The following is a 56,907-nucleotide window of genomic DNA, read 5'->3' on the forward strand; positions in this document are numbered from 1 at the left end:
CCGGTCGACCCGGTCGAGTCTGGACGTCTGTTCAGCCGACATGACCCCCCACCCTCAATGATTGGACGCACTGCCACCAGTCGACCGCCACCCGGGCCGATTGTCCACCACCTTGTCACGCTTCTGGTCAAGATGAACAGGCGACCGAACAATCGGTAGGGAGCCCCCGCCACCCCTGGAGGTGCCCCGAGATGACCGTTCTCGACCACAGACACCACACGGCGTTGCCCGGCTGGCTGCCCGGGGCCACCGCCCCCCGCACCGACCCGGCCCCGCTCCTCCCGGACCCCTCTCCCGTCCGCGTGCTCGGAACGCCCGCGCTGGAGAAGCACGACCCCGCGCTGCTCCGCGAGCTGTACCGCCGCCTGGTGGTCGGCCGCCGCTACAACCAGCAGGCCACCACCCTCACCAAACAGGGCCGGCTGGCCGTCTACCCGGCCTCCACCGGCCAGGAGGCCTGCCAGGTCGCCGCCGCGCTGGCGCTCGGCGAGCAGGACTGGCTGTTCCCCAGCTACCGGGACACCCTCGCGGTGGTCTCCCGCGGCATCGATCCGCTGGAGGCGCTCACCCTGCTGCGCGGCAACGCCCACACCGGCTACGACCCGCGGGCCGGCCGCACCGCGCCGCTCTGCACGCCGCTCGCCACCCAGGCCCCGCACGCCGTCGGGCTGGCGCACGCCGCACGGCTGAGCGGCGACCCGGTGGTCGCGCTGGCGCTGCTCGGCGACGGCGGCACCAGCGAGGGCGACTTCCACGAGGCGCTCAACTTCGCCGCCGTGCTGCAGGCCCCGGTTGTCTTCCTGGTCCAGAACAACGGCTACGCGATCTCCGTGCCGCTCAGCGCCCAGTCCGCCGCCCCGAGCCTGGCCCACAAGGCCGTCGGCTACGGGATGCCCGGCCGGCTGGTCGACGGCAACGACGCACCGGCCGTGTACGGCGTGCTCTCCGAGGCGGTCGAGCGGGCCCGCACCGGCGGCGGACCGACCCTGGTCGAGGCGCTCACCTACCGGGTCGAGGCGCACACCAACGCCGACGACGCCACCCGGTACCGGAACGAGGCCGAGGTCGCCGCCTGGCGGGAGCACGACCCGATCCTGCTGATGGAGCGCTCCCTGCGGGAGCTCGGGGTGCTGGACGACGCCCTGGTGCAGGAGGCGGCCGAGGAGGCGGAGACGCTGGCGGCCCGGATGCGCGCCGAGTTCCACACCGACCCGGAGCTGGACCCGATGTCCCTGTTCACCCACGTCTACGCCGAGCCGACCCCGCAACTGCGCGAGCAGGCGGCGCAGCTGGCCGAGGAGCTGGCCGCCGAGGCCGAGGTGCAGCACTGATGACCTCCCACCTGTCGTCCACCCCCACCCTGGGCGGCGCCGCGGCGCGGCGACCCGCCGGTGTCCCCGACCGCACCACCGGCGTCCGCACCGCGAGCATGGCGCAGGCGCTCAACTCCGCGCTGCGCGACGCCATGCGCGAGGACCCGGCCGTCCACGTGCTCGGCGAGGACGTCGGCGCGCTCGGCGGCGTCTTCCGGATCACCGACGGGCTGGCCGCCGAGTTCGGCCGGGACCGGTGCCTGGACACCCCGCTGGCCGAGGCGGGCATCCTCGGCACCGCCGTCGGCATGGCCATGTACGGGCTGCGCCCGGTGGTCGAGATGCAGTTCGACGCCTTCGCCTACCCGGCGCTGGAGCAGCTGTTCTCGCACGTCGCCAAGATGCGCAACCGCACCGCCGGCCGGCTGCCGCTGCCGATCACCGTCCGGATCCCGTTCGGCGGCGGCATCGGGGGCGTCGAGCACCACAGCGACGCCTCCGAGGCGTACTACGCCGCGACCCCGGGGTTGCACGTGGTCACCCCGGCGACCGTGGCCGACGCGTACGGGCTGCTGCGGGCGTCGATCGCGTCGGACGACCCGGTGGTCTTCCTGGAACCCAAGCGGATGTACTGGGGGAAGGACGGGTTCGACCCGGCCGCTCCGGTCGAGCCGCTCGGGCGGGCCGTCCTGCGGCGCACCGGGACCTCCGCCGTGCTGATCACCTACGGGCCCTCGCTGCCGGTCTGCCTGGAGGCGGCCGAGGTGGCGAGGTCCGAGGGCCGGGACCTCGCGGTGCTCGACCTGCGCACCCTGGTGCCGTTCGACGACGAGACGGTCTGCCGGGTGGTGCGCTCGATCGGCCGGGCCGTGGTGGTGCACGAGGCCGGCGGCTTCGGCGGGACGGGCGCGGAGATCGCCGCCCGGGTCACCGAGCGCTGCTTCCACCACCTGGCCGCACCGGTGCTGCGGGTCACCGGCTTCGACGTCCCGTACCCGCCGCCGATGCTGGAGCACCACCACCTGCCCGGGGTGGACCGGATCCTGGACGCGGTCGCCCGGCTGCAGTGGGAGGACTGAGGATGATGCCCGTCGTACGGGAGTTCACCCTGCCCGACCTCGGTGAGGGACTCACCGGGGCGGAGGTGGTGCGCTGGCTGGTCGAGGTCGGAGAGGTGATCGCGGTCGACCAGCCGGTGGTGGAGGTGGAGACCGCGAAGGCGGTGGTCGAGGTGCCCTGCCCGTACGGCGGGGTGGTCACCTCGCTGTTCGGCGAGCCGGGCGAGGAGGTGGCGGTCGGCGCGCCGCTGGTCACGGTCGCGGTGTCGCCGGGCGAGGGCGTACGGCCGCTCGCGGCGGTACCGGCGGCGGCCGGGGCGGAGCTCGCCGCCGAGGTGGAGCGGCCGCTGGTCGGGTACGGGGTCGCGGAGCCGGCGCGGGCCGGCCGGCGGCGCCGGGTCGGCGGGGGCGGCCTGCCGGTCGGGCCCGTGGCCGGCCCGGTTGCTCAGGCCGGGCCGGTGCCCGTGGCGGCGTCGGCGGTGGTGCCGGTGCTCGCGCCGGTGGCGGTCGTGACGGCGGGTCCCGGAGTGCCGCCGGTCGTCTCGCCGCTGGTGCGGCGGCTGGCCCGGGAGCAGGGCGTCGACCTGTCGACGGTCGGCGGCAGTGGGCCGGACGGTCTGATCATGCGTGCGGACGTCGAACGGGCGGTCGCGGCGAAGGTGGCGGCTCCGGCGGTGCTCCCGGCGGCCGGCCGGGCGGCGGCTCCGGTGGTGTCGCCGGCGTCCGGTGAGGGGGTCGTCCCGCTGCGCGGTCTGCGGAAGGCGGTGGCCGAGAAGCTCAGCCGAAGCCACCGGGAGATTCCCGCGGCGACCTGCTGGGTGGATGCCGACGCGACCGAACTGATGTCACTGCGGCGGCAGTTGAACGCCACGCCGGGGCCGAAGGTGAGCATGCTGGCGCTGCTCGCCCGGATCTGCACGGTCGCGCTGGAGTGCTTCCCCGAGCTCAACTCCAGTGTGACCGAGGACGGTTTGGGCATCATCCGGCACCAGGCCGTGCACCTGGGCTTCGCCGCGCAGGGCGACCGCGGGCTGGTCGTGCCCGTGGTGCGGGATGCCCAGCGGCTCACGACCGAGCAACTCGGCTCCGAGTTGGGCAGGTTGACGGATTCGGCGCGGGCCGGGACGGCGGCCCCGGCCGAACTGTCCGGCGGCACGTTCACGTTGAACAACTACGGGGTCTTCGGGGTGGACGGCTCCACCCCGATCCTCAACCACCCGGAGGCGGCGATGCTCGGCGTCGGCCGGATCGTCGCCAAACCCTGGGTCCACCAGGGGGAGTTGGCGGTGCGCGAGGTGACCCAGCTGTCGTTCACCTTCGACCACCGGGTCTGCGACGGCGGTACGGCGGGTGGATTCCTGCGGTTCGTCGCCGACTGCGTCGAGCAGCCGGGGGTGCTGCTGCGGCAGCTCTGAGCAGGGAAGGGTTGCCCTGGGTGGTGGTCGCGCCACCCAGGGTGCCCGTAGATCGAGCGAGAGTAGCGCGTCCGGGGGGCGGGTGTCCGGGATTCGCGCGACTTGTCGGATGAGCAGTTCGGGCGTGCCACGCTGCCTAGGCGTCAGCAGAGACAAGCCAGGTGGTGGCGCAGGCCGGCCGGAGGCGAAACGATTCTCTTGGGTACTCGAAACGTTGCGGTGAAGTCCCGCAGAACACTCCTGGTCCGCACCGGACACGGGTCGGCGGCTGTCGCGGCCGTCCCGGGTCTGCCGGACGCGGCGCCGGCGTTGCCCCCGGCGCCGCTGGACCCGCCGGACCTTCCGCCGGCCCTCCCGGCGGTCCCTCCGCCCGCCCTCCCGCCCGCCCTCCCGTCGGCTCCACCGCCGACAGGCCCGCCCCTCCCCGGTCCCGCCGCCGCGCCGGCCGCGGTGGCGGAGGCCGGCGAACCGGCGCAGGCCGTCCGCCCCGTGATCCCGGACCCGCCGTCCGCTCCGCCCACCGTCCCGCCGCCCCCTGCGGCGCCGCCGGTCGCCCCCGCGCCGTCCCGGCCCGATCCGACCGGTCCGGTGACGGGACCGGCGCTCGGGCCGGTCATCGAACCGCTGTTCACCCGCGCGCCCGGCCTCAACTGGGCCGGCCCGGGCGACCAGTGGTCCCGCGCCTGGGCGCTGCAGACCCTGGGCGACGCCGGTACCGCCCCCGCGGCCGGGCCGCCCGCGACCGCGTTCGGCCCCGTCGGCGCCCCGCCCCCGCCCGTGCCCGACCTGCGGACCGCGGCCGACCCGCGGACCGCGCCCGGACCGCACCAGGCGTCCGGACCGCGCGAAGCGGCCGAACAACCGCCCACCGCACGGGACGTCGAGCTGATCAGGGCCAGCCTGGCGGTGGTCGAGCCGGTCGCCGACCGGGCCACCGCGCACTTCTACGCGCTGATCTTCCTGCACCACCCCGAGGTCCGCGCGCTCTTCCCGGCCGCGATGGACGTCCAGCGGGACCGGCTCTTCCGTGCCCTGCTGATGGCGGCCCGCAGCGCTGACGACCCGGACGGCCTGCGGACGCACCTGGGCGCGCTCGGCCGGGGGCACCGCCGGTACGGCACCCTGACCGGTCACTACGGCCCGGTCGGCGAGTGTCTGGTCGCGGCGCTGGCCCGGTACACGGGCACCCGGTGGACGGCCGAGACCGAGCTGGCCTGGCGCCGGGTCTACCGGCTGGTCTCGTCGATCATGATCGAGGCCGCCGAGTCGGACGCCCGTACCTCGCCGGCCTGGTGGCAGGGCGAGGTGGTCGCGCACGAGCGCCGCACCCCGGACGTGGCGGTCCTCACCGTCCGCCCGGACCAAGCGTACCCGTACCGGGCCGGGCAGTACACCAGTCTGGAGACGCCCTGGTGGCCGCGGGTCTGGCGGCACTTCTCGTTCGCCTCCGCGCCCCGGCCGGACGGCCTGCTGACCTTCCACGTCAAGGCGGTGCAGGCCGGTTGGGTGAGCAACGCGCTGGTGCACCGGGCGGCGCCCGGGGACGTCCTGCGGCTCGGTCCCGCGGCCGGCGGGATGACCCTCGACCACGGCGCCGGCGCGGACCTGCTGCTGCTGGGGGGCGGCACCGGCATCGCCCCGGTCCGGGCGCTGGTCGAGGAGGTGGCCGAACACGGCGCGGCGGGCCGTTCGGTGGAGGTCTTCTACGGCGCGCGGCAGGCCGCCGAGCTGTACGAGCTGGCGGCGCTGCGCGAGCTGGCCGGGCGGCACGGCTGGCTCTCGGTCCGCCCGGTGCTGTCCGGCCCCGGGCCGCGGACGCCCGTCGGTGGGTCCGGCGGGTCCGGCGGGCACCTGTCTGATGCGGGGCTGCTCACGGGGGAACTCCCCGAGGTGGTGGGCCGGTTCGGTCCGTGGAGCGGACGCGAGGCGTACCTCAGCGGCCCGCCGGCGATGGTCCGGCGCGCGGTCGGCGTGCTGCTGCGCGCGGGCGTGCCGACCGAGCGGATCCGGCACGACCTGGTCGGTGACCGGGCCGCCGGTTAGGCCCGCCCGGTAGCGCGGGTGGCGCGGGCAGGACCGGTAGCGCGGGCAGGGCGGCCGGAGGGGTCAGGCCAGGTCGGGCGCGAGCAGGGCGCGGACGCCCTCGATGTTGGCGGCCAGGTACGCCCGAAGGCTCGGCGGCACCACGTTGACCGAGGTGACGCCCTCGCGGGTGAACGGCACCCGGACCACCTCGTACTTGCCGTTCGGCTCGTCCACCTCGGGCCCGTGGCGGCGGCTGAGGTCCATCGAGGCGAGCCGGCAGACGAAGAAGTGCTGCACCTTGACCCCGTGCGGGTGCGGGAGGGTGCCGTCGTCGGCGGCGGTCCCCGGGTCCGGAAGGTGGGGGAGGGTGTGGCTGACGGTGTCGACGAAGGCGGGCACGACGTCGACCACCTTGCCGCCGAGTTCCTCGTCGACCTCGCGGTGCAGGGCCTCCACCACGGTGCGGTCGTCGCGCTCGACGCCGCCGCCGGGGGTGATCCAGTACGGGTGCGGCGAGTCCGGCCGGGTGCGCTTGATCAGCACGATCGAGGCCGGACCGTACGGGTCGGCGGGGTCCACCTCCAGCAGGATCGCCCGGGCGGTGCGTTTGACGACGGGGCGAGGCGGGGTGCGCATGGCGGCCTCCGGGGCTGGAGCGTTGTGCGGGAGTCTCCCGCGGCCCGGGCGGGCCGAAACGCGGCCCGCCCGGGGTGCGTCCGTTCGGGGAGGGTTCGGACCCTGGATGGATCTTGGATAGCGAAGATGAAGCTTAAACTGATCTTTGAATCAAAGATTAAATCCATATTTAGCCATTGATTCGAAGGATTTTACCGAGCGAACGGTGCGAGAGTGATTGCGGGGATGTCGTGGCTGTGCTGCAATGAGCGACTATCGGGCAAATCGGAGCGATTCACTCCGCATGCCCTCCTGTGCAAGGACTCGGGCTGGGGGCTGGGTGTGGCCATGGATCGGATCACAGAGCGCACGTCACCGCCGGCGCGGCCTCCGGGGGCCACGAGTCCGGCGGGCCCCGCGGGTCCCACGGGTCCGTCGAGCCCTTCCGGCCCCACCAGCCCTTCGCGCAAGGAGCGGCAGCCCACCCTGATCTCCTCGGTCCAGCGGGCGCTGCGCCTGCTGGAGGCGGTCGGAGGATTCCTCCAGGGGGCCACCGCCAAACAGCTCGCCCGCGCCGCCGGACTCCCGCTCGGCACCACCTACCACCTGCTGCGCACCCTGACCCACGAGGGCTATCTGCGGCGGGCCGACGGCCGCTTCTACTACGGCGAGGCGGTCGACGGGATAGGCCGGGCCGACGACCGCCAGTCCGAACGGTTCGACCTGCGCGCCCGGATGGAACGGTTACGGGACGACCTGGGCGCCGCCGTCTACTTCGCGCTCTACCGCGACGGCGAGGTCTCCGTCGTCGACGTCGCGGCCGGCCCGCACCAGCCCGCCGTCGAACCGTGGGCCGACTTCCGGGCCACCGCCCACGCCCACGCCATCGGCCAGTGCCTGCTGGGCCAGCTGCCGGAGGAGGCCCGGCGCGACCACCTCGCCCGCCACCCCCCGGTCGGTCTCACGCCCTCCACCCTCGCCGAGGAGTCGACCGTCCTGCGCCGCCTCGCCGGGCTCCGGCCCACCATGCCGGTGATCGAACGCCAGGAGTACGCGCTCGGGACCGTCTGTGCGGCCGTTCCCATCACGGTCGGCTCGGTGGTCGCCACGATGGCGCTCTCGCTGCCGGTCGCGCAGGCCGACCGGCTCACCGACGCCGCCGGTCACCTGCGCCGCAGCGTCGGCGCGATGACGCCGTCGTTCGTCCTCTGACGGGCCGTGACCCGACCGGACCGGCCCCGGGGGCGCCCCTCGTTCACCATTTGAAAAAGCACGTCTTGTCCACTACGTCCCCAAACGTGGACGATGAGGACGGACGTACCGCACGCACTCCCTCCCCCTGTCAGCGAACTGCCTTGTCCGGCCACCCGCGGGACCCACACCCGCACGGCCGGGCAGAACGAGAGGTACTGGCGCCATGCAGCACAGCACAGTCCAGGGCCACCTGATGATGAACCTGGTGGTCTCGCACGAGCTCTCCTTCCGCATCGTGGTCGACCTCGCCTACGACCCCGTCGACCCGTACGCGGTCCGTTTCACGTTCCACCTGCCCGGCGACGAGCCGGTGACCTGGGTGTTCGCGCGCGAGCTGCTGCTCGACGGGATCGGCCGCCCGGCGGGCGAGGGCGACGTGCACATCCATCCGGCCGGCGGGGAGCTCGCCGAGGTCTGCATCGTGCTGCACTCCCCCGAGGGGGGCGCCGTGCTGCGGTCGCCGGCACCGCCGCTGGTCGCCTTCCTGACCCGCACCGACCGGCTGGTGCCGATGGGCCAGGAGGTCACCGCCGGCGAACTCGACGCCCAGCTCGCGCTCATCCTCCGAGGGCGTGAGAACGCCGGGTGACCGGGGAGGCGGGAACACGGAAGGGGCCCCTTCCCGGTGAACGACCGGGTCGGGGCCCTTTCGCACGGGCCGGCACGGTGACTCGCTCAGTCGTCGTCGAGGGCGAGGCTGAGGCCCCAGGAGACCAGGCTGATGATCAGCGCACCGAACAGTGCGGCCCAGAAGCCGTCGACGTGGAAGCTGAGGTCGAGCTTGTCCGACGCCCACGAGGTCAGCCAGAGCATCAACGCGTTCACGATGAAGGTGAACAGACCCAGGGTGAGGATGAACAGGGGGAAGGAAAAGAACTTCACCACCGGCTTGATCAGCCAGTTCACCACCCCGAAGAGCAGTGCCACGGCGACCACCGTGAGCGTCTTGTGCTGCCAGTCGTCCCCGGCCAGCGTGATGCCGGAGACGATCCAGGCGGCGACCCAGATGGCCGCCGCGTTGATCAGTGTCTTGATGAGGAAACCCTTCATGGGGCCAGCGTCCCAGGTCGGTCAAGGGACGGGCGAGAGCCCCGGGCGTCGTGGTGGTGTTGAATGCCTCCTGGGCCGACGCCCGGACGAGGAGGGGTGCCCCGATGAAGGTGTTCCGGCTGGACCGACTGGACGCCGAGCGTGCCGCCAACGACGGTGCGTACCTGAGGTTCCTGCGCGAGCCGCGGATGTCCGCCGGCCTCTACGCGCTCTCCCCCGGCGACACCGACACGCAGACCGCGCACACCCAGGACGAGATCTACCAGGTGATCAGCGGCCGGGCCGAGCTGACCGTCGGGGACGAGACCACCGCGGTGGGGCGGGGCACCGTGGTGTACGTGCCGGCCGGGGTGCCGCACCGGTTCCACCACATCACCGAGGAGCTGCGGGTCCTGGTGGTGTTCTCCCCGCCGGAGGACTGAGGCCGGAGGAGTGGGGCCGGAGGACTGAGGCCGGAGGAGTGGGGCCGGAGGACTGAGGCCGGAGATCCGGCCGCCGCGGACCGGGCCCCGACCGGCCCTCCGGAAGCCCGGACCCGCCGGTTAGGGTCGGAGCATGAGCCTGAGCCTGACGGAAGAACTCTGGGCGGCGATCGAGCCGGTCTACGCCGAGATACTCGACCACCCCTTCATCGCCGGCCTCACCGACGGCACCCTGCCGCGCGAGGCGTTCCGCCACTTCGTCGTGCAGGACTCGCACTACCTGCGCGACTACGCCCGCGCGCTCGCCGTCTGCGCCGCCAAGGCCCCCGGCGAGGAGGAGGTGCGGGCCTTCGCCGACGACGCGATCGGCGCGCTGGCGGCCGAGCAGGGGATGCACGCCGACTTCCTGGAGGCCTTCGGCGACAGCGCCGAGGAGGCCGCCGCCGAGCCGGTGCTCCCCACCACCCGCGCGTACACCAGCTACCTGCTCGCCACCGTCTACGGCGGCTCCTTCGCCGAGGCGGTCGGTGCGGTGCTGCCGTGCTACTGGATCTACGCCCGGGTCGGGGACCGGCTGCTGGCCCAGGGCTCCCCGGACCCGCTCTACGCGAAGTGGATCGCCACCTACGGCGACGAGGCGTTCCAGTCGGTGGTGCGGCGGGTGCTGGCGCTGACCGACCGGCTCGGTGAGGAGATGTCCGCGGCCGAACGGCGACGCGTGGTGGAGCACTTCGTCACCACCTCGCGGTACGAGTGGATGTTCTGGGACGCCGCGTGGCGGCGGGAGACCTGGCCGGTCTGACCCTCGTGCGGGCCGTCCCCGCAGGTCGCCGGTGTCGTCCGGGGCCCGTCCGGTGCTTGGCCGGGGCGCGGCCGGACGGCCGGCCCCGGGGCCGGCCCCGGGGGTTCACCCGGGGTTCGGGGTAGGGGTGATCTCCGGGTTCTCTCCGGGCCGTTGGCTCTCGTTCGGCCACTTGCGTCACCGTACGATCGAAGTACCGAGAACGAGCGGGATGCGGCACCGGACGGCAGCCGACCCCAAGGGGAGAGAAGGAACGGACATGGCTGAGCTCTGGAAGTCGCTGCCCTCGTGGGTGCGGAACATCGTCGTGCCGGTGCTGGTGCTGGTACTCGCCTGGAACATCCTCGGCCTGGTGTTCAGCGTCGTCGGTGCCCTGCTGAGCCTGGCGATCAAGCTGCTGGTGGTGGTGGGCATCGCCGCCGCGGTGGTGATCCTGGTGAAGAAGGCCGCCAGGAACTGACCCGGCCGGAACCGGCCTCCACCGGTCTCCACCGGCCTTGCGCGGACGCCCGCACCCCTCACCGGGGTGCGGGCGTCCGTCGTCGGGGGCCGGGTCGGCGGTTCAGGCCGGGCCGGCGGTTCCGGGGGGTGCGGCCGCGGGCGCCGCGCGGTCGAGCATCAGGACGGTGTCGAGATCCCAGAGCGGGCGCCAGCCCTGGGTGCGCGCGCGGGCCAGGTCCAGGGTGACGCTGCGGGACAGCTGGTCGACCGCGTACGGGGTCAGACCCGGGACCCGGCCGGTGCGGGCGGCCAGCCGGGCCAGCGGCGCCGGGACGTGGTGGAGCCCGGCGTGCACGCCGTGGGCGGCGAGCACCGCGCGGACCGCCTCGTCACGCCGGTAGTGGCGGGCGTCGGCGATGTTGTAGGCGCCCGGTGCCCACGGGCGGTTGCCGGGGCGGCCGGTCCCGGCGGCGGCCAGACAGGCGTCGGCGAGGTTCTGCACGGCGGTGAGGCTGAGCCGGACGTCCCCTCCGGGCAGCAGCAGTCGCCCGTGCCGGACCCGTCCCAGCAGCCGGGGCACGAGGTGGGGATCGCCCGGCCCGTAGACGGCGCGCGGACGCAGGACGACCGCCCCCGCCGCGAGCGCGAGCCGCTCACCGGCGGCCTTGGTGCGACCGTACGCGTTGAGGTGACCGCCCTCGGTGGGGTGGTGCTCCCGGACGGACTCGCGGGCGATCCGGGGGTCGTAGACGCTGGCGCTGGAGACCCAGACGACCGGGCGCCCGGCGGCGGCGCGCAGCAGGCGCTCGGTGCCGGTGACGTTGACGGCGAACTGCCCGGCCTCGGCGGCGGAGCCCGGGGGCAGGTCGGCGACGGCGGCGGCGCAGTGCACCACGGCGTCGACGCCGGTGAGGTCCGGGTCGGCGACGGCGGCGTCCCAGTGGACGTGGCGGCCGGCCGGACCGGGGCGGCGGCCGTAGCCGACCACGTCCAGACCGTGGGCGACGGCGGCGCGGACGACGTGGGAGCCGCAGAAACCGCTCGCTCCGGTGACGGCTATCCGCATCGGGGGTCTCCTCGGTGGAGGGCGGCGGCTGCGGCGTGGGGACAGGTGGGTGCGGGCGCCGGGGGCGCGGGACCGGGGGGAACGGTGACGGCGGGCCCGGTCGTGGCGGGGGTGACGGTGGCGGTCGGCGCGACCGCGTCGGCCCGGGCGGTGTCGGCTCGGGCGGTGGGGGTGCGGGTGCGGCGCACGGTGAGTTCCGCCCAGCCGGGGAGCGCGGCGCGGCGGTCGGCCCGGGCACGGGTGACCACCGGGCGGTACGGGGCGAGGGCGAGCAGGAGGTCGGCGAGCAGCACCCGGGCCAGGCCCGCGCCGGGGCAGGCGTGCGGTCCGGCGCCGAAGACGGCCTGGGTGGCGCCCGGACCTGGGGCGGCCTCCGGCCGGTGGGCCCGGGCGGCGTGCCGGGCGACCAGGATCAGCCGGTCGCCGGCCCGGACCCGGCGGCCGGCCAGGACGGCGTCCTCGGCGGCCACCCGGGGGAGCAGGGGCGAGGGCGCGGTGAGACGGAGGAGCTCGGCGGCGAGTGCGGGAGCGGTGGCGGCGTCGACCGACGGCCAGAGGCCGGCGTCCGCGCACCAGGCGGCGGCCCGGGGGAGGGCGGCGACGGTGGTGTTGACGGTGGCGACCGCGACCATCGTGTCCAGCGGGTCGGGCAGCAGCGCGGCCAGGTCGGCGGCGCGCGCGGCGGACGCCCGGGCGGTGCGGCGACGGGGCCGCGGTCCGGGCAGGTGGTCGCGGGCGGCGGCTTCGGCGGCCCGGGCGGCGGCACCGGCCAGGGCGTGCGGGGCGGCCGGGGAGCCGGTCAGCGCGGCGGCCGTCACCCCGGACAGCTCCTGGGCCAGGCGGACCAGGTCGATCGGCCCGTCGGCGATCGCCGGCACCCGTTCGGCCAGCACGGCCAGCCAGTGCGGGCGCAGCCGCCGCACCGCCGCAGAGTCGAGTCCCGCTGCCAACACCCTTCGGGCGGAACGGTGTTCGGCGCCGTCCTGGTCGAACAGGAGCCCGCCGTCGGTCAGTCGGGCGGCGGCTCCGCCGGTGGTGCCGGGCGCGGTGCGGTCGAGCGGGATCCGGGTGAGCGCCTCGCGGTAGGCCTCGGTGTCGTGGACCAGGACGGTACGGCCGAGCCGGACCACCGGGCGTCGGCGGGTGGCGGCGAGCAGGGCGAAGAGCACCGGGTGGCTGTGCAGGTAGACCCGGCGGTCCCGCCGGCGGGCGGCGCGGTCGAGGGCGCTGCGGTCGGGGTCCGTCCGGTCGGGGTCGGTGCGGTCGGGGTCGGTGCGGTCGGGGGCGGTGCGGCTGGGCGTCGCTGCGCCGGTCGGGGCCGGCGAGGGTGGCGGTGCCGGTGAGGGTGCGGGTGCGGTCCGGCGGCCGGCGGGCGCGTCCGGGACGACGGTGTTCATGTGGACAACTCCCCTGCGCAGTAGGCGGATGCGGCAGCCCGGTCGGGTTTGCGGGAACGGCCGGTCAGAGGTACCTCGCCGAACAGGACGGCGTCCGGGCGGGCCGTGCCCATCCGGTCCAGCGGGGCGTTCAGCGCGGCCCGAAGCCGGTCGGGATCGGTACCGGGCACGGGCTGGACGAGGGCGACCAGCCGTTCGTCGCCGTCCCCGGACGGGACTCCGACCAGCACCGCGAGGGCGACACCCGGCAGGTGCAGCGCCGGTTCGTAGAGGCCGGGATAGATGTTCTCGGCGCGGCGCAGGACCATGTCCTTGAGCCGGCCGCCGAGCACGATCCGGCCGTTCCCGTCGAGCGCGCCACGGTCGCCGGTGCGCACCCACGGGTCGGGTTCCTCGCCCAGGTAGCGGTGACGGGCGCCGGGGCCGGTGAGCAGCAGTTCGCCGTCCGGACCGAGGTCGGTGCGGACACCCGGCAGCGGGGCGCCGACCAGGTCGCCCGGGCCGGTGAAGGCGCTCTTCTCGACCTCCTCGACGGCCGCCGCCGGGAACAGCTCGGTGAGCGCGTACACGCCCCAGGCCTGGTCGGCGCCGGCCTGCTTGACCCGGCGGAGCAGGGCGGCGTCGGCGGGCGCCGAGCCGGTCCAGACCCGCCCGGTGAACCGGGCTCCGACGGCCAGGGCCGCACGCAGCTGCGGCGGGGTGAGATAGGTGTGGGCCGGCGCGAGCCGGGCGAGTTGGCGGGCGAGCGCGGTCGGTGTGCGGGCCGGCAGGGCGACGGCGGCACCGGCGGTGAGGGCGGGGACCAGGACGAAGAAGGTGCCGCCCACGACGGTCGTTCCGGGCCGCGGGTCGACCAGGTCGGTGACCGTGCGCAGCCCGGCGGCCAGGCCGTTCCGGGTGTGCACCACGGCGCGCGGGCGGGCGGTGGTGCCGGAGGTGAAGACGATGACGGCGTCGGCGTCCCGCTCGTGGGTGTCGCGGCCGGGGACGCGGGGCACGGAGGCGCCGAACCGGCCGAGCCGCAACCCCGGTGCGCAGCCGGGCAGTCGTCGGCCGAGGGTGGCGACCGGGCCGATCACGTCCAGCGGGGGCAGGGCGAGGCCGGCGCGCCGGGCCAGCGGCTCGGCCCAGCCGGCCGCCGCCTGGGCAGCGGCGTCGGCGAGCACCAGGTCGGGTTGGGCGAGGGAGAGCCGGGCGGCCAGCACGTCGGGGCCGGCGGCCGGGTCCAGGACGGCGATCCGCAGGCCGAGCCGGTGCGCGGCGAGCATGACGGCGAGGGCCCGGGGGCCGGGGCGGACGGCGACGCCGAGGGTGGTGCCTTCGGTGAGGCCACGGGCGTGCAGGGCGGTGGCGTAGGTGTCGGCGAGGTCGGCGAGTTCGCCGCGACGGATCCGGACCCGGGTGGTGCCGAGCCGGGTGTGCCGCAGGACGGCCGGGCGGTCGGGGTGGACGGTGCGCAGCGCGTGGGCGAGCCGGTCGAGCATCGGGTGTCCTCGGCGAGGGAGTCTGGCGGGTGCTGGGTCAGGGCAGGGGCAGGGGCAGGGGCCGGGTCAGGGTCAGGGGCTCGGGGCAGGGACCCGGGTCGGCGCGGAGGGTGGGGCGGCGAGGAGTGGGACGGCGCCGGGACCGGGACGGTTGCCGGGGTCCGCCGTGCTCAGCGGACGTCGACGGAGCGTGGTCCGGCGCCGCGCTCCAGGTACCAGCGCGCCGTGCCGACCACCCCGTAGGCGCGGATCCGCCGGGTGGAGTTCTGCACCACCATGTCCCGGCGGTGCACGATCGCCGTGCTGTGCCGGCGGACCCGGTTGATGAACGTACGGTCGGTGGGCGAGGGCCGGCGCGGCATGCCGCCGACGGCCTGGTACAGCTCGGCGGTGATCGCCATGTTGTTGCCGGCGTGCATCCGGTACGGGGTGAGGTAGCCGTGCCGGCGCCGGTGCGCGGGCCGGATCCGGCCGAAGAAGGCGCCCAGCGCGACCAGGAGCAGGAAGACGGCCCGCCCGGTCGGCCCGTGCTCGTCGCGGCGGGCGGTGACCCGGCCGCAGACCAGTCCGCCCCCGGCACACATCCCGGCCCGGGCGGCGGCGCTCCAGCCGGGCTCGGGCAGGCAGTCGGCGTCGGTGCGGGCGAGCAGCGTCGCGCCGTGCGCGATGGCGTGCCGGAAGGCGGTGTCGACCGCCGAGCCGACGCCCTTCTCCGGCTCGACCAGCACCTCGACGGGGAAGGGCGCCCGGGCGGCGAAGGCGCGGACGGCGGCCACCGTGCCGTCGGTCGAGCCGTTGTCGGCGACCAGCAGGGTGAACTCCCGGTCCCGTTGGGCGGCGAGGGCGTCCAGGGTGCCGGTGATCCGGGCCTCCTCCTGGTAGGCGGGGACGACGACCCAGAGCCGGTGGCCGTCCGTCCGGGGGGTCGCCGGGGTGCTCACGACGCCTCCCAGACCATCGTCATCAGGCTGACGCCGCCGCCCAGGCCGAGCAGGAGCACCTTGTCTCCGGTATTCAACTCGTGTCTTATTCGGTCGAGTTGGATGCCGAGCGTGGCGCTGGCGACATTGCCCAGCTCGGGCACGGTGACCACCAGCTTCTCCGCCGGCACCCCGGTGAGCTCGACGAACCGCTCCAGGTAGGGGACGGTCACCTGGTGCACCAGCACCCGGGCGTAGTCGTCCCAGCCGAGGCCGGTGCGGGCGGCCACCCGGGTCAGGATGTCCCCGCCGATCTTCTCGAAGACGCCGCGCAACTCCTTGCCGCCGCCCCGGAAGTAGCTGTACTCGTCGCCGCGCGGGTGCCGCGAGCCGCCGCCCGGGATCCCGCCGACCTCCCAGTGTTCGGAGGCGGTCTCGGTCTCGATGTCGAGGATGCCGCCGCGTTCCACCGCCTCGACCACGACGGCGGCGCCGGCGTCGCCGAAGGTGTAGCCGGCGAACCCGTCGCGGAAGTCGGCGAGGCCGTCCGGGTCGCGCCGCATGGCCCGGCTCGGCGTCTCGCCGGTGACCACCAGGGCGCGCCGGGCCCGGCCGGCGAGGATCATCGCACGGGCCAGGTCGATGCCGTTGAGGAAGCTGTTGCAGGCGTTGCTGACGTCCAGCGCGTGTGCGCGGGAGCCGAGTTCGGCCTGGACGAGGTGGGCCGTGGCAGGCTCGCAGACGTCCCGGGTGGCCGAGGCGTACAGCAGCAGGTCGAGGTCGAGCGGGTCCAGTCCGCGGGCGGCGAGGGCGCGCCGGGCGGCGCCCACGGCCAGCGTGGAGGCGTACTCGCCCTCGGCCGCGAAGTGCCGGGTGACGATGCCGGTGGCCTTCTCGAACGTCCGCTCCGGCAGGCGGAGTCGGCCGCCGGCGGTGACCTCGTCCTGGAGCTGCTGGGAGGTCAGACGGCGGGCGGGCAGGTGGGCTCCGACGGCGGTGATGCCGATCCGCGCGGTGGCTGCAGGGTGCATGTCCCCATCGTCCGGCGGACGCACCCGCGCCCACCTGAGTACTCGTACTCAGGTGGGCGCGGGCGGCTACCCAGTCACGTCACTCCTCCGTGGTCCGGTCCGCGGGCACCCGGTCCGCCGGCGTGCGGTCGACCGGAATCTGCTGGACGGCCGCAGCCGGTGCCGCGGTGGGTGCCGCGGCCGGTGCGGCCTCCGGCCCGATGGTGGTCAGCAGCTGGCGGGCCAGGCCGAGCCCGGTGCCGCCCATGGTGAGCGCCTTGGCGAACAGCTCGCCCATTCCGTCGGCGCCGTTGAGCAGCACCATGTGCTCGACGTGGCCGAACGACTCGGCGGCGGCCAGCACGATGTCCGGCCACTTCTCCGCCAACTCCTGTGCGACCAGAGCCTCCTGGTTCTCGGCCAGCGCGTCGGCACGGGCCTTGAGGCCCTCGGCCTTGGCGAGACCGAGAGCCCGGACGGCCTGCGCGTCCGCCAGACCGCGTGCCTCGGCGGACGCCGCCTCCGCCTCTCCGGTGGCCCTGGTCGCCTCGGCGGCGGCCAGGCCGCGCAGCTTGGTGGCCTCCGCCTCGGCCTGGGCCGCGATGCGGACCCGGCCGGCCTCGGCCGCCGCCTTCAGCTCGGTCTCCTGGGCCTGGGCCTGGGCGGCGGAGATCCGGGCGTCACGGTCGGCGTCCGCCGTGGTCCGGGTGTCGTACGCCCGGGCGTCGGCCGGTTTGCGGACGTCGATCTGGAGCTGCTGCTCCTTCCGTTGGGCCTCCAGCTCGGCGACCCGGGTCTCCTGGACCACCACCTGCTGCCGGGCGCCGGCGTCGGCGAGCGGGCCGGCCTGTCGGGCCCTGGCGTTGGCGGTGTCCCGTTCGGCCTGGTAGGAGGCCTGCTGGATCTCGCTGTTGCGGGTCGCCTCGGCCTTGCGGGCGGCCGCCTCCTGCTCGGCCTCGGTGGCCAGCCGGTCGGCGTGCGCCTGCGCGATCCGGGCGTCCCGCTGGACGGCTGCGGCGTGCGGGATGGCGAGGTTCTTGATGTAGCCGGTCGGGTCGATGATCTCCTGGATCTGCAGGGTGTCGATGATCAGCCCGAGCTTCTCCATCTCCAGCCCCGAGGCGGCCCTGGTCTCCCCGGTGAGCCGCTCGCGGTCGCGGATCATGTCCTCGACGGTGAGCCCGCCGACGATCGACCGCAGGTGTCCGGCGAAGACGTTGTGGACGCGCTGGCTGATCAGCTTCTGCTGGTCGAGGAAACGGCGGGCGGCGTTGGCGATCGAGACGTCGTCGTCGCCGACCTTGAAGATCACCACGCCCTTCACCCGGACCGGGATTCCCTGCGTGGTGACGCACTCGACGTTCAGTTCGGCCTCGTTGAGGTCCAGCGAGAGCCGCCGGACGCCCTGCAGGCCGGGGGTGACGAGGGTCCCCCGGCCGGTGACGATCCGGAATCCCAGCCCGTCGCCGACCCCCTCGGTCCGGTGCCGGGAGCCGGAGATGATCAGAGCCTCGTTCGGCTCGGCCACCCGCCACATGAGTTTGAAGAGTGTGATTCCGAGGAGCAGTGTCGCGACCACCGCTCCGGGGATGAGGTACACCATGGTTCAACTCCCCCTTCCGGCGCAGGAGATGCGCCGACTCGGATTCTCCGCCGGAGCCAAACCGATGGAAAGGGAAGTGACATGACGCTCTGTCACAAGGTCGTCACGGGCCTATGGGCGCTACGTACACGGTGCGCGGCGGCTGGTACTCGATCACCAACACCGGTGTGCCGACCGGCAGTCGGTCCCCCGGTACGGCGAGGTAGGCGAGGAACGCCTCGGCGCCCTGCCGCTCCGGGACGTGCACCATCACCTCGCCGACCAGCCCCGTGCCGACCGTCCCGGTGACCCGCCCCGTGCTTCCGACCACGCCGGCCTCCCTCTCGTCGTCCCCGCCGTCGACCCCGCGACTGCCAGTCTGCCCGGCCGGGGCCCGATTGCCGGTCCGCTCGGCCGCGACCGTCCGATTTGCCGGATTCGACACCCGTCGGCCGGCCGTTCCGACCCCCTCTGGACCTCCGGCGTTCCGCTCGCTACGGTGTTGGACGTCATGCGCAGGCAACACGGCCTGCGGACACGGGAGCTCGGAGCACCGGGCTGAGAGGGCGCTGACCGGAACGTCGTCCGACGTGCCGACCGCTGCGTCGACCGCAGGAACCTGACCGGGTAATGCCGGCGTAGGGAGTAGAAGGTCTGATGACCACGTTCGACGCACAGCCGCAGTCTGCCCGGAACTCCGCCGTCTCCAGCGCGGGTACCGGCTACCCGACCCCGGCCTGGCGCAAGGCCTACCGCGACGGGTCCCGCCCCGACCTGCGCGTTCCGTACCGCGAGGTCGTGCTCACCAACGGGAAGACCGTCCCGCTGTACGACACCTCCGGGCCGTACACCGATCCGGCCTACGAACCCGACGTGCGGCGCGGCCTGCCGGCCCTGCGCGATTCCTGGATCCGTCAGCGCGGCGACGTCGAGGAGTACGACGGGCGCGAGGCGCGTCCCGAGGACGACGGCATCAAGCACACGTCGCCGCGCGGCGGGGACCTGCGCAACCTCGACGCGGTCTTCCCCGGCCGGCCGCGCCGCCCGCTGCGCGGACGCGGCGGTGAGGCCGTCACCCAGCTGGCCTACGCCAAGCGCGGCATCGTGACGCCCGAGATGGAGTTCGTCGCCCTGCGCGAGGGCCTGGAGGCCGAGTTCGTGCGCGACGAGGTCGCCCGCGGGCGCGCCGTCATCCCGGTCAACGTGAACCACCCCGAGGTGGAGCCGGCCGTCATCGGCACCAACTTCCTGGTGAAGATCAACGCGAACATCGGCAACTCCGCCGTCACCTCCTCGATCGAGGAGGAGGTGGAGAAGATGACCTGGGCCACCCGCTGGGGCGCCGACACCGTCATGGACCTCTCCACCGGCCGCAACATCCACACCACCCGCGAGTGGATCCTGCGCAACTCCCCCGTGCCGATCGGGACCGTGCCGCTCTACCAGGCGCTGGAGAAGGTCGACGGCAGGGCGGAGGAGCTCAGCTGGGACGTCTACCGCGACACCGTCGTCGAGCAGTGCGAGCAGGGCGTCGACTACATGACCGTCCACGCGGGCGTGCTGCTGCGGTACGTTCCGCTGACGGCCCGCCGCAAGACCGGAATCGTCTCGCGCGGCGGTTCGATCATGGCCGCCTGGTGTCTGGCGCACCATCAGGAGAACTTCCTCTACACCAACTTCGCGGAGCTCTGCGACATCCTCGCGCGCTACGACGTCACCTTCTCGCTCGGTGACGGCCTGCGCCCCGGTTCGACCGCCGACGCCAACGACGAGGCGCAGTTCGCCGAGCTGGAGACGCTGGGCGAGCTGGGCCGGATCGCCCGCGCGAGGGACGTCCAGGTGATGATCGAGGGTCCGGGCCACGTCGCGATGAACAAGATCAAGGAGAACATGGATCTCCAGAAGGAGATCTGCGACGAGGCCCCGTTCTACACCCTCGGCCCGCTCACCACGGACGTCGCGCCCGGGTACGACCACATCACCTCCGGCATCGGGGCGGCGATGATCGCCTGGTGGGGCACCGCGATGCTCTGCTACGTCACGCCCAAGGAGCACCTGGGCCTGCCGAACCGGGACGACGTGAAGACCGGCGTCATCACCTACAAGATCGCCGCCCACGCCGCCGACCTCGCCAAGGGCCACCCGGGTGCCCGGGACTGGGACGACGCCCTCTCCGACGCCCGCTTCGAGTTCCGCTGGGAGGACCAGTTCAACCTGGCCCTCGACCCGGAGACGGCCCGCGCGTTCCACGACGAGACCCTCCCCGCCGAGCCTGCCAAGACGGCCCACTTCTGCTCCATGTGCGGACCGAAGTTCTGCTCGATGAAGATCTCCCAGCAGATCCGCGACCAGCACGGCGACGGCTCCACGGCCGTCAACGCCGGCTACGGCGCCGACGCGGTCGCCGGCATGGCCGAGAAGTCCGCCGAGTTCGCGGCCCAGGGCAACCGCGTCTACCTCCCGCTGGCCGACTGACGGGCTCCGCCGTCGGCATCGGCCGGGAGTGAGGTCGAGCTCGCGCGCAGACCGGCAGCAGTGCTGGGAGGTGGAGGGGGCTTCCCAGCACTGTGGCCGAGCCGGCGGGCCGGTGCCCCGGCGGCGGGGGCCGGGCGGGGCACCGGGGCCGGGTCAGCCCTGGGACGCGGTGCGGCGGCGCTTCGCGTAGAGGACCGCGCCGGCGCCGAGCAGCACCAGGGCCGCGCCCGCGCCGAACAGGGCGCCGGAGTTGCCGGCCCCGGTGGCGGCGGGCGGGTTCGGGGTCGTGTCGGGGCGGGGACTCGTAGGCCGGCAGCCGGGAAGGTCTCCGGCTGCCCGCCCGTCCGAACGGCGTGTCAGATCACGGCGAGCCGGTCCACCAGCAGCTCCACCCTCTGCTCGGCTTCGGCCGGCGGCAGCCGTCCCGCCCGGGTCAGGGTGGCCAGCCCGTGCAGGGCCGCCCAGAACACCTCGGTGAACAGCCCCGGGTGGACGCCCTCCCCGGCGACCTCGCCGAGGCTCTCCAGCAGGGCGGCGAAGGCGTCCTTGAGCGGCGCCGGGGTGTCCTCGGCCGCGAAGGCCAGACCGCCGTCGAGCTGGAACATGGCGTCGTAGACCGCCGGGTGGCGTTCGGCGAAGTCGAGGTAGGTGCGGGCGAGAGCGGTGACCCGGGTGCGGGGGCCGTCGGCGGCCGAGGTCGCGGCCCGCAGCGCCGCGGCCATCTCGGCGGCACCCTCCAGGGCGACGGCCCCGATGATCTCGCGCTTGCCGCGGAAGTGGCTGTAGAGGACGGGCTGGCTGTACTCGATGCGCTCGGCGAGCCGGCGGGTGGTGACCGCGTCCCAGCCCTGTTGCTCGGCGATTTCGCGGGCCGTCGCCACGATGAGGTGCTCGCGGGCCGCCCGTTCGCGTTCCTTGCGTTCCTGAACCGACATGACCTGATTCTAGCACCGCTAGACAAGGGAGCGGCAGTAGTACTAGCGTTGCTCTCATCACCTAGCGGCGCTAGATCTCAGGAGGGGTCATCATGCTCGACGCACTCAAGGTCGTCACCATCGTGGTTGTCGGAGTGATGGTGGGGGTGGAGTTCTCCGTCGCCTTCGTCGTCAACCGGATCCTCGGCGCACTGCCCGAGGACAGCTACCAGCTCGGCCGCGCCCACGGTGGCCGGATGCTCGGCGCCCTGATGCCGGTCTGGTACTTCACCTCCCTCGCCCTGAGCGCCGTGTGGGCCGTCGCCGGATGGCACCGCCCCGGCGTCGGCCTCGTCGTGACCGCCGCCGCACTGCTGGTCATCAGCGTGCTCATGTCGGTCCTGCTGCTCGTCCCGATCAACAACCGGAGCAAGACGTGGACCCCCGAGAACCGGCCCGCGGACTGGAGGGAACAGAGCGACCGCTGGGACCGCTTCCACTACGCCCGCGTCGCCGTCATCGTCGCCGCCTTCACCCTGCTGGCCGCCGCCCTCGCCTGACCTCGCGGACCGGGACACCGGTCTCGACGAAGGTTGATCTGCCCCTGTGACCGGGGACCCTGACCGCTCAGGCCCGGGGGCGGGTGGCCCCGCGTTCGCCGAGGCGCATCGTCAGGGGCGCCGGGTGGATGACGGCGGAAGGCTTCGGGTCGGTGAGGTGTGCGCCTGCGCCCGGCACCGGTGTCAGCCGCCAGCGGCGCGCTATCACGGAGAGCGCGAGGGTGAGTTCGACGATGCCGTAGACCTCGCCGATGCACTTGCGGCTGCCGATGCCGTACGGGATGAACGTGTCCCGGGCCATCGCGTGCCGGCGCTCCGGGAGCCAGCGGTCCGGGTCGAAGAGGCCGGGGGCGGGGTGCAGGTCCGGGCGGTGGTGGAGGAGGTACGGGCTGAAGAGGATCACGGTGCCCTCGGGGATGCGCCGTCCGGCCAGGACGGTGTCGTGCATCGCGACCCGGGTCAGCAGCCAGCCGGGCGGGTAGTACCGCATGACCTCGGTGAGCGTGCGGGTGGTGAGGTCGAGCCGGCCCAGGTGCGCCCAGGTGGGCGGCCCGTCGTCCAGGACCAGGTCGACCTCGCTGTGCAGGCGGGCCTCCAACCCGGGGTCCTGGCCCAGGAAGTGCAGCGACCAGGCCAGCACCGCCGCAGAGGTGGGGATCCCGGCCACCAGGAAGGTGATCACATGCTCGTGGATCTCCTCGTCGGTCATCGCCGAGGCCCCGCCGTCCGCCCGGCCGTCTCCGGCGGCCATGAGCACGGACAGCAGGTTGTCGTGATCGGCGCCGTCCCGGCGGTGGTCGGCGATCAGTCGGTCCACCAACGAGTGCAGTCGGGCCTTCGCCGCTTCGTAGCGACGGTTGCCGGAGGTCGGCACCTTCTCCAGGAAGGCGAAGGGCGAGTTCATGCGCCGGCCGACGCCCTCGTGGAACACCGGCAGCGCCTCGGCGATCACGGTCGCGGCCTCGGCGCGGGCTTCGGCGGCGAACATCGTGCGCGTGAGGACTCTCGTGATGATCTTGTAGGTGTGCTCGGCGACGTCGATGACCTGGCCGTCCGACCATCCGGCGGTGGCGGCGACGACCTCGTCGCGGATGGCCGGGACGTACTCCCGGATCCGTTCCGCGTGGAAGACCGGCTGGATCATGCGGCGCTGCCTGCGGTGTGGTTCGCGGGCGCTGGTGCCCAGGCCGTTCCCCAGCAGCTGCCGGAGCTTGTCGTAGATCGGCCCGCCCTTGTCGAAGGTCCTCGCGTCGGTGAGCACCTGCCGCACCAGGTCCGGGTGGCACACCGCATAGGCTCTGCGCGGCCCGAGTCCGATCTCGACGAGGTCGCCGTGTCGTGGGAGCGATCGCAGGAACGCGAGCGGGCGGCGCTGGAGTTGCCACGCGTGTCCGAGGAGCGGCAGAGCCCCCGGGGCGCGTCGGCTGCCGGGCGTGAAGGTGGGGAGGGCGGGCGGTACCGTCATCGTCGAACTCCTCGCGCAGCGGCTGGTGTTCTGGGTTGGTCGGGCCCTTGCGTCGCCGATGGGCTGACGGGAAGTCAGTTGTCGACTTTTACGGTCAGCCATCGAAGAGGAGCTGTCAATGCGGAGATCGCACCGGGTCGGTGGGCTCCGTGTCGACTGCCGGTGCGGACCCCGCCGCACCGGCTGACGGAGGCCGCGCGGCGGAGCGCGACCCCCGCCGCGGACGGGCGGCGCCGGTGTGCGGGCTCCCCCGGGGCTGGGTCGAGCGCGCCGGACCCCCGCGCCGCCGCGCCCTCGGCCCGTTACGGGCGCCCCTGCCGGTGGGGCGGGGTCAGGTCGGGGTCAGGCGGCGTCCTCGGGGTACCAGCGGAGTTCGACGGTGTTGCCGTCCGGGTCCTGCACGTACACGGACGTGGCGGTGCCGCGTGCGCCGTAGCGGGGGACGGGGCCTTCGAGGACGGTGAAGGTGCCGGCGTCGATGACCTCCTGCCAGTCCAGCGGTTCGACGGTCAGGCAGATGTGGTCGACGTTGGACTCGCCCCGGGGGCGGCTGATCAGGTCGATGATGGTCTCGGGGGTGATCCGGATCGACGGGAAGGGGGCCTCGCCGGCCCGCCACTCGTCGACGCGGACGGGCGCCAGGCCGAGCAGCCCGCCGTAGAACTCCAGCGAGCGCTCGATGTCGCGGACGTTGAGCACGAGGTGGTCGAAGGCCTTGACGCGGAGGGCGGTCACGGTGGCTCCAGTCGGGGAGAGGCGGTGGCGGTTCGTGTCCTCTACGATCCGCCGGGCGGCCGTCGCCATCAAGGCGGGATCGGCCAAGGATCGTTGAGCCGGGCTGAACGCCGGGGAGGGACGGGGCCGGTGCTGGAACGGTTGGAGGTCGAGATCTTCCTGGCGCTCGCCGAGGAACTGCACTTCGGGCGGACGGCGGAGCGGCTGCTGCTCACCACGGGGCGGGTCAGCCAGGTGGTGCGGCAGCTCGAACGGCGGCTCGGCGGGCCGCTGTTCGAGCGGACCAGCCGGACGGTGCGGATCACGCCGGTGGGGCGGCGGCTCGCGGACGACCTGGCGCCGCTGGTGGCGGGGATGGACGAGGCGGTCCGGCGGGCGGTGGACGCGAACCGGGGCGTCACCGGCGAGCTGCGGGTCGCCTTCCTCGGGGAGGGGACGGCGCCGGTGCTGCTGAAGGCGGTGGCGCTGTTCGCCGAGCGGCACCCGGACTGCCGGGTGGACGTCCGCGAGGCCCAGCTGGCGAACACCCGGTCCAGCCTGCTGGACGGCTCCGTGGACGTCCTGATCGCGTCCTACCCGTTCGACGGGATGGCCTGCGGGCCGGTGCTGATGACCGAGCGCCGGGTGCTGGCCGTGGCGGCCGGCCACCCGCTGGCGGAGCGGGAGTCGGTGTCGCTGGAGGTCCTCGCGGACCACCCGGTGGTGCAGTACCCGGCGGTGACCTCGGTGGCGTTCAAGCGGGACCGCACGCCGGACCGTACGCCGTCGGGGCGGCCGGTGCCGAAGGGGCCGGCCGGCGGGACCTTCTCCGAGATGCTCACCCTGGTCGCCCTCGGCCGGGGCGTGCTGCCGGTCGGCGAGCACTCCCGGCGGTACTACCCGCGCCCGGATCTCGCCTACGTGCCGATCCACGACGCGCCGCCGATCGAACGCGGGCCGGTCTGGTCGGAGGGCAACACCACGGCGCGGGTGCGGGAGTTCGTCCGGGCGGCGGCGGACGCCGCGGCAGCGGGTGACTGACCGGTCGGTCCCGGCGGACCGGGCGGTGCAGGCGGTTCAGGCGGCGAGGGCGGTGGACGGCCGCCGGGCGGGGCCGGCGGCGCGGCGCCGGTAGTAGTGCACGGTCAGTACGGCGAGCAGCGGTCCCCAGAGGCCGAGCGGGAGGTAGGAGGCCCAGAAGAGGACGGTCTGGTAGCCGTGGGTGACGAGGCCGGTGGGCTCGCCGGTGAGTCCCCGCCCGAAGGCGCCCATCACCAGGGAGTACGGGAGGGCCATCAGCGCGGCGGCGCCGAGAGCGGCCGGGATCACCGCGGCGAGGGTCGGGACGGGGCGCCCGCCGAGGAACGGCATCCGGCGCGGCCACCGCTCGCCCCACTCGCTGACCAGCCCGAGGGCGAGGAACGCCAGCGCCTCGCTGACCGCGCTGAGCACGATCACGTACCACCACAGGGTCCCGGAGTCCGGGTCCGCCCCGGCGGACGGCTCCAGCAGCGGTGCGCCGAAGGTGAAGGCGGCGATCCGCCAGAGACCCGCGGGCAGCGCGGTCAGGCTGGTGACGTACGCGGTCCGCACGGCCCAGCGCGGTACTCCGGGCGCCGTCCGGCCGTGCAGCTTCTCCAGCATGGCGTGCGCGCTCATCGGTACCCCTCCGGTTCGGCGGGCGCTGGTCGGCCCGGCCGGTTCCGACGATTCCAGCGAGGGGTGGCCGGAGGCGTCGTCGCGGCGGGCGGACCGTCTCCCCCCGCCGGGGGAGGTCCGTCGCGGGCCCTCCTCCGGTCGGGCCGCACCGCACCGGGCCGCACCGCACCGGGCCGGCCGGGCCGGACCCCGGACGGACGCCGCCCCGGGAGCCGGCGGACCTCAGACCTCGTCGGGGCCGGTGAGGGCGCGCGAGGTGAGCCCGTTGCCTCCGGGGGCGCCGTCCGGCCCGCCGGCCCGGGCGGCGGCGGCCAGGTACGAGGGCAGGGCCCGTTCGCGCAGCGCGCGCTGCCAGTCGCGCCGGGCGTCGGCGAGTTCGGCGGCGAGGTCAGGGTCGGCGCCGGCCGGGACGGGTGCGGCGGAGCCGTCCCGCAGGGCGGTGAGGATCAGTCCGACGATGCCCACGGCCATCGCGGCCACCCCGGTGGCGAGCGCCAGCCACCCCGCGGTGAGCAGGGAGCGGCCCAGGGCGAGGTCCGGGTCGGCGGCCCGGAGGCCGTAGCCGAGCAGGAGCAGCACCAGCGCGGCGGCCCAGGCGAGGATCGGGGTGAGCACGGTGAGCACCGGGAGGAGTCCGGCACCGCCGTCGGACGAGCTCAGCTGGGCGAGCAGGCCGGGCGCGGTGGCTTCGCCGGACGGGCCGACCGGCCCGTCGGGGGGCGGTGTGCTGCGCAGGTTCTCGCGCAGCCGCAGGTAGTGCTCGTACTCGGTGGCCGCGGGCGCGGCGGCGGTGTCGGCGTCGTGCAGTGCGCGGTCGCGCAGTCGGTCGGTGGTGGGCGCGCCGGGCGCGCGGAGGACGGTGAGGACGGTGTCGTCGCGCAGTGCTTCGTCCAGGAGGCGCTCGAAGTCCGGGCGGTCCTCGGCGAGCAGGTGCGGGGCGTCGTTCATGGGGACCCCGTTCATGCAGAACCCCGTTCGCTCCGCCTCGTGGGCGTGGGGGCGGGGCACGGGAGACGGGCCGCCACACGGGCGGCCGGGCGTGGTGTGTCCCTGATGGTAGGGGCGGGTGGGGCCGGATCGACAGTGGCTTTCCGGAATTTCGCGCCCCGGCCGCGCGGGCGCGACCGCCCGGGCGCCGGGAACGCCTGTTCGGTTGACGCCGCGTCAAACGGCAGGGACCGGACCGTGAACGGTCCGGTCCCTGCTGCCGGGTGCCCGGCCGGACGTCAGATGGGCAGCCGTGCGACGAGCAGGCGGCCGTCCATGGTGACGCCGCCGTCCATGGCGACGGCGAGGTCGTCCGCGTAGACGTACGGGCCGGGGATGTGCGGCGGCATGCCGTCGTCCGAGTGGACCGCGCCGGTGAGGTACGGGATCGGGCTGTGCCCGTGCACGACGCGCGCGCCGCCGTAGGAGGCCAGCAGTTCGCGGACGGCCGTCGGGCCGGCGTCGCCGCGGAAGGCGAACCGCTTGGTGAACCGCCGGAAGCAGTCCCACCACTCGTCGACGCCCTCGTCGGCGAGCAGGTCGTGGACGGCGTCGTTGACCTCGGCGATGGACTCGCCGTACTCCAGGTACGCGGTGGTGTCGGAGTGCAGCAGCAGGTGGTCGTCCTCCAGCGCGATCGCGGGCAGCCGGGAGAGCCAGCTGATGTGGTGCGTCTCCAGCCGTTCCAGGTCGTGCTGCTGGCCGCCGTTGAGCCGCCAGGCGGCGAGGAAGGAGGCGGTGCCGGCGGTGGACTGGACGGGCTCGTCGCCGTACCTGGCCGCGCCGAGGAAGAGCAGCTCGTGATTGCCCATCAGCGCGCGGCAGTAGCCGCCGGCGGCGGCGGCCTCGGCGGCGAGCTGCATGACGAGGTCGATGACGCCGATGCCGTCCGGGCCGCGGTCGGTGAAGTCGCCGAGGAACCAGATCCGGGAGCGTCCGGCGGACCAGTGGCCGTCGGCGTCGACCAGTCCCTGGTGGCGCAGGGCGGCGAGGAGTTCGTCGAGGTAGCCGTGGACGTCGCCGACGACGTAGAGCGGGCCGGGCGGCTCGCCGGGGCCGGGGGCCGGGTAGGGGTGGTAGGGCAGGCCGGGTTCGGCGAGCGGGGGGCCGAGTTCGATGGTCGGCGGGTCGTCGCTCTGCCGTTCCCGCTGCTCGGGGTGGCCCTGGTGGCCGCCGTTGCCGCCGTGGGCGGTCGCGGGGTGGTCGGACAGGGCCGGCGGCTCGTAGCCCTGGTGCCCGCCGTGCCCGCCGTGGCCGTCCCCGGCCCCGTGGCTGTCCCCGGCCCCGGGGCCGTGTTCGGTCCCGGGGACCGGCCAGTGCTGTTCGAGGTAGCGGGCGCCGCCGTAGCCGCTGTACGTCTCGGCCTCGTACGGGGCCTCGGAGTAGCCGCTGGCGGGCTCTGGTTCGTAATAGGTGCCGTATGGCAGCACGTCGAGGTCCGGCTGGTGGCGGGGGCCTGAGTCCGGGTGTTCAGGCCCGGGGAAGCGGTCCTCGGGTGTCATTCGCCCATCATAGGAAGACCACTCTCCCGGCGTCGTCACCTGGTGGGTATCCAATCCTCCGGAGCGTCAGCCGGGCGGTCCGTCAGGTCCGTTTTGTCCCGACTGGGCATGGTCTAGACCGCGACCCCGAGGGGGCGCCGTCCCGGGGTCACACCTCGCCCGGCAAGCGGGGCGGGCTGACCGTGGTGCGCGGGCTCCGTCGTTGCGAGGAGGCGCGGACGATGAGCTCGGTGGGCATCAGGGTGCCGGGCGGCGGGCCGGTGCCGGCGGTGCGGAAACGGGGCGGGAAGAGCCGGGCGATGTCGACGCCGGTGCCGGAGTCCACTCCTTCGATGGCGTCGATGAGCAGGTTCACCACGGTGGTGCCGATCCGGCGCGGCTTGAGCGAGAGCGTGGTGATCGGCGGCTCGGTGGTGGCGTAGACGTCGCTCTCGCTGCAGCAGACCAGGAGCAGGTCGTCCGGCACCCGCAGGCCGTACCGGCGGGCCGCGGCGAGCAGGTCGGTGCCGTTGGGGTCGAAGAGGCCGTAGACGGCGTCGGGGCGGTCGGGGCGGGCGAGCAGCCGGTCGGCGGCGACGGCGCCGGCGGCCGGGTCGTGCGCGGGGTAGGTCTCGTAGACCGGCTCCTGGCCGACCTTGGCGCACCAGCCGAGGTAGGCCTCGGTGGAGAGCCGGGTGTAGGTGTCGGTGCTGGTCCCGGTGAGCAGGCCGATCCGGCGGGCGCCGGCCTCGGAGAGGTGGTCGAGGATGCCGAGCACGGCGGCCTCGTGGTCGTTGTCGACCCAGGCGGTGACCGGGCAGTTGCCGGGCTTGCCGTCGCTGACCACCGGGACGCCGGACCGGTACAGCTCGCTGACCAGCGGGTCCTGGTCCGGCGGGTCGATCACCACGGTGCCGTCGAGCGCGATGTTGCCCCAGACGTCGTGCCGGGAGGACGCGGGCAGCACCACCAGCGCGTAGCCACGGCCGAGGGCCGCGCTGGTGGCGGCCCGGGCCATCTCGGCGAAGTAGGCGAATTCGGTGAAGGTGAACGGCTCTTCGCCGTAGGTGGTGACGGTCAGCCCGATCAGGCCGGACCGTCCGGTGCGCAGGGTTCGGGCGGCCGCCGAGGGGCGGTAGCCGAGGCGCTCGGCGACTTCGCGCACCCGGCTTCTGGTCTCGTCGGGCAGGCGGCCCTTCCCGTTCAGCGCGTCGGAGACGGTGGTGATCGACACTCCGGCGGCTGCTGCCACATCCCGGATGCCGGCCCGCTCAAGACGCCGTGAGGTGGTGGGCCGCCGACCGCTCTGGTTGGCTGCTGCTGTCATGGCGGACCGATCGTATGGCTCCTGACAAGGGTCTGTGACCGGCGCATCGGGAGCCCTCGGAGATACGTTTCTCCACGAGTGAGCCGGTGCGCGCCCCTTCGATACCCGCACGAAACCAGCCGTCTTACCTCTGACATGTGCCATAGGAACCCGACAGAATGGCTGATCTGCGCCGGTAACCCGACCGGGCATCTCACTCCTACGGGTGAGCGCTGTCGGTATCGTTCAAGGCACCCGACCGGGGTGGACCGGGTGCGTTCCGACTTCCCGGGCACGGCGGCGATCCCGACCGTGGCGGGCGAACGCAGCGGATACAACGAAGGAGAACGACCGTGACCGCAGCACAGGGCCCCCGCCTCAGGCCGACCCTGGACGGCATCCCCACCTACAAGCCCGGCAAGCCCGCCGGCGCCGACGCCTACAAGCTGTCCTCCAACGAGAACCCGTACGAGCCGCTGCCCGGCGTGCTGGAGGCCGCGGTCACCGCCGCCGGCAAGCTCAACCGGTACCCGGACATGGCCGTCACCGAGCTGACCGCCGAGCTGGCGAAGCACTTCGGCGTCCCGGCCGAGCACATCGCCACCGGCACCGGCTCGGTCGGCGTCGCCCAGTCGCTGATCCTCTCGACCGCCGGCCCCGGCGACGAGGTGATGTTCGCCTGGCGCTCCTTCGAGGCCTACCCGATCATCACCCAGGTCGCCGGCGCGACCCCGGTGCCGGTGCCGCTGACCGAGGGCGGTGACCACGACCTCGACGCGATGCTCGCCGCCGTCACCGAGCGGACCCGGCTGATCTTCGTCTGCAACCCGAACAACCCGACCGGCAACGTGATCCACCGCGCCGAGCTGGAGCGCTTCCTGGACGCGGTCCCGGCCGAGATACTGATCGTCATCGACGAGGCGTACATCGAGTTCATCCGCGACCCCGAGGTGCCCAACGGCATCGACCTCTACCGGGACCGCCCCAACGTCTGCGTGCTGCGCACCTTCTCCAAGGCGTACGGCCTGGCCGGCCTGCGGGTCGGCTTCGCCATCGCGCACGAGCCGGTCGCCAACGCGCTGCGCAAGACCGCGGTGCCGTTCGGCGTCACCCAGCTCTCCCAGGACGCGGCCGTCGCCTCGCTGCGCGCCGAGGACGCCCTGATGGTCCGGGTGGAGGCGCTGGTCGAGGAGCGGAACCGGGTGGTCGCCGGGCTGCGCGCCCAGGGCTGGGAGATCCCGGACTCGCAGGCCAACTTCGTCTGGCTGGCGCTCGGCGAGCGCTCGCAGGACTTCGCGGCCGCGTGCGCCGAGGCCGGCGTGATCGTCCGGCCGTTCCCGGAGGGCGTGCGGATCTCGATCGGCGAGGTCGAGGGCAACTCGATCTTCCTCGCGGTGGCGGAGGCGTTCCGCAAGGAGCTCTGACCGTCCGGTCCGCGGCGGTGGCCCCGGGAGCCGGGTCCGGCAGCAGCTGCCGGACCCGGCTCCTCCCGTTCCGGCCCCGCTCCGCCCTCCCGGCGCGCCGCGTCGGCCGGGAGGACCCCGGGAGGACCCCCGGGAGGATCGGGAGAGGCTGTGGATGGCTGGGAGGCTGCTGGGAGATCGGTCAACGACCGGTGCGACGGCGGTCAAGCCGGGTGCCCGGGCCGGGTGGGCCGTGCGGGATTGCCCCGGTTCGGCCGGTCAGCGTTCTCCCAGCCGGCGTACAGGACGACCCAAGAGCGCCCCGGGAAGCTGTCCGCCATGAAGGTGTTCCCGCGACGGCGAGGTGCCGTCCTCGTCAACTCCGCGCTCGGCGTGGCCCTGCTCGGTGCGGCCGCCCTGGCGTACACCACGCTGGACGACGGCGCCGCCCGGCAGACCGCCAAGGCCCCGGTCCGCACGGCGACCGTGACCAGGAGCACCGTCCTGGCCACGGTGTCCGGAACCGGCACCCTGGCGTCGCCGACCGACGCGGCCCAGGACTTCGCCACCGGTGGCCGGCTCACCGCCGTCAGCGTCGCGGTCGGCGACACGGTGACCAAGGGCCAGGTGTTGGCGACGGTCGACACCACCGCGGCCCAGCAGCAGGTGGACGCCGCGCAGTCGGCGCTGACCACGGCCGACGCCAACCTGACCAAGGCCCGGGCGGGCGTCACCACGACGACCGTCCAGCAGTTGCCGGCGAAGGCCGCCGCCGCGGGGTCCGGTTCGTCCGCGGGTTCGGCGGGCGGCGGTTCGGCGGGCGGCGGAGCGGGCGGCCGAGGGGCGGGCGGGAGCAGCGCGTCCGCCCCGCAGGCCGACCCGTCCGCGCAGGCCAGTCCGTCCGCGCAGGCCGCCGTCCAGGCGCCGCAGGCCGCCGTGCCGGAGCCGCAGACCACGACGATCAGCACCACCAAGGTCGACGGGGCGGCGGTCGCCCAGGCCGAGCAGCAGCTCGCCACCGCCCGGACCAACCTGGCCAACGCCCAGGCGGCCCTGGCCGGGACGACGCTCACCGCCTCGGTGGACGGCACGGTCGCCTCCGTCTCGGCGAAGGCCGGCGACACCGTCGGTGCGACCGGCAGCGGCTCCACCGCCGCCAAGTCCGCCTCCTCCGGCACCAGCGCGCCCAGCGGCTTCATCGTGCTGACCAACCCGACCGGGATGCAGGTCACCGCCAACTTCTCCGAGCTGGACTCGCTGAAGCTGAAGAAGGGCGAGGCGGCCACCGTCACGCTGAACGCGCAGTCCGACACCAAGCTCGGCGCCACCGTGCTGGCGGTCAGCCCGCTGCCGGTGAGCGGCAGCGGCGGGGGCTCGGCCGCCGTCCAGTACGCGGCGACGCTCGGGATCACCGGGGACACCAGCAAGCTGCGCACCGGTCTCAGCGCGACCGTCTCGGTGGTCACCGGCGAGGCGGCCGACGCGCTCTCGCTGCCCACGGCGGCCCTGTCCGGCACCGGCGCCGACCGGACGGCCACCCTGGTCCACCCCGACGGCGCCACCGAGCGGATCACCGTGGGCGTGGGCGTCGAGGGTGACACCACCGTGCAGGTGGTCTCCGGGCTGAGCGAGGGCGACCAGGTCGAGTTGGCCTCGACCAGCGGGTCGAACGGGTTCCCCAACGGCTCCTTCCCGGGCGCCGGCGGGGGTCAGGGCGGCCGGAACGGAGCCGGTGCGGGTGCGGGTGCGGGGGGCGCCGGTGCGGGTGTGGCCGGAGTCGGCGGCGCTGCGGGCGGCGCTGCGGGCGGCGCGGGCACCGGCCGGGGCGGTGGCCGCTGATGGCGCGCGGGACCCTCCCGGCCCGGACGGGCACGGCTCCGCCGGTCATCCGGATCCGCCGGCTCACCAAGTCCTACGGCCACGGCGACGCGACCGTGCACGCCCTGCGGGGCCCGGACGACCCGGCCACCGGCGCGCCCCAGGGCGTCGACCTCGACATCGAGCAGGGTGACTTCGTCGCGGTGATGGGCAGCTCGGGATCCGGCAAGTCCACGCTGATGAACATCCTCGGCTGCCTCGACGTGCCCACCTCCGGCCACTACCTGCTGGACGGCACCGACGTCGGTCACCTGGACGAGCGGCAGCTCTCGCTGGTCCGCAACCGCAAGATCGGCTTCATCTTCCAGTCCTTCAACCTCGTCCCCCGCACCACCGCCCTGGCCCAGGTCGAGCTCCCGCTCGCCTACGCGGGCGTCCGGGCCGCCGAGCGGCGCCGCCGGGCTCTCGCGGCGCTCTCACTGGTCGGCCTGGCCGAGCGCGCCGGGCACCGGCCCAACGAGCTCTCCGGCGGTCAGCAGCAGCGCGTGGCCGTGGCCCGGGCGCTGGTCACCGCACCCGCGATGCTGCTCGCCGACGAGCCCACCGGCAACCTGGACAGCCGCTCGACCGGCGAGGTGCTCGCGATCATCGACGGCCTCAACGCCACCGGCCGCACGATCGTCCTGATCACCCACGAGGACGAGGTCGCGCGGCACGCCAAGCGGGTGATCCGGCTGGTGGACGGCGCGGTCGTCGCCGACGTCCGGCAGGCCCCGGCGGACGGGCCGCCGCCCGCCCTGCGCCGGGCGGAGGTGTCCGCGTGATCGTCTGGCAGGTGCTCCGCTTCGCCGTCGGCGGTCTCGCCGCCAACAAGGTGCGCTCCGCCCTCACCGTGCTGGGCGTGCTGATCGGCGTCGCCGCGGTGATCCTGCTGCTCGCCGTGGGCAACGGGTCCTCGGTCGCGGTCAAGGAGTCGATCACCTCGCTCGGCACCAACGCGCTGACCGTCACGTCCGGGGCGTCCTCCGGCGGGCAGCGGGCCGCCGCCGGGGCCAAGAAGCTCACGGTCGCCGACGCCAGGGCACTGGCGACCGACGCGGACGCGCAGGCGGTCAAGTCCGTCGCCCCCGTGGTGACGGCCTCCGGCACCGCCCTGTACGGCGACATCTCGTACAGCCCCGGGTCGATCGTCGGCACCTACCCCGCGTACTTCGAGACCGCCAACCAGAGGATCGCGCACGGCGAGTACTTCACCCCGGACGACGTCCTCAACTCCCGCAAGGTCGCGGTGCTCGGGTCGACCACCGCCCGGCAGCTCTTCGCCGCCGCCGACCCGGTCGGGAAGACGGTCACCGTCGGGGGAACGCCGTTCACGGTGGTCGGCGTGCTCCGGGCCAAGGGCGGCTCCGGCTTCACCGACCCGGACGACGTGCTGATCGCCCCGCTGCCGACGGTGCAGAACGCGTTCACCGGCTTCGGCGCCGTCAACCAGATCCTGGTGCAGGCGAGTTCGGCGGAGTCCACCACCGCGGCGCAGGCCGAGATCACCCGCGTCCTGCTCGGCACCCACGCGATCGCCGACCCGAGCAGGGCGGACTTCCGGATCAGCAGCCAGGCCTCGCTGCTCACCGCCCGCGAGTCCACCACCAGGACCTTCACGGTCCTGCTCGGCGCGGTCGCGGCGATCTCGCTGCTGGTCGGCGGCATCGGCATCACCAACATCATGCTGGTCACCGTCACCGAGCGGACCAGGGAGATCGGCATCCGCAAGGCGCTCGGCGCCCCGCGCGGGGTGATCCTCGGGCAGTTCCTCACCGAGGCGACCCTGCTGTCGGTGATCGGCGCCGGGCTCGGGGTGCTGGTCGGGATCGCCGGCTCGCACGTCAGGATCGTCGGCATCGAGCCGGTGGTGATCCCCGAGTCGGTGCTCGGAGCGTTCGGCATCGCCGTCGCCATCGGCCTGTTCTTCGGCAGCTACCCCGCCAACCGGGCCGCCTCGCTGCGCCCCATCGACGCCCTCCGCCACGAGTGACCAAGGACCGCAGACCATGAGCCACGAGATCGAGCCGCGCACCCCCGCCGAGCAGGTCACCCTGCTCGCCACCCCGCCGGACGCCCGGGACGTCTCCGCGGAGCTGGCCGCACCGCCACGCCGCCGGCTGCCCTGGGTGACGCTCGTCCTCGCCGGGGCGGTGATCGCCACGGCCGCGTTCGCCGGTGGCGCCTGGTACCAGCGGGACCACGGCTCCGAGGGCTCCGGGCGGACGGCCGCCTCCGGCGGGCAGCAGCCCCGGGCGGCGGCGAGCGGCTTCGGGGCCAACGGCAACCGCAGGAACGGCCAGGGCGGTCAGGGCGGCCAGGGCGGTCAGGGCGGTCAGGGAACGGGGGCCGGTCAGGGCGGTCAGGGCGGCTTCACCCGGGGCACCGTCAAGGCCGTGGACGGCACCACCGTCTACCTGACCGACGCCAACGGCAACACCGTGAAGGTGACCACGGGCGACACCACCAAGGTCCAGCTCAACAAGGAGGGCAAGGTCGCCGACCTCCAGCCCGGGCAGAGCGTCACCGTGGTCGGCACCCCGGCCGCCGACGGCGGCTACGCCGCGACCCAGCTGGTCCAGGGCGCCACCGGTTTCGGGGCGGGCGGCTTCGCCGGTGCCGGTGCCGTACCCGGGGCCGGAGCCGGCACCAGGAACCCGTCCGGGGGCTGAACCCGGCCCGGCAACCCCGGACGACGACCCCGCGCGGCCCGGCCGAAACCTCCCCGGGGGGCCGGGCCGCGCGGCTCCCGGACCGCCCGCCCCGGGCCGTTCGCTCCCGGCCCGGGGGCCTCCCGGACCCGTGCGCACACCATCCAGGCCGACCCTGTGGGCCCGGCCGCCTAAAACCGCCCGATAAGGTGTTAATCCAACATTCATCGATGGCTCATACCCTCCCCGGGCTAGCCTCGATCCGAATGTCATCGTCCGACCGGGAGGCGGAACCCCCGTGCAAGGCACTGTGTCCACAGCAGGAACCCCGGCGGTGAACGGCGGCGGTCCTGGGGAGGCCTTCCTCCTGGTCGTCGACGACGAACCGAACATCCGCGAGCTGCTCTCCGCCTCGCTCCGCTTCTCGGGCTTCCGGGTCGCCTCCGCCGCCAGCGGCGCCGAGGCGCTCGAACTGATCGCGGCCGAGCGGCCCGACCTGGTCGTCCTCGACGTGATGCTCCCCGACCTCGACGGCTTCACCGTCGTCGAGCGGCTCCGCGAGCAGACCAGCCGCGGCCTCATAGCCGGGCCCGTCCACGGCCATCCCGGCGACCACCTGCCGGTGCTGTTCCTCACGGCCAAGGACGGGGTCGGTGACAAGGTCCAGGGCCTGGCCGTCGGCGCCGACGACTACGTCACCAAGCCGTTCAGCCTGGAGGAGCTGATCGCCCGGATCCGCGCGATCCTGCGCCGCTCCGGCGGACCGGCCGAGGACGGCCGGCTGATCGTCGCCGACCTGACCCTCGACCCGGTCGCCCACGAGGTCACCCGCGGCGGCGCCCCCGTCGCGCTCTCCCCGACCGAGTTCAAGCTGCTGCACTACCTGATGGCCAACGTCGGCCGGGTGGTCTCCAAGGCTCAGATCCTCGACCACGTGTGGGCCTACGACTTCGGCGGCGACCTCTCCATCGTCGAGTCGTACATCTCCTACCTGCGCCGCAAGCTCGACTCGGGCCCGGCCCACGGCCCCAAGCTGATCCACACCGTGCGCGGCATCGGCTACGCGCTGCGCCGTCCGCCGCAGGCCTGACCGCCCCGCCCCGCCCCCGTATGCGCCGCCTGCTGCTCTCGCTGCCCGCCCTGCTCCGCCGTCCGTCCCGGACGCTCGGCCGGCTGTCGCTGCGCGCCCGCCTGCTGGTCCTCGTGCTCGTCCTGGTCACCACCGGCCTGGTGGTCAGCGACGCCGTGGTCCTCGGCACGGTGCGGGTCCAGCTGGTCCAGCGGCTCGACGAGCAGCTGCAGCGGTTCGGCGAACCGCTCGCGCACCGCGCCCCGTCCCGGGTGAACTGGCAGGAGAACAAGCAGCAGTCGCCCTCCCCCGGCGCCAAGCGCGCCGCCCCGCAGTACCTGGCCGCGCTGCCCAGCCAGTACCTGGTCCAGTACCTCTCGGCGGACGGCAAGGTGCAGCTGGTCGTCCGCCAGCCCGTCTCCGAGAACGACCCGGCACCGCAGCTGGCCGGCCTCGAACCGGCCGCCACCGACCCCGACACCCCCTTCGACCTGCCCGACCAGCGCGGCCGGCGCACCTGGCGGGCACTGGTCCTGCCGCTCCAGCGCCCGCCGGCCCAGCCCAGCATGTTCGCCGCCCCCGCGCCCACCCCCGCCTACCTGATGGTCGCCGTCTCCCGCGAGGACATCGACGGCACCGTCGCCCGGCTGCACACCGCCTTCGTCGGCATCGGCGGCGCGGTGCTCGTCCTGATCGCCGCGCTCGGCTTCTTCGCCGTCCGGGCCGGGCTGCGTCCGCTGAGCCGGATCGAGGAGGGCGCCGAGCGGATCGCCGCCGGGGAGCTCTCCCACCGGATGCCCGAGTTCGACCCGCGGACGGAGGTCGGCCGGCTGTCCGTCGCGCTCAACGGCATGCTCACCCAGATCGAGGCCGCGTTCGCCGCCCGGGCCGAGTCCGAGGCCCGGATGCGGCGGTTCGTCGCCGACGCCTCGCACGAGCTGCGCACCCCGCTGGCCGGGATCCGCGGCTTCGCCGAGCTCTACCGGATGGGCGCGCTCCCCACCGAGGCCGACGTCAAGCGCACCATGGGGCGGATCGAGAACGAGGCCGTCCGGATGGGCACGCTGGTCGAGGACCTGCTGGTGCTGGCCCGGCTCGACGAGGAGCGCCCGCTCGACCTCGCCCCCATGGACCTGCGCACCCTCGCCGCGGACGCCCTGCACGACCTCACCGCCCTCGACCCGTCCCGCCCGGTCGCGCTCACCGGCCCCGCCGGCACCGGCGCGCCCGGACCCGCGCCCGTGCTCGGCGACGAGGCCCGGCTCCGCCAGGTGGTCACCAACCTGGTCGGCAACGCCGTCAAGCACACCCCGCCCGGCACCCCGGTACGGATCGGCGTCGGCACCGACGGCGGTCTCTGCCTGCTGGAGGTCGCCGACTCCGGGCCCGGTCTCACCGCGGACCAGGCGGCCCTGGTGTTCCACCGCTTCTACCGGGTGGACGCCTCCCGCAGCCGCCCCGACAAGCGCGGCGGGGCCGGTCTCGGCCTCGCCATCGCGACGGCCCTCACCCACGCCCACGGCGGCACCCTCACCCTCCACACCGCCCCGGGCGCCGGCGCCACCTTCCGCCTGGAACTTCCCCACCAGCGCTGAAACCCCCCGGTCGGGTGAACCTCGATCGTCCACGCCGCCACCCCGCCGGTCGCGTGCGACCGTACGGCTGCGGCTTGTGCGGGATCGTGCGGGCTGATGACACTGGACGGGAATGAGGGGTGTCTCAATGTTCGCGCTCGTAGCCGAGGAGACCGTCGTGGACCTGGACCAGGCGTTGTGGCAGGTGTGGAGGGCCATGGATGTTCCCGAGGGCTTCCACGCGGAGATCATTGAGGGAGCCATCCAGATGTCACCCGCGGGCGGGGCCCGGCACATGACGGTCAACCGGCGGATCCTGCTCGCGTTGCACGACCATCTGCGGGGTACCGGGTGGGCTCCCGGGAACGACGGCAACGTCATCAGCGGTCTCAAGGTCACGATCCCCGATGTCTACGTCGCGCCCGACGACTTGGAGGAGATCGTGCACCCCGAGGGTCTGGGGATTCTGGCGTCGGGCGTCGCTCTGATGGTCGAGACCGTTTCGCCCGGTCACACGAATCGCCAGCGCGACCGGGTCCTCAAGCTTCGTGCCTACGCCACCGCCGGCATCCCGGTGTACGTGATCGTCGACGACTTCGACGACGGCGGCGCCGTCACCGTCCTCACCGGCCCCGATCCCGGGCGCGGCGCCTACGCCTGCTCGGTGCGGACCCCGTACGGGGAGGGCGCGGTGATCCCCGAGGGGCCGGCGAAGGGCTTCGTGATCGGGCCGGACGTCACCGGGGCGCGTCGGGGGTGAGCGGCTCGTCGAGGAGTCCCTGGGCGAGCAGGCCGGCCTGGAAGCGGGAGGTGGCGCCGAGGGACGTCATCAGGTCGGCGACCCGGCGGCGGTAGGTGCGCAGCGAGACGCCGAGCAGGCGGGCGCCGGTCTCGTCGGTGTGGCCGGCGGCGAGGGCGCGCAGGATGTGGCGGGCCTGTTCGGTCAGCGGGGGCGGGGCGGCGGTGCAGTCGGCGAGGTCGGTGGCCGTCTCCCAGGTGGCGCGGAAGAGGGAGCGCACGCCGTCGACGACCTCCGGGGTGTTCACCACGGTGTACGTGCGGACGCCGCGGACGGGGGCTCCGGCCAGGATCGCGGTGCGCCGGTCGATGATGATCGCCTCGCGGGTGAGCGGGCCGTCGGAGACCCGGACCTCGATGCCGGAGGCGGCGATCCGCAGCAGCCGCCGGTGCGACTCGGGATCGGCGAGGGCACGCCGGGTGTAGAGCTTGCGCATGGTGAGGCCGGGGACGACGTGCGGCCGCTTGCCCTCGCGGAAGGCCGCGTTGACGCCGGCCGACCAGGTCATCAGATCGGCGGCGGCGACCAGGAACTCCTCGTGCGAGGCGACGAAGAGGTGGCCGGCCCGTCGGACGAGTTCGCTCTCGCCGTGCAGGGTGATGATCCGATCGGTGCTCATGGCAGCAACCTGCCAGATCGGAGGGCGGCCCCGCGAGCCCGCCCGAGGCTTGGTGTCATGACGACCACACCCGATGTCTCCGCGGCCGGCACCTTCCACCTCGGCGGCGACCTGCCGGTGTCCCGGATGGGATTCGGCGCGATGAAGCTGCCCTCCCACGACTGGGACGGCCCCGCCTGCGACCCCGGGCAGAGCCGCGAGGTGCTGCGCCGGGCGGTCGAGCTCGGCATCGACCACATCGACACCGCCTGGTTCTACTTCCACCGGGACGTCTCCGCCAACGGTCTGATCCGGCAGGCCCTGCACCCGTACCGGGACGACCTGGTGATCGCCACCAAGGTCGGACCGGGCCGCGACCCGGAGGGGAACTGGCTCCTCCCGGCCGACCGGGAGGGCCTGCGCGCGGCCGTCCACCGCAACCTGCGGGAGCTCGGCGTGGACCGGCTGGACCTCGTCTACCTGCGCCGGATGCCCAGTCAGTCCTCGATCGCGGAGCCCTTCGCGGCCCTGGCCGAGCTGCGGGCGGAGGGCCTGATCCGGCACCTCGGCGTCAGCAACGTCGACGCCGCCCAGCTCGCCGAGGCGGAGGCGCTCGCGCCGGTGGTCGCCGTGCAGAACAAGTTCAGCGTGCTGGAGCACACCGAGGCGGGCGACCGGCTGTTGGCCGACTGCGAGGCGAAGGGCATCGCGTTCGTCCCCTTCTACCCGCTCGGTGGCACCGGGGTGCCCGACCACCCGGCCCTGCGCCGGGTCGCGGAGCGCCACGGCGCCACCCGGGCCCAGGTGATGGTGGCCTGGCTGCTCGCCCTCTCGCCGGTGATCCTCGCGATCCCGGGCACCTCCTCGCCGGCCCACCTGGTGGAGAACATCGCCGCCGCGGGGCTGCACCTGGACGCCGCGGACCTCGCGGAGCTGGGGGCGCTCGCCGCGGAGCCCGTCGCGAGGACGTGAGCGGGGCCCGGGGCGAGGTCTCCCCGGGGCCGGCAGAGCGCCAGCCGGTAGGACGATCCGACTAATCCTGTGCGCGTTTCCCCGACGGACCGCCGGGAATGCCGCCCCCGGCACGGGAAGGCCCAGCAGCCCCTTGGAGAGTCCTGATGGCGTCGAAACCCCCCACCAGCCCGGCGGCCGGTCCAGCGGTCTCGTTCCGGCGCGACCTCGGCGAGTGGCGGATCGGGCTCGTCGCCTGGCGGCTGCTGGTGCTGCAGGCCTCCCACCCGGTCGTCGGGGCCGGGATGGCCGAGCACTCCACCTACCGGGGCCACCCGTGGCGCCGGATCGAACACACCCTCGGCAGCGGGCGCCGGCTGTTCCAGGCGGACGAGGAGCAGCTGTGGCGGGAGGTGCAGCGCCTCGACCGGGCGCACCGGCGGATCCGCGGGACGGGCGGGGACGGTCGCCCGTACGACGCCCACGACCCCGGCACCCGGGCCTGGGTGCTCCTCACCCTCTTCGAATCCGTCGTCATCATGCGGGAGTTGGGCGGAGACCCGTACAGCGGAGATGAACTCGAAGAGCTGTACCGGGAGTTCAGGGAGGTCGTGGGCGTTTTCGGGCTGCCCGACGGCGCGTTGCCGCCGACCGCCGCCGACCTTCCGGCCTACCTGGTCCGGACGGCGGCCGAGGAGCTGGAGTTCACGGACGCGGCGCGGCACCTGCTGTACGAGATGCTGCACGAGGCCCCCTGCCCGCGCCGGCTGCGGTTCCTCGGGCCGGTCGGCTGGCGGCTGCTGCGGGCGGTGGTCGGGCGGCTGGTCACCGAGCTGACCGTCGCCGACCTCCCGCCGGTCTACCGGGAGCGGTTCGGGCTGGTCCGCACGCGCCGCGCGGCCCTCCTCTCCCGGCTGCTGCACCGCGGCGGGCGCGTCCTGATGACCGGGCTGCCCGACCGCTACCGCTACCGCTCCGCCGCCGGACGGCCGCCCGCCGCGCCCCGGCGGCCGTCCGGCCGGGACACCCGGCCGCCCCGGTTGGACCGCTTCTTCCGCGAGGTCCTCGACCAGACCGGCGACGGCCACCTCACCGTGCGCGACCTGCAGGCCATGGCGCACAACGTCTGCTGGCAGCTGGAACTCTCCGAGGACGGCGAGGCGCGCGTGTACACCGCCTTCGAGGTCTGGTGGGAGCAGCTGCGCGCGACCATGGACGCCGACGGCGACGGCCGGATCAGTCGGGCCGAGTTCGTCGCCGCGACCCTGGCCGGGTGCGACCGGGACCCGGCCTACCTGGAGGGCGGGCTGCTCCCCGCGCTGCGGGCCGTGCTGGCCGCCGCCGACACCGACCAGGACGGGCGGCTGGACTTCGCCGAGTACCGCGTGCTGTTCGGCAGCCGTCGCGTCCACCCGGCCGAACTGTCGCACGGGTTCCGCCAGTTGGACACCGACGGCGACGGTGTCATCACGGCGGACGAGTTCCTCCGTGCGTTCGTCGACTACTTCACCGCCCGGGCCCCCTCCGCCCCCGGCACCCAGCTGCTCGGCCGGGCCTAGCCGGTCCCGCCGCGCAGGCCCGGCGGCACGCCTCCGCGCGGCGCGGCGCCTCCCCGGGATTGCGTCGTTCCGTACGGTCCGGACGTTGTCAATGTGCCGGATCGTCCAAGAAGCCACCTCCACCCGCCCGGCCGCTCGTTGTGGCCGGGCGGTCGGCTTCGCAGGCTGTGCGCACGGCATCGCCGCCGGTCAGTGGCGGGCCTCACGCACCCCGCCCACCAATCACTCGTAAGGATGATGGATACTGATGCTTGTGAACGTGTTCACGTTCACAAGCGGACAAGCATGCGCGGTTGGGCAGCGGTCTACAGCTATAGATGAAGTTTGTCCGAAATGTGACCTCGACAGGTCGGTTGGAGAGAGGGCGACGTGGAACTGGCAATCGCTCACGAAACCATTGCGCGATGGCAATTCGGCATCACCACCGTCTACCACTTCCTCTTCGTCCCGCTCACCATCAGCCTCGCCGCCATCGTGGCCGGGCTGGAGACCGCCTGGGTGCGGACGGACAAGGAGAAGTACTTCCACGCCACCAAGTTCTGGGGCAAGCTCTTCCTGATCAACATCGCGATGGGCGTGGTCACCGGCATCGTCCAGGAGTTCCAGTTCGGCATGAACTGGTCCGACTACTCCCGCTTCGTGGGTGACGTGTTCGGCGCCCCGCTCGCGATGGAGGCGCTGATCGCCTTCTTCTTCGAGTCGACCTTCATCGGGCTCTGGATCTTCGGCTGGGACAAGCTGCCGAGGAAGCTGCACTGCGCCTGCATGTGGATGGTGTCGCTCGGCACCGTGCTCTCCGCCTACTTCATCCTGGCGGCCAACTCCTGGATGCAGCACCCGGTGGGCTACACGGTCGACCCGGTCACCGGGAAGGCCCAGCTCACCGACATCGTCCGGGTGCTCTTCCAGGACACCACCGTCACCGTCGTGCTGCACACCCTGACCGCTGCCTTCCTCACCGGCGCGGCGTTCATGGTCGGCATCGCCTCGTTCCACCTCTGGAAGGCCAAGCGCAAGCCGGAGACCGCGGACGTCAAGAAGGTCGCGGTGATGCGGACCTCGCTGCGGCTCGGCCTCGTCCTCGCGGTGGTCTTCGGTCTGGGCACCGCACTCAGCGGCGACTCGCTCGCCAAGGTGATGTTCCGCCAGCAGCCGATGAAGATGGCCGCCGCCGAGGCGCTCTGGGACGCCCAGGCCCCCGCGCCGTTCTCGATCTTCGCGGTCGGCGACGTCGGCAAGGGCCACAACTCGGTGGAGCTGGAGATCCCCGGGATACTGTCCTTCCTCGCCAACAGCGACTTCAGCTCCTCCGTCCCCGGCATCAACGACACCGCCAACGCCGAGGCGGCCAAGTACGGCGGCGACCCGAAGGACTACATCCCGAGCATCTTCGTCACCTACTGGGGCTTCCGCCTCATGATCGGCTTCGGAATGACCTCCTTCGTGGCGGGGGTGATCGGGCTCTGGACCACCCGGCGGAAGTGGCTCCTGGCCCCGGAGTTCCGCACCGGGGACACCGAGGTGCCGCGGCTGATGCTCACCCCGAAGCGCGAGCTCGGTCCGTCCCTCACCAAGTGGAGCTGGCGGATCGGCATCCTCACCATGGGATTCCCGCTGATCGCCAACAGCTTCGGCTGGATCTTCACCGAGATGGGCCGTCAGCCCTGGGCGGTCTTCGGGCTGATGACGACCGCCAGCGCGGTCTCGCCGAACGTCGGCATCGGCACCCAGATCGGCGCGCTGGCCACCTTCACCACGCTCTACGCGATCCTCGCCGTCGTCGAGGTGCGGCTGCTCGTCAAGTACGCGAAGGCCGGCCCGGTGACCTCCGAGCAGCCGCCCACCGAGGACCCGTCGCTGCGGGGGCCGTCCTCGGACGACGACGCCGACAAGCCGCTCGCCTTCGCCTACTGACGCCCCGGCAGCTGCACCGGCCGGCCCCGGGCAGCACCGCGGGCCGACCGCGGGCCGACCGCGAGCCACCGAGGACCACTGAGGACTACTGAGGATCGATAGGACCGATTGACCATGGAACTCCACGACGTCTGGTTCGTCCTGATCGCCGTCCTCTGGATCGGCTACTTCTTCCTGGAGGGCTTCGACTTCGGCATCGGCATCCTCACCAAGCCGCTCGCCCGCAACACCGCCGAGCGGCGGGTGCTGATCAACACCATCGGCCCGGTCTGGGACGGCAACGAGGTCTGGCTGCTGACCGCCGGCGGCGCGACCTTCGCGGCCTTCCCGGACTGGTACGCGACGCTGTTCAGCGGCTTCTACATCCCGCTGCTGCTGATCCTGGTCTGCCTGATCGTCCGCGGCGTGGCCTTCGAGTACCGGGCCAAGCGGCCGGAGCCGCGCTGGCAGCGGAACTGGGAGGAGGCGATCTTCTGGACCTCGCTGATCCCCGCCTTCCTCTGGGGCGTCGCCTTCGCCAACATCGTCCACGGCGTCGACATCGACGCGCAGAAGAACTACGTCGGCACCTTCTGGGACCTCCTCAACCCGTACGCGCTGCTCGGCGGGCTGGTCACGCTCAGCCTGTTCACCTTCCACGGCGCGGTGTTCGCCGCGCTGAAGACGGTCGGCGAGATCCGCGACCGGGCGCGGGCCATGGCGCTCGGGATCGGCCTGGCGGCGGCGGCGCTCGCCGCGGTCTTCCTGATCTGGACCCAGGCCGACAGCGGCAACGGCTGGAGCCTCGCCGCCCTGGTGGTCGCCGTGCTCGCCCTGGTCGGTGCGCTGGTCGCCAACCAGCTGGGCCGCGAGGGCTGGGCCTTCGTCCTCTCCGGGGCGACCGTCGTGGCCGCGGTCGCGATGCTCTTCCTCTCGCTCTTCCCGGACGTCATGCCGTCCACCCTGAAAGAGAGCTGGAGCCTGACCGTGACCAACGCCGCCTCCTCGGCCTACACGCTCAAGCTGATGACCGTGGTGGCCGCCGTCTTCACCCCGCTCGTGCTGCTCTACCAGGGCTGGACGTACTGGGTGTTCCGCAAGCGGATCGGCGTCCAGCACATCCCCGGGCACGACCCGGCCGCCGCGCTCGACCAGGTCTGACGCCGTGAAGCCCGTCGACCCCCGACTCCTCGGGTACGCCCGTACCACCCGGGCCTTCCTCGCCGGATCGGTCCTGCTCGGTGCGGCCGGCGCCGCCCTGGTGGTCGTCCAGGCGAGCCTGATCGCCGAGATCGTGGTCCGCGGCTTCCAGCAGGGGGCCGGGCTGGACGAGCTCGGCACGCCGCTGGCGCTGCTGGTGCTCACCGCGGTGGGCCGCGGGCTGGTCGGCTGGCTCACCGAACTGACCGCCCACCGGTCCGTCGCCCGGGTGAAGTCCACCCTGCGGCGCCGGCTGCTCGACCACGCCACCGCGCTCGGCCCGGCCTACCTGGCGGGCCGGCGCACCGGCGAGCTCACCGCCCTCGCCACCCGGGGCGTGGACGCGCTCGACGACTACTTCGCCCGCTACCTGCCGCAACTGGCGCTCGCCGTCGTCGTCCCGGTGATCGTGCTGCTGCGGATCGTCGGCGCCGACTTCGCCTCCGCCGCGATCATCGCGGGCACGCTGCCGCTGATCCCGCTCTTCATGGTGCTGATCGGTCTGGCCACCCAGTCGCGGATGGACCGGCAGTGGTCCGTCCTGTCACGGCTCTCGCACCACTTCCTGGACGTGGTCGCGGGGCTGCCCACGCTCAAGGTGTTCAACCGGGCCCGCGCCCAGGCCGCCACCATCGCCCGGATCACCGCCGACTACCGCCGGGCCACCCTGCGCACCCTGCGGATCGCCTTCATCTCCTCCTTCGCGCTGGAGCTGCTCTCCACCCTGTCGGTCGCGCTGGTCGCCGTCTCGATCGGCTTCCGGCTGGTCGACGGCACGCTCGACCTGGAGACCGGGCTGCTGATCCTGATCCTCGCCCCCGAGGTCTACGCCCCGATCCGGCAGGTCGGCGCGCTCTACCACTCCAGCGTCGAGGGGCTGACCGCCGCCGACGAGATCTTCCGGGTGCTGGAGACCGACCGGCCGGCCGCCGGCGTCACCCCGGCGCCCGCCCTGGCCGGGGCGACCGTCCGGCTGGAGGGGCTCACCGTCGCCTTCCCCGGCCGCACCGCGCCCGCCCTCGACGACGCCTCGCTCACCCTGCGCCCGGGCGAGACCGTCGCCCTCACCGGACCGAGCGGGGCCGGCAAGTCCACCCTGCTCGGCGTCCTGCTCGGCCTCACCGCCCCGGACGCCGGCACCGTCCGGATCACCGCCGCCGACGGGCGGACGTACGACCTCGCCGAGCTCGCCCCGGAGAGCTGGCGGCGGCAGATCGCCTGGGTGCCGCAGCACCCGCACCTCTTCGCCGGCACCGTCGCCGAGAACGTGGCGCTCTACCGGCCGGACGCCCCCGACGCGGAGCTGCGGGAGGCGCTGCGGGCCGCGCACGCCCTCGACTTCGTGGAGCGGCTGCCGCAGGGGCTCGCCACCGTGCTCGGCGAGGACGGCGCCGGACTCTCCGCCGGGCAGCGGCAGCGGCTCGCGCTCGCCCGGGTCCTGCTCGCCGGTGACCGGCCGCTCGTCCTGCTCGACGAGCCGACCGCCAACCTGGACGGCGCCTCCGAGGCGGCGGTCGTCGACGCCGTACGGGAGCTGTCCGCCGACCCGGCGCGCACCGTGCTGCTGGTGGCGCACCGGCCCGCGCTGCTCGCGGCGGCCGACCGGCGGGCCCACCTGGCCGGTCCGGCGGTCGCTCCCGGGGCCCCGGTCGCCGCTCCGGCGGACGTGCTCGCGCACAGCGGACGGCCGACCCCGGGCGGCCCGGCGGAGGACGACGCACCGGGGCCGGACGTGGTCCGACCCCGGCTGGCGCTCTCCGTCCTGCTCGGCGCGCTCGCCCTCGGGTGCGCCGTCGCCCTGATGGCCACCTCCGGCTACCTCATCTCCTACGCCTCCGAGATGCCGCCCGTCCTCTACCTGATGATGGCCGTCACCTCCGTGCGCGCCTTCGGCATCGGCCGCAGCGTCTTCCGCTACGCCGAGCGGCTGGTCTCGCACGACGCCGTGCTGCGCACCCTCGGCACCCTGCGCGCCGCCGTCTACCGCAGGCTCACCGTGCTCGCCCCGGCCGGGCTGCCCGCCTTCCGGCGCGGCGACCTGCTCTCCCGGCTGGTCGCCGACGTCGACGCCGTCCAGGACCACTACCTGCGCTGGCGGCTCCCGGCCGCCGTGGCCGCCGTGGTGTCGCTGGCCGCGGCGGCGGCGATGGGCGCCTTCCTGCCCGCCGCCGGGCTGGTCCTCGGACTCGGCCTGCTGCTGGCCGGCGCCGTCGTCCCGGCACTGGCCGCCCGCTGGTCGGCCGGCGCCGAGCGTCGCCAGGCGCCCGCCCGGGGCCGGCTCGCCACCACCGTGGTCGACGCCCTCAGCGGGACGGCCGAGCTCACCGTGGCCGGGGCCCTGCCCGGTCGGCTCGCCGCCGTCCGGGCCGCCGACGCCACGCTGACCGGTCTCGCCGCCCGCTCGGCGACCACGGCCGCGCTCGGCACCGGCCTGATCTCCCTGCTCACCGGCGTCACGGTGGCCGCCGCGGCGGCCGTCGGCCTGCGCGGGGTCCAGGCGGGCACACTGGCGCCGGTCTGCCTGGCGGTGGTCGTGCTCACCCCGCTGGCGGCCTTCGAGGCGGTCACCGGGATGCCGCTCGCCGTCCAAGCCCGCCGGCGCAGCCGGGCGGCCTCGGCGCGGCTGGCCGAGGTGCTGGACGCGCCGCCCGCCGTCGCCGAGCCGGCCGCCCCGGCGACGCTGCCGGAGCGGCCGCTCCCGATCGCGGTGCGCGGGCTGACCGCCCGGTACCCGGGGCAGCGGGTCGACGCGCTGGCCGGTCTCGACCTCGACCTCACCCCCGGCCGGCGGATCGCCGTGGTCGGGGCGTCCGGCTCCGGCAAGACGACGCTCGCCCAGGCGCTGCTCCGCTTCCTGGACCAGAGCGCCGGCAGCGTGGTCCTCGCCGCCGACTGTCCACAGGCTGTGGACAGTCGGGAGCTCGCGGGGGACGACGTCCGCCGGGTGATCGGCCTCTGCGCCCAGGACGCGCACGTCTTCGACAGCTCGCTCCGGGAGAACCTGCGCCTCGCCCGGCCCTCGGCGGGCGAGGCGGAGCTGCGGGCCGCGCTCGCCGCGGCCCGGCTGCTGGACTGGACGCTGACCCTGCCGGACGGGCTGGACACCATGGTCGGCGAGCACGGCGCCCGTCTCTCCGGCGGTCAGCGGCAGCGGCTGGCGCTGGCCCGGGCACTGCTCGCGGACTTCCCGGTGCTGGTCCTCGACGAGCCAGCCGAGCACCTGGACCTGCCCACCGCCGACGCGCTCACCGCGGACCTGCTGGCCGCCACCGCCGGGCGGACGACCGTCCTGATCACCCACCGGCTGGCCGGGCTGGACGACTCCACGGTGGACGAGGTGCTGGTGCTGGACGCCGGCCGGGTGGTCGAGCGGGGCCGGTGGTCGGAGCTGGTGGCCGAGCCGGGCGGGCGGCTGCGGGCGATGCGGGAGCGCGAGCGGGAGGCGGACGGCCTGCTGGTGCCGGTGGCGGCCTGACCGGCGACGGTCGCGTCGCTACTTCGGCGGAAAACCGTACAAACTACGCTCGTCACCATGGACCCCTCGCCATCCCTGCCGCCCGACCCCGCCGTTCCCGCCGTTCCCGCCGACCCCGTCGTGCCACCGGGCCCGACCGGCCGGACCGGCCGTGCCGTGCCCGTCGTGCCCGTCGTGCCCGCTGCGCCCGCCGGGCCGGAGCCGGCGCCCGAACCCGGCACCGACCCGGCCCCGCACCGGGTGCCCGAGATCGCCTCGCTCGGCCTGGACACCCTGGTCACCGAGGTCGCCGAGCGGCTGCAGTCCGCCGCCGCCGTCACCGACCGGATGCAGCGGCTGCTGGAGGCGGTGGTCTCGGTCGGAGCCGGGCTCGACCTGCACGCCACCCTGCACCGGATCGCCACCGGCGCCGCCGAGCTCGTCGACGCCCGGTACGCGGCCCTCGGCGTGATCGCCCCGGGCGGGCACGGACTGTCCGACTTCATCCACGTGGGGATCGACGACGGCAACGCCGCCGAGATCGGCGAGCTGCCGGTCGGACGGGGCATCCTCGGCGTCCTGATCGACCGCCCCGAGCCCCTGCGGCTGAGCGACCTCGGCGCCGACCCGCGCTCGTACGGCTTCCCGCCGCACCACCCGGCGATGCGGACCTTCCTCGGCGAGCCGATCCGGATCCGGGACGAGGTGTTCGGCAACCTCTACCTCACCGAGAAGAAGGGCGGCGGGGCCTTCACCCCCGAGGACGAGCAGGTGGTGCACGCGCTCGCCGCCGCCGCCGGCGTCGCGATCGAGAACTCCCGCCTCTACGAGGAGGGGCGGCGCCGCGAGCGCTGGATCGCCGGCGCCGCCGCCGTCACCACCGCGCTGCTCTCCACCGAGGAGGCGGAGGTCGCGCTGACCGTCGCCGCCGAGCAGGTCCGCGAGCTGGCCGACGCGGCGCTCGGCATGATCCTGCTGCCGACCGCGGACGTGGACGCCGACGCAGGCGCCGAGGCCGCACAGATGCGGATCGCCCACGCCTCCGGCGAGGCCGCCGAGTTCGTCCGCGGCGAGCTGCTCCCGCCGGACAGTTTCGCGGCCCGGCTGCTCAAGGGGGAGAGCGTCCACCTCGACGACATGTCCACCGACCCGAGCGTGGTGATCCGGGCGGCCCGCAGCTTCGGCCCGTCGCTGGCGGTGCCGATGGTCGCCGCCGGCCGGGTGCTCGGCGGGCTCTGCGTCTGGCGCCCGCGCGGCGCACTGCCGTTCACCGAGGCCGAGAAGCAGCTCGCCGAGACCTTCGCCTCGCAGGCCGCGCTCGCCCTGCGGCTCGCCGAGGGCCAGCGGGACCAGCAGCGCCTCGCCGTCTTCCAGGACCGCGACCGGATCGCCCGCGACCTGCACGACCTGGTGATCCAGCGGCTGTTCGCCACCGGGATGATGCTGGAGGGCGCCGCCCGGCGGGCCGTGGTGCCGGAGGTGAGGGTCCGGATCGGCCAGGCGGTGGACGAGCTGGACGCCACCATCCAGGAGGTCCGCACCACGATCTACGCCCTCCAGCACGACAACCACGGCGACGCGCCCGACACCCTGCGCACCCGGGTGCTGCGCGAGTGCAGCCAGGCCGCGGCGGCGCTCGGCTTCAAGCCCTCGGTCTCCTTCATGGGGCCGGTGGAGAGCCTGGTCGGCGAGAAACCGGGTCGTCAACTCCTGGCGGCGCTGAGGGAGATGCTCTCCAATACGGCCCGTCACGCGCGGGCGTCCCGGGTCGGGGTGGAGGTCGAGGCGACCGTGCACCTGGACGACGCCGGGCACCCGGTGGGCGGGGACCCGGAGTCCCTCGACCGCGGCGGCCGGCCCGGCGTGCTGCTGACCGTCACCGACGACGGCGTCGGCATCCCCGAGGGCGGCCGGCGCAGCGGCCTGCGCAACCTGACCCGGCGCGCCGAGGCACTCGGCGGCGACGCCTGGCACGAGCCCGGGCCCTACGGGCGGGGCACCAGGGTGCGCTGGACGGCCCGGCTCTGAACACCCGTGCAGGTGATGGGCCCGGTTCGAACTGTTTGTGGACGGTGCGGAGCGGCTCCGGGAGTGGTTGGCGCGCGGTTGGTGTGCACCCGGTGAAAGTTTAACGAGAGAGAACTTCCCGGCCAACGGAGCAAGTTGTGCATTTCCTGGGCTTCCGGCGGTCTCGTGTGCACACATAGCTTTACTCCCGTCTCGGAGAGGTACCGGACTGTGGGGGAGCAGTGGACGCGTCTGGCCGCGGTCACACCGCAGCGGGGGCAAGTCGAGGGGGGTTTCGAGCAGAACGTGCACCGGACGGGCGGTACCGCTGGCAGTTGAAGGCGCCCAACGGCCGGGTGGTGGCCGTGACCGCGGCGGCGTACGACACGGCCGGGGAGGCGGAGCGCGGCTTCGACGGCTTACGGGCCGGGGCCGAGAGCCTCACCGCCCGGATCACGCACGTCCGGGACGGCATCGGGTGGGTCTGGGTCATCCCCGGCTCGCGCGCCCTCCCGGAGGTCCGGTCCAGCCGCGCGTACGAGCGGTACGCGACCTGTCAGAACGCCTTCCGTCGCTTCGTGGTGCTGCTGGCGAAGCAACCCGCTCTCGAACTCCCGGACCGTGGAGTGTCGTTGAGGTTCCCCGATGTCCGCTGAACGACGCGGACCGAAGCTGCTGACCGTCCCGGCCGGGGACCGCTGCCTCGGCTGGGCGCTGCGCGCCGCCAACGGGCGGCAACTCGGCGTCGGCGTGCGGACCTACCGGAGCGAGGCGGAACTCGCCGACGCCCTCCGGGAACTGATCATCGAACGGACCGTGCTGCGATGTACCGTCGGCCAGTCCGACGCGCGGCTCTGGGTCTGGACGGCCTACCTGCCGGTCCGCACCACCCGTCCGGGCGCCGCCGACGCGGCCGGCCCGGTGGCGCGCAGCGCGCGCGGCTACCTGAGACGGGACCAGTGCCAGGCCGGCGTGGAGGGCTTCCGCGCCGGGCTCCAGCACCTGGGCCAGGAGTTGCGCCGGCTCGGGCGCGACGGCACCTGGCCCTGGTAGTCCGGGCCTCCGGTCGCCCCTCCTCTCCCCGCCGCGCCCGCCGCGCCCGCCCCGGTGCCGCTGCGGAGCTGCGCCCGTGCTCCTCCCGGTGGCCCGTTCGCCGGTGCGGCCCGTTCTTCCTGCTCGTCGCGGTCCCGTGCCCGTTCCCGCTCGCCCCACCTCTCCCCTTCCCCCCTTTTCCGGTGAAGCGCAGGTTTCCGGCAAACCCCCGAGTCGCCACCTGGAGAAGAACGTAACCGGCCTCCCACCTGCGGATTTACCACCCTGCTCGACCATCCTGACCAGTCGCTAAACCTCTCCGAACCGAGATATCGACAATCCCCCCGGGTCACTGACCACCCTTCCGACGGAACCGCGCCGACCGACAGGATCGGCACTGCCGGAGAGGCCGCCGCGGACGCGGTCACCCGGCCCCGGGACTGACAACCAGTACCCGGGCAAGCGATGTACGTCTCTCCCACCGGAGGAACCGGAACATGCGCAAGACCGCTGCCAAGCTGCTCGCCGCCGCCGCCATCGCGACCTCGGTCGTCACCGTCGCGAGCGGCACCGCCGTCGCCGACCCGTCGACGCTGCCGACCCTGCCGCTCGCCCAGGACATCGTGGGCGTCGGCTCGGACACCACCCAGGCCGTCCTGAACGGCCTCTCGGTCGGCTACAACGCCTCCCTGCCGGCCGGCAGCACCCTGCCGCGCCTCTACAGCTGGGACGCGACCGGCTCCTCGCCGATCACCACCAAGACCGGTGCGACCTCGATCGCCCGCCCGAACGGCTCCGGCGCCGGCATCAACGCGCTGAACACCAACACCAGCACCACGGTCGACTTCGCCCGCTCCTCGCGTGGCCCGCAGCTCGGCGACCCGGCCACCGACATCTTCGTCACCCTGGGCAAGGACGCGGTCTCCTGGGCGGCCAAGTCGGGCGGCAACGCGCCGTCCAACCTGACCACCGCCCAGCTCAAGGGCATCTACGAGTGCACCATCACCAACTGGACGCAGATCAGCGCGACCCTGCCGAACGCCACCATCAAGCCCTTCCTGCCGCAGACCAACTCCGGCACCCGGTCCTTCTTCCTGAAGGCCATCGGCGGCGCCACCGCCGTCGTCCCGGGCGCCTGCGTCACGGCCAACCCGCTCGTCCAGGAGAACCAGGGCACCGACCCGGTCCTGAACGACGCCAACGCGGTCGTTCCCTACTCCGTCGCCCACTACATCGGCCAGGTCTTCAACGGCCACGCCTCGGGCAGCGACGCCCAGGGCCCGCTGACCATCCGTGACATCAACAGCATCGTGCCGGTCAGCACCGCCACCCCGAAGGTCATCAACTCCACCTTCGCCGCCACCGCCTACGGCCGCGTGATCTACAACGTGGTCCGCGAGGCCGAGTGGACCGCGACCGACGCCCACGGTGTCGCGCTGCGCGCCATCTTCGGTGTCGGCGGCTGGATCTGCACCAACGGTGGTGCCGGTTCCACGATCATCAAGGACTACGGCTTCCTGGCCCTCCCGAACGGCGCCTGCGGCTCCACCACCCACATCTGATCCACCGCGCCACCCGCACGATCCGCACCGAGTGCACCACCCGGCGGTCACGGGCCTCGCGCCCGTGGCCGCCGGCCCCACCGGACGACCGCCGCACAGGGAGCAGGGGAACGATGCGCACAGTCTTGGGCAAGCTGCTCGCCGTCACGGCGGTCACCGCCTCACTGGCGGGCCTGGGGAGCGGCTCCGCCGCCGCGGACCCGCCCGGGGGAGTCGTCCCCGCACCGAACTCCATCGTCGGCGTCGGCTCGCAGACCACCGCCCCGCTGCTCAACCAGCTGACCGCCGACTACAACGCCTACCTGACGTCCCTGGGCAACGTGACCGCGCCGCGGGCGTACAGCTTCGACGCGGTCGGAACGCCGATCATCACGCTGAAGACGGGCCTCCCCGCCGCCTCCCGGCCCCTCGGACTCCAGAACGGTCTGGTCGCGCTCCAGGCGAACCCCAACGGGGTCGACTTCGTCAGGTCGGACCGGGGCCGGCTGCCCTCCGACCCCGCGACCAACAGCTTCGTGGCCCTGGCCAAGGACGCGGTCTCCTGGGCGGCCACGTCGGGCGGCAACGCGCCGGTCGGTCTGACCTCGACCGAGCTGAAGGGCATCTACGAGTGCACCTTCACCAACTGGCAGCAGATCAACCCGTTGCTGCCGAACGCCGTCATCAAGCCCTTCCTGCCGCCGGCCGACTCCGGCACCCGGCTGCGCTTCCTGAGGGCCGTCGGCGGAGGCACCTCGGTGATCCCGGGCGGGTGTGTCACGACCACCCCGGTCGAGAACCAGGGCCTCCACCCGCTGCTCAACGACCCGGACGCGGTGTTCCCCTACTCGGTCGGCCACTACATCGGCCAGGTGTACTTCGGCCGCAGCCTCCCGGGCGACGCGCCGGGCCCGCTGACCGTCCGCGCGGTGAACGGGATCCCGCCGGTCGACACCACGACCACCGCGATCAACGCGCCGTTCGCCGGGTCGCTCTACGGGGGGCTGGTGCACGACGTGGTCCGGCAGGCCGCCTACGTCGCGAACACCCCCCAGGGCACCGCCCTACGGAACTTCCTCGGGACCACCGGCTGGATCTGCGGGAACGCGACCGCGGTGACCGACATCAAGACCCACGGCTTCCTCCCGCTGCCCGCCGGCCTCTGCGGCACCCTCTCCTGACCGGCTTCCGGCCGCGCCGGGCGCACCGGCCGCCGGGCCCGCAGCCGGGCCGCGGCGCCGTTCCCGGGCCAGATCTTCGGCCGCCGACCCCGCCGGGCAGTGCGGGGCCGGTGCCGACGAGGCGACCTCCTGGTCGTCTGCTCCACCCAGCACAACCTTTCACCTCTCCTTAGGAGTCCAGCATGTCCCGTACCCGCGCCCGTCTCGCCGCCACTGGTACCGCCGTCGTCCTCGCCGTCACCGGCATGAGTGGTGCGGCCGTCGCCGACACGGCCCCGGCGAGCACGCCGTCCACCGGCAGCGCGGTGGTCAACTCCAGCACCACCTTCCTGAAGGACCAGGCGCTCAACGGCATCGTCGTCATCCCGCTGCCGACCGCCGCCCCGTCGTACGACAGCACCACGGGCATCTCCACCACCTTCCCGGTGACCGGCGGTTCGGCGAACCTCTCCGGCTACTACGGCGACATCGACCTCGGTGGCGGCCTGCTCTTCATCAACGTCTTCACCGGCAAGAGCGCCACCTTCAAGCAGCTCCACTTCAGTGTCGACTCCTGGCAGATCTCCGGCGTGCCGGTCGGCGGCACCGCGCCCGTCGCCCTGCTGGACCCGGCCGGCGACAGCCAGATCGGCCGCAACGGCGCCGTCCAGACGCTCAACACCACCGACCTCCAGCTGGACGCCGCCGGCGCGGAGTACCTGGACTCCAAGCTCAAGACCAGCTTCTTCAAGGCCGGGCAGTCGGTCGGCACCTTCGCCCTGACGTTCACTCAGGGCAGCTGAACCGCGGCCCGTCAGTGATCGCCGCACCATGACGGGCCCGCGCTCCGGCGCGGGCCCGCTCGTATGCGGAGTTCCCAACTCCGGTACGGAGTCGTCGCGTTGTGTTCTCGTACATCCGGTCGACCTGATCCGGCCATGTCCGGATGGCCGAATAGTAGGCAACCGGAGCCGTCACCCCTCAACGCGACCATTCCCTCGTGCCGCCCTCGTGTGCGGCTCGCGATTCCCGGAGGTACCCGCCATGAGAATCCGCGTACCCGACCCGAGAGAAAGAGGGCGGTGGCGCCGGCGACTACCCTCGCTCACACTCGTCCTCGCCGTGGTGGGTGCCCTGGTGACGGTGCCGATCGGGCTCGGCACCGCCCCGCAGGCCCTGGCGGCCTCGGCGAAGACGGTGACCGGGCCGAAGGTCTGGATACCGGGCGCGGAGCCGGGTACGGGAACGTACGGTTCCAACGGGAGCGTCACCGTCTCGCAGACGGAGAGCCTCACCGACCAGGTGATCCAGGTCTCCTGGAGCGGCTTCACGCCGAGCGTGCTGAGGACCGGGGAACAGGCCACGGCCGTGCAGCAGAACTCCGACCAGGTGATGTACCCGGTCCGGATCTACCAGTGCCGCGGGACCGACCCGAAGGTCATGGACTGCTACGGCAGCACCATGTTCGGTGCCGACCCGGCGGCCGGCTTCGAGCAGAAGTACCCCCCCCAGGGCACCACCGCCCCCGACCTGCCGAGCAACATGGCGATCGCGGTCACCGGGGCGGACGGCTCCGGTACGGCGCCGATCGAGGTGCGGTCCTCGCGGTTGAGCCCCTCGCTCGGCTGCGACGCCGCCCACCCCTGCTCGATCGTGGTCGAGGCCAACTACGGCGGCGATCCGCTGGACCTCTACGGGATGCGGAACGGCCAGCCGGACTGCGCCGACCACATGATCGACAACGACGGGGCGATCTTCTACACGGCCACCGACGTGATCATGACCGGGTACGAGAACCCGTTCACGGGGATGAACGGCAACGAGCAGTGCGCGTGGGCCAACCGGGTCGTCATCCCGCTCACCTTCAACGCCACTCCCGAGGACTGCGGCGTCCGGGCCAACGACTTCGTGGTGTCCGGCCTTGAGATGCTCAACCGCGCCATGCAGCAGTGGATCACGGGGCTGTGCCTCGGCAAGACCCCGCTGACCGTCCAGTACTCCTCCGGCGGCGGCGAGCCGCAGGCCCGGCAGTCGTTCCTGCGGGGGACCCGCGACGTCGGCCTCACCGCGCTCCCTGACCGGGATCCGCCGACGCGGCCGTACGTCTACGCGCCGCTGGCGACGACCGGGATCTCGGTGGCCTTCCTGGTCGACTCGCCGACCGGTCGGCAGATCCGGGACATGAAGCTCAACGCCCGGCTGGTCGCGAAGCTGCTGACCCAGAGCTACCGGGCCCCCGGGATCGAGATGCCCACGGTCGGCAACAACCCGAACTGCATCTTCGCCGACGAGGAGTTCCGCTCGCTGAACCCGCTGCCCCCGACGAGCGGCCTCGCCTGGCCCGAGTGCGGCGGCGGCCCGGAGAAGTCCCTGCCGATCGTGCTGGGCACCTCGACCGACCTGACCTACCAGCTGACCTCGTGGATCGCGAGCGACCCGGAGGCGGCGCGGTTCCTGGAGGGCGAGCAGGACCCCTGGGGCACCCGGGTCAACACGCGCTACATGCGGCCCGAGTTCGGCGGCTACCCGACCGACCAGCTGGTCCGGGAGGACGACAGCGGCGGGGTGGAGACGCCCGGAGGCACGCCGCTGCCGGACCACGTGAAGCACTGGAAGCAGTTCGAGTGGAACCCGCTGCAGACCAGCCTCAACCAGGTGCTGCGGTTCATCCAGCAGGGCCAAGTGACGGCCAAGCAGGCCAACCCGGACGCCCAGGGCAACCACCCGTCGTTCTACCCGCAGGT

The 56,907-nt window shown here is 73.7% G+C and carries 50 protein-coding genes (2 of these 50 running past the window's edge); 32 read left to right on the forward strand and 18 right to left on the reverse strand.

Features of this window, described 5'->3' with window-relative positions; genetic code table 11:
- A protein-coding gene (locus tag PUR56_RS17730; protein WP_329884762.1) for an Lrp/AsnC family transcriptional regulator crosses the window boundary here: on the reverse strand, positions 1–42 show its start. It extends 420 nt beyond the left edge of the window; the window shows 42 of its 462 coding nt (coding positions 1–42); its start codon is at positions 40–42; its stop codon lies beyond the left edge, outside the window.
- 149 nt (positions 43–191) lie between these two features.
- Between PUR56_RS17730 and pdhA the strand changes: the two genes are divergently transcribed.
- From pdhA to PUR56_RS17750, 4 genes are all read left to right on the forward strand, one after another.
- The gene (pdhA, locus tag PUR56_RS17735; RefSeq protein WP_329949631.1) at positions 192–1,331 is read left to right on the forward strand and encodes a pyruvate dehydrogenase (acetyl-transferring) E1 component subunit alpha; all 1,140 of its coding nucleotides are present in this window, start codon (positions 192–194) and stop codon (positions 1,329–1,331) included.
- A gap of 98 nt (positions 1,332–1,429) precedes the next feature.
- Complete coding sequence (locus PUR56_RS17740; protein ID WP_329884996.1) at positions 1,430–2,392, forward strand: alpha-ketoacid dehydrogenase subunit beta; 963 nt, start codon at positions 1,430–1,432, stop codon at positions 2,390–2,392.
- A 5-nt stretch (positions 2,393–2,397) separates the two neighbouring features.
- Positions 2,398–3,786: a dihydrolipoamide acetyltransferase family protein gene (locus tag PUR56_RS17745; protein WP_329949746.1), complete on the forward strand. Its 1,389-nt coding sequence runs from the start codon at positions 2,398–2,400 to the stop codon at positions 3,784–3,786.
- A 588-nt stretch (positions 3,787–4,374) separates the two neighbouring features.
- On the forward strand, positions 4,375–5,829 hold the full coding sequence (locus tag PUR56_RS17750; protein ID WP_329949632.1) for a globin domain-containing protein: 1,455 nt from the start codon (positions 4,375–4,377) through the stop codon (positions 5,827–5,829).
- A 63-nt stretch (positions 5,830–5,892) separates the two neighbouring features.
- Here the strand turns inward: PUR56_RS17750 and PUR56_RS17755 are convergent, their stop codons facing one another.
- On the reverse strand, positions 5,893–6,447 hold the full coding sequence (locus PUR56_RS17755) for an NUDIX domain-containing protein (protein WP_329949633.1): 555 nt from the start codon (positions 6,445–6,447) through the stop codon (positions 5,893–5,895).
- Positions 6,448–6,774: 327 nt separating this feature from the next.
- On the opposite strand from PUR56_RS17755, the gene PUR56_RS17760 reads away from it, so the two are divergent.
- Positions 6,775–7,638 (forward strand): IclR family transcriptional regulator, encoded by an 864-nt coding sequence (locus PUR56_RS17760; protein ID WP_329949634.1) that lies wholly within the window; start codon positions 6,775–6,777, stop codon positions 7,636–7,638.
- A 205-nt stretch (positions 7,639–7,843) separates the two neighbouring features.
- A complete protein-coding gene (locus PUR56_RS17765) occupies positions 7,844–8,269 on the forward strand; it encodes an SsgA family sporulation/cell division regulator (protein WP_329949635.1) in 426 nt (141 codons plus the stop codon).
- A gap of 86 nt (positions 8,270–8,355) precedes the next feature.
- Here the strand turns inward: PUR56_RS17765 and PUR56_RS17770 are convergent, their stop codons facing one another.
- Positions 8,356–8,730, reverse strand: a complete 375-nt coding sequence (locus PUR56_RS17770; protein ID WP_329949636.1) for a phage holin family protein — start codon at positions 8,728–8,730, stop codon at positions 8,356–8,358.
- Positions 8,731–8,834: 104 nt separating this feature from the next.
- On the opposite strand from PUR56_RS17770, the gene PUR56_RS17775 reads away from it, so the two are divergent.
- From PUR56_RS17775 to PUR56_RS17785, 3 genes are all read left to right on the forward strand, one after another.
- Positions 8,835–9,152 (forward strand): cupin domain-containing protein, encoded by a 318-nt coding sequence (locus tag PUR56_RS17775; RefSeq protein ID WP_329884755.1) that lies wholly within the window; start codon positions 8,835–8,837, stop codon positions 9,150–9,152.
- Between the two features lie 133 nt (positions 9,153–9,285).
- The gene (tenA, locus tag PUR56_RS17780; protein ID WP_329884754.1) at positions 9,286–9,954 is read left to right on the forward strand and encodes a thiaminase II; all 669 of its coding nucleotides are present in this window, start codon (positions 9,286–9,288) and stop codon (positions 9,952–9,954) included.
- 259 nt (positions 9,955–10,213) lie between these two features.
- Positions 10,214–10,414: a DUF5326 family protein gene (locus tag PUR56_RS17785; RefSeq protein ID WP_329884753.1), complete on the forward strand. Its 201-nt coding sequence runs from the start codon at positions 10,214–10,216 to the stop codon at positions 10,412–10,414.
- A gap of 102 nt (positions 10,415–10,516) precedes the next feature.
- On the opposite strand, the gene PUR56_RS17790 is transcribed toward PUR56_RS17785, so the two are convergent.
- From PUR56_RS17790 to PUR56_RS17820, 7 genes are all read right to left on the reverse strand, one after another.
- Positions 10,517–11,461, reverse strand: a complete 945-nt coding sequence (locus tag PUR56_RS17790; RefSeq protein ID WP_329949637.1) for an NAD-dependent epimerase/dehydratase family protein — start codon at positions 11,459–11,461, stop codon at positions 10,517–10,519.
- Positions 11,452–12,858 (reverse strand): cytochrome P450, encoded by a 1,407-nt coding sequence (locus PUR56_RS17795; protein ID WP_329949638.1) that lies wholly within the window; start codon positions 12,856–12,858, stop codon positions 11,452–11,454. The genes PUR56_RS17790 and PUR56_RS17795 overlap by 10 nt, the downstream gene beginning before the upstream one ends.
- The gene (locus PUR56_RS17800) at positions 12,855–14,342 is read right to left on the reverse strand and encodes a class I adenylate-forming enzyme family protein (protein WP_329949639.1); all 1,488 of its coding nucleotides are present in this window, start codon (positions 14,340–14,342) and stop codon (positions 12,855–12,857) included. Before PUR56_RS17800 ends, PUR56_RS17795 begins: the two co-directional genes overlap by 4 nt.
- 170 nt (positions 14,343–14,512) lie before the next feature.
- Positions 14,513–15,283, reverse strand: coding sequence for a glycosyltransferase family 2 protein (locus tag PUR56_RS17805; RefSeq protein ID WP_329884749.1), 771 nt, complete (start codon positions 15,281–15,283; stop codon positions 14,513–14,515).
- Positions 15,280–16,293 (reverse strand): 3-oxoacyl-ACP synthase III family protein, encoded by a 1,014-nt coding sequence (locus tag PUR56_RS17810; RefSeq protein WP_329949640.1) that lies wholly within the window; start codon positions 16,291–16,293, stop codon positions 15,280–15,282. The genes PUR56_RS17805 and PUR56_RS17810 overlap by 4 nt, the downstream gene beginning before the upstream one ends.
- Before the next feature lie 79 nt (positions 16,294–16,372).
- Positions 16,373–17,875 (reverse strand): SPFH domain-containing protein, encoded by a 1,503-nt coding sequence (locus PUR56_RS17815; RefSeq protein WP_329949641.1) that lies wholly within the window; start codon positions 17,873–17,875, stop codon positions 16,373–16,375.
- A gap of 103 nt (positions 17,876–17,978) precedes the next feature.
- On the reverse strand, positions 17,979–18,185 hold the full coding sequence (locus tag PUR56_RS17820) for a hypothetical protein (protein WP_329949642.1): 207 nt from the start codon (positions 18,183–18,185) through the stop codon (positions 17,979–17,981).
- A gap of 326 nt (positions 18,186–18,511) precedes the next feature.
- Between PUR56_RS17820 and thiC the strand changes: the two genes are divergently transcribed.
- Positions 18,512–20,329: a phosphomethylpyrimidine synthase ThiC gene (gene thiC / locus PUR56_RS17825; protein WP_329949643.1), complete on the forward strand. Its 1,818-nt coding sequence runs from the start codon at positions 18,512–18,514 to the stop codon at positions 20,327–20,329.
- A 356-nt stretch (positions 20,330–20,685) separates the two neighbouring features.
- Here the strand turns inward: thiC and PUR56_RS17830 are convergent, their stop codons facing one another.
- Positions 20,686–21,264, reverse strand: a complete 579-nt coding sequence (locus PUR56_RS17830) for a TetR/AcrR family transcriptional regulator (RefSeq protein ID WP_329949644.1) — start codon at positions 21,262–21,264, stop codon at positions 20,686–20,688.
- A 92-nt stretch (positions 21,265–21,356) separates the two neighbouring features.
- Between PUR56_RS17830 and PUR56_RS17835 the strand changes: the two genes are divergently transcribed.
- On the forward strand, positions 21,357–21,803 hold the full coding sequence (locus PUR56_RS17835; protein ID WP_329949645.1) for a DUF1772 domain-containing protein: 447 nt from the start codon (positions 21,357–21,359) through the stop codon (positions 21,801–21,803).
- 67 nt (positions 21,804–21,870) lie between these two features.
- Here the strand turns inward: PUR56_RS17835 and PUR56_RS17840 are convergent, their stop codons facing one another.
- On the reverse strand, positions 21,871–23,268 hold the full coding sequence (locus tag PUR56_RS17840) for a cytochrome P450 (protein ID WP_329949646.1): 1,398 nt from the start codon (positions 23,266–23,268) through the stop codon (positions 21,871–21,873).
- A 342-nt stretch (positions 23,269–23,610) separates the two neighbouring features.
- Positions 23,611–24,003, reverse strand: coding sequence for a VOC family protein (locus PUR56_RS17845; RefSeq protein ID WP_329884739.1), 393 nt, complete (start codon positions 24,001–24,003; stop codon positions 23,611–23,613).
- Positions 24,004–24,132: 129 nt separating this feature from the next.
- Here PUR56_RS17845 and PUR56_RS17850 point away from each other — a divergent pair, with 129 nt between their 5' ends.
- Positions 24,133–25,023, forward strand: a complete 891-nt coding sequence (locus PUR56_RS17850; RefSeq protein ID WP_329949647.1) for a LysR family transcriptional regulator — start codon at positions 24,133–24,135, stop codon at positions 25,021–25,023.
- Between the two features lie 36 nt (positions 25,024–25,059).
- On the opposite strand, the gene PUR56_RS17855 is transcribed toward PUR56_RS17850, so the two are convergent.
- The 4 genes from PUR56_RS17855 to PUR56_RS17870 form a co-directional block, all read right to left on the reverse strand.
- Complete coding sequence (locus tag PUR56_RS17855; RefSeq protein ID WP_329949648.1) at positions 25,060–25,641, reverse strand: hypothetical protein; 582 nt, start codon at positions 25,639–25,641, stop codon at positions 25,060–25,062.
- Positions 25,642–25,863: 222 nt separating this feature from the next.
- Positions 25,864–26,604: a hypothetical protein gene (locus tag PUR56_RS17860; protein WP_329884736.1), complete on the reverse strand. Its 741-nt coding sequence runs from the start codon at positions 26,602–26,604 to the stop codon at positions 25,864–25,866.
- 263 nt (positions 26,605–26,867) lie between these two features.
- Positions 26,868–28,130, reverse strand: coding sequence for a metallophosphoesterase (locus PUR56_RS17865; protein ID WP_329949649.1), 1,263 nt, complete (start codon positions 28,128–28,130; stop codon positions 26,868–26,870).
- 148 nt (positions 28,131–28,278) lie between these two features.
- Positions 28,279–29,436 carry a LacI family DNA-binding transcriptional regulator gene (locus PUR56_RS17870; RefSeq protein WP_329884734.1) on the reverse strand — a complete coding sequence of 386 codons (1,158 nt, stop codon included), beginning with the start codon at positions 29,434–29,436 and terminating at the stop codon, positions 28,279–28,281.
- Between the two features lie 332 nt (positions 29,437–29,768).
- Between PUR56_RS17870 and hisC the strand changes: the two genes are divergently transcribed.
- From hisC to PUR56_RS17910, 8 genes are all read left to right on the forward strand, one after another.
- Positions 29,769–30,839, forward strand: a complete 1,071-nt coding sequence (hisC, locus tag PUR56_RS17875) for a histidinol-phosphate transaminase (protein WP_329949650.1) — start codon at positions 29,769–29,771, stop codon at positions 30,837–30,839.
- A 318-nt stretch (positions 30,840–31,157) separates the two neighbouring features.
- Positions 31,158–32,657 carry an efflux RND transporter periplasmic adaptor subunit gene (locus tag PUR56_RS17880; RefSeq protein WP_329949651.1) on the forward strand — a complete coding sequence of 500 codons (1,500 nt, stop codon included), beginning with the start codon at positions 31,158–31,160 and terminating at the stop codon, positions 32,655–32,657.
- The gene (locus PUR56_RS17885; RefSeq protein ID WP_329949652.1) at positions 32,657–33,460 is read left to right on the forward strand and encodes an ABC transporter ATP-binding protein; all 804 of its coding nucleotides are present in this window, start codon (positions 32,657–32,659) and stop codon (positions 33,458–33,460) included. The genes PUR56_RS17880 and PUR56_RS17885 overlap by 1 nt, the downstream gene beginning before the upstream one ends.
- Positions 33,457–34,668: an ABC transporter permease gene (locus PUR56_RS17890; protein ID WP_329949653.1), complete on the forward strand. Its 1,212-nt coding sequence runs from the start codon at positions 33,457–33,459 to the stop codon at positions 34,666–34,668. Before PUR56_RS17885 ends, PUR56_RS17890 begins: the two co-directional genes overlap by 4 nt.
- A gap of 16 nt (positions 34,669–34,684) precedes the next feature.
- Positions 34,685–35,347, forward strand: a complete 663-nt coding sequence (locus PUR56_RS17895) for a hypothetical protein (RefSeq protein ID WP_329949654.1) — start codon at positions 34,685–34,687, stop codon at positions 35,345–35,347.
- 289 nt (positions 35,348–35,636) lie between these two features.
- Entirely contained in the window at positions 35,637–36,416 is a 780-nt protein-coding gene (locus tag PUR56_RS17900; protein WP_329884728.1) for a response regulator transcription factor, read from the forward strand.
- A 20-nt stretch (positions 36,417–36,436) separates the two neighbouring features.
- A complete protein-coding gene (locus PUR56_RS17905) occupies positions 36,437–37,990 on the forward strand; it encodes a sensor histidine kinase (RefSeq protein ID WP_329884727.1) in 1,554 nt (517 codons plus the stop codon).
- Between the two features lie 127 nt (positions 37,991–38,117).
- The gene (locus PUR56_RS17910) at positions 38,118–38,729 is read left to right on the forward strand and encodes a Uma2 family endonuclease (protein ID WP_329949655.1); all 612 of its coding nucleotides are present in this window, start codon (positions 38,118–38,120) and stop codon (positions 38,727–38,729) included.
- On the opposite strand, the gene PUR56_RS17915 is transcribed toward PUR56_RS17910, so the two are convergent.
- The gene (locus tag PUR56_RS17915) at positions 38,707–39,387 is read right to left on the reverse strand and encodes a helix-turn-helix transcriptional regulator (protein ID WP_329949656.1); all 681 of its coding nucleotides are present in this window, start codon (positions 39,385–39,387) and stop codon (positions 38,707–38,709) included. The genes PUR56_RS17910 and PUR56_RS17915 overlap by 23 nt on opposite strands.
- A gap of 57 nt (positions 39,388–39,444) precedes the next feature.
- On the opposite strand from PUR56_RS17915, the gene PUR56_RS17920 reads away from it, so the two are divergent.
- The 12 genes from PUR56_RS17920 to PUR56_RS17975 all read left to right on the forward strand — a co-directional run.
- Complete coding sequence (locus tag PUR56_RS17920; RefSeq protein ID WP_329949657.1) at positions 39,445–40,338, forward strand: oxidoreductase; 894 nt, start codon at positions 39,445–39,447, stop codon at positions 40,336–40,338.
- A gap of 146 nt (positions 40,339–40,484) precedes the next feature.
- Positions 40,485–41,876: an oxygenase MpaB family protein gene (locus PUR56_RS17925; protein ID WP_329949658.1), complete on the forward strand. Its 1,392-nt coding sequence runs from the start codon at positions 40,485–40,487 to the stop codon at positions 41,874–41,876.
- Between the two features lie 369 nt (positions 41,877–42,245).
- Positions 42,246–43,790, forward strand: coding sequence for a cytochrome ubiquinol oxidase subunit I (locus tag PUR56_RS17930; RefSeq protein ID WP_329949659.1), 1,545 nt, complete (start codon positions 42,246–42,248; stop codon positions 43,788–43,790).
- Positions 43,791–43,904: 114 nt separating this feature from the next.
- Positions 43,905–44,930, forward strand: a complete 1,026-nt coding sequence (gene cydB / locus PUR56_RS17935) for a cytochrome d ubiquinol oxidase subunit II (RefSeq protein WP_329949660.1) — start codon at positions 43,905–43,907, stop codon at positions 44,928–44,930.
- A 4-nt stretch (positions 44,931–44,934) separates the two neighbouring features.
- Positions 44,935–48,444 (forward strand): thiol reductant ABC exporter subunit CydD, encoded by a 3,510-nt coding sequence (cydD, locus tag PUR56_RS17940; RefSeq protein WP_329949661.1) that lies wholly within the window; start codon positions 44,935–44,937, stop codon positions 48,442–48,444.
- A gap of 327 nt (positions 48,445–48,771) precedes the next feature.
- A complete protein-coding gene (locus tag PUR56_RS17945) occupies positions 48,772–50,451 on the forward strand; it encodes a sensor histidine kinase (RefSeq protein WP_329884994.1) in 1,680 nt (559 codons plus the stop codon).
- Positions 50,452–50,672: 221 nt separating this feature from the next.
- On the forward strand, positions 50,673–51,086 hold the full coding sequence (locus PUR56_RS17950) for a DUF1508 domain-containing protein (RefSeq protein ID WP_329884719.1): 414 nt from the start codon (positions 50,673–50,675) through the stop codon (positions 51,084–51,086).
- Positions 51,076–51,483 (forward strand): hypothetical protein, encoded by a 408-nt coding sequence (locus PUR56_RS17955; protein ID WP_329949662.1) that lies wholly within the window; start codon positions 51,076–51,078, stop codon positions 51,481–51,483. Before PUR56_RS17950 ends, PUR56_RS17955 begins: the two co-directional genes overlap by 11 nt.
- A 476-nt stretch (positions 51,484–51,959) precedes the next feature.
- Entirely contained in the window at positions 51,960–53,024 is a 1,065-nt protein-coding gene (locus PUR56_RS17960; RefSeq protein ID WP_329949663.1) for a PstS family phosphate ABC transporter substrate-binding protein, read from the forward strand.
- Between the two features lie 113 nt (positions 53,025–53,137).
- Positions 53,138–54,184, forward strand: a complete 1,047-nt coding sequence (locus PUR56_RS17965; RefSeq protein ID WP_329949664.1) for a substrate-binding domain-containing protein — start codon at positions 53,138–53,140, stop codon at positions 54,182–54,184.
- A 182-nt stretch (positions 54,185–54,366) separates the two neighbouring features.
- Positions 54,367–54,966 (forward strand): hypothetical protein, encoded by a 600-nt coding sequence (locus tag PUR56_RS17970; RefSeq protein WP_329949665.1) that lies wholly within the window; start codon positions 54,367–54,369, stop codon positions 54,964–54,966.
- A gap of 319 nt (positions 54,967–55,285) precedes the next feature.
- On the forward strand, positions 55,286–56,907 hold the 5' portion of the coding sequence (locus PUR56_RS17975; RefSeq protein WP_329949666.1) for a hypothetical protein. 1,072 nt of this gene lie beyond the right edge of the window; only the first 1,622 of its 2,694 coding nucleotides appear in the window; the start codon lies at positions 55,286–55,288; its stop codon lies off the right edge, out of view.

This window comes from Streptomyces sp. BE303, from assembly GCF_036290945.1.
In the GTDB taxonomy this organism is placed as follows: Bacteria; Actinomycetota; Actinomycetes; order Streptomycetales; family Streptomycetaceae; genus Kitasatospora.

Coding starts and splice junctions, on each gene's coding strand:
- PUR56_RS17880 (WP_329949651.1), top strand. CDS start 31,158: ATGAAGGTGTTCCCGCGACGGCGAGGTGCCGTCCTCGTCAACTCCGCG.
- thiC (WP_329949643.1), top strand. CDS start 18,512: ATGACCACGTTCGACGCACAGCCGCAGTCTGCCCGGAACTCCGCCGTC.
- PUR56_RS17755 (WP_329949633.1), bottom strand. CDS start 6,447: ATGCGCACCCCGCCTCGCCCCGTCGTCAAACGCACCGCCCGGGCGATC.
- PUR56_RS17840 (WP_329949646.1), bottom strand. CDS start 23,268: ATGACGGTACCGCCCGCCCTCCCCACCTTCACGCCCGGCAGCCGACGC.
- PUR56_RS17775 (WP_329884755.1), top strand. CDS start 8,835: ATGAAGGTGTTCCGGCTGGACCGACTGGACGCCGAGCGTGCCGCCAAC.
- PUR56_RS17885 (WP_329949652.1), top strand. CDS start 32,657: ATGGCGCGCGGGACCCTCCCGGCCCGGACGGGCACGGCTCCGCCGGTC.
- PUR56_RS17740 (WP_329884996.1), top strand. CDS start 1,430: ATGGCGCAGGCGCTCAACTCCGCGCTGCGCGACGCCATGCGCGAGGAC.
- PUR56_RS17860 (WP_329884736.1), bottom strand. CDS start 26,604: ATGAACGGGGTCCCCATGAACGACGCCCCGCACCTGCTCGCCGAGGAC.
- PUR56_RS17765 (WP_329949635.1), top strand. CDS start 7,844: ATGCAGCACAGCACAGTCCAGGGCCACCTGATGATGAACCTGGTGGTC.
- PUR56_RS17745 (WP_329949746.1), top strand. CDS start 2,398: ATGCCCGTCGTACGGGAGTTCACCCTGCCCGACCTCGGTGAGGGACTC.
- PUR56_RS17810 (WP_329949640.1), bottom strand. CDS start 16,293: ATGCACCCTGCAGCCACCGCGCGGATCGGCATCACCGCCGTCGGAGCC.
- PUR56_RS17770 (WP_329949636.1), bottom strand. CDS start 8,730: ATGAAGGGTTTCCTCATCAAGACACTGATCAACGCGGCGGCCATCTGG.
- tenA (WP_329884754.1), top strand. CDS start 9,286: ATGAGCCTGAGCCTGACGGAAGAACTCTGGGCGGCGATCGAGCCGGTC.
- PUR56_RS17830 (WP_329949644.1), bottom strand. CDS start 21,264: ATGTCGGTTCAGGAACGCAAGGAACGCGAACGGGCGGCCCGCGAGCAC.
- PUR56_RS17865 (WP_329949649.1), bottom strand. CDS start 28,130: ATGACACCCGAGGACCGCTTCCCCGGGCCTGAACACCCGGACTCAGGC.
- PUR56_RS17965 (WP_329949664.1), top strand. CDS start 53,138: ATGCGCACAGTCTTGGGCAAGCTGCTCGCCGTCACGGCGGTCACCGCC.
- PUR56_RS17895 (WP_329949654.1), top strand. CDS start 34,685: ATGAGCCACGAGATCGAGCCGCGCACCCCCGCCGAGCAGGTCACCCTG.
- PUR56_RS17855 (WP_329949648.1), bottom strand. CDS start 25,641: ATGAGCGCGCACGCCATGCTGGAGAAGCTGCACGGCCGGACGGCGCCC.
- PUR56_RS17920 (WP_329949657.1), top strand. CDS start 39,445: ATGACGACCACACCCGATGTCTCCGCGGCCGGCACCTTCCACCTCGGC.
- PUR56_RS17970 (WP_329949665.1), top strand. CDS start 54,367: ATGTCCCGTACCCGCGCCCGTCTCGCCGCCACTGGTACCGCCGTCGTC.
- PUR56_RS17910 (WP_329949655.1), top strand. CDS start 38,118: ATGTTCGCGCTCGTAGCCGAGGAGACCGTCGTGGACCTGGACCAGGCG.
- PUR56_RS17785 (WP_329884753.1), top strand. CDS start 10,214: ATGGCTGAGCTCTGGAAGTCGCTGCCCTCGTGGGTGCGGAACATCGTC.
- PUR56_RS17760 (WP_329949634.1), top strand. CDS start 6,775: ATGGATCGGATCACAGAGCGCACGTCACCGCCGGCGCGGCCTCCGGGG.
- PUR56_RS17955 (WP_329949662.1), top strand. CDS start 51,076: ATGTCCGCTGAACGACGCGGACCGAAGCTGCTGACCGTCCCGGCCGGG.
- PUR56_RS17960 (WP_329949663.1), top strand. CDS start 51,960: ATGCGCAAGACCGCTGCCAAGCTGCTCGCCGCCGCCGCCATCGCGACC.
- cydB (WP_329949660.1), top strand. CDS start 43,905: ATGGAACTCCACGACGTCTGGTTCGTCCTGATCGCCGTCCTCTGGATC.
- PUR56_RS17945 (WP_329884994.1), top strand. CDS start 48,772: ATGCAGCGGCTGCTGGAGGCGGTGGTCTCGGTCGGAGCCGGGCTCGAC.
- PUR56_RS17915 (WP_329949656.1), bottom strand. CDS start 39,387: ATGAGCACCGATCGGATCATCACCCTGCACGGCGAGAGCGAACTCGTC.
- PUR56_RS17870 (WP_329884734.1), bottom strand. CDS start 29,436: ATGACAGCAGCAGCCAACCAGAGCGGTCGGCGGCCCACCACCTCACGG.
- PUR56_RS17800 (WP_329949639.1), bottom strand. CDS start 14,342: ATGCTCGACCGGCTCGCCCACGCGCTGCGCACCGTCCACCCCGACCGC.
- pdhA (WP_329949631.1), top strand. CDS start 192: ATGACCGTTCTCGACCACAGACACCACACGGCGTTGCCCGGCTGGCTG.
- PUR56_RS17795 (WP_329949638.1), bottom strand. CDS start 12,858: ATGAACACCGTCGTCCCGGACGCGCCCGCCGGCCGCCGGACCGCACCC.
- PUR56_RS17905 (WP_329884727.1), top strand. CDS start 36,437: ATGCGCCGCCTGCTGCTCTCGCTGCCCGCCCTGCTCCGCCGTCCGTCC.
- PUR56_RS17835 (WP_329949645.1), top strand. CDS start 21,357: ATGCTCGACGCACTCAAGGTCGTCACCATCGTGGTTGTCGGAGTGATG.
- PUR56_RS17815 (WP_329949641.1), bottom strand. CDS start 17,875: ATGGTGTACCTCATCCCCGGAGCGGTGGTCGCGACACTGCTCCTCGGA.
- PUR56_RS17790 (WP_329949637.1), bottom strand. CDS start 11,461: ATGCGGATAGCCGTCACCGGAGCGAGCGGTTTCTGCGGCTCCCACGTC.
- PUR56_RS17925 (WP_329949658.1), top strand. CDS start 40,485: ATGGCGTCGAAACCCCCCACCAGCCCGGCGGCCGGTCCAGCGGTCTCG.